Origin of the sequence: Streptomyces sp. NPDC059850 (assembly GCF_042731515.1) — a bacterium.
Taxonomy (GTDB): domain Bacteria; phylum Actinomycetota; class Actinomycetes; order Streptomycetales; family Streptomycetaceae; genus Streptomyces.
In genome coordinates, this window is the sequence record NZ_JBHWJI010000006.1 from 196,618 (window position 1) to 244,168 (window position 47,551).

Sequence of the window (47,551 nt, forward strand, 5' to 3'; positions counted from 1 at the left end):
TCGGGAGGAACTTCCGATGGCCGACTCCCCGGCGTCCCCGTCCCCTGCCCACCCCGACGCGGTCGTGGTGGGCGCCGGCTTCGCCGGGCTGTACGCGCTGCACCGGCTGCGCGGTCTCGGCCTGTCGGTCCGCTGCCTCGACGCGGCGAGCGGCGTGGGCGGTACGTGGTTCTGGAACCGCTACCCGGGCGCGCGGTGCGACGTGGAGAGCATGGACTACTCCTACTCGTTCTCCCCCGAGCTGGAACAGGAGTGGGTCTGGACCGAGCGCTACCCCGCCCAGCCCGAGATCCTCCGCTATCTGGAGCATGTCGCCGACCGCTTCGACCTGCGGCGCGACATCCGGCTGGAGACCCGGCTGACCCGCGCCGTCTTCGACGAGCGGGGCCCCGGGTGGGACCTCACCACCGACCGTGGCGAGTCGCTCCGTACCCGGTTCCTCATCATGGCCACCGGCTGTCTCTCCACGGCCCGTGTCCCCGGCCTCCCCGGCCTCGACTCCTTCCAGGGCGCGACGTACCACACCGGGAACTGGCCGCACGAGGGCGTGGACTTCGGCGGCAGGCGGGTCGGCGTCATCGGTACGGGCTCCTCCGGCACCCAGGCCATCCCGCTGATCGCCGCGCAGGCCGCCCACACCACGGTCTTCCAGCGCACCGCCAATTTCAGTCTCCCGGCGCGCAACAGGCCGCTCGACCCCGCCGAGGAGCGGGCGATGAAGGCCCGCTACCGCGAGCACCGCGTCATGGTCCGCTACTCGCCCAACGGCACGGGCCGCCGCAACAACGACCAGTCGGCGCTGGAGGTCTCACCGGAGGCGCGCCGGGCCGAGTACGAGGCGCGGTGGCGGGAGGGCGGGGGCGGCTTCATCGGCGCCTTCAACGACCTCCTCGCCGACGAGCGGGCCAACGACACCGCCGCCGACTTCATCCGGTCGAAGATCCGGGAGATCGTCCACGACCCGGCGGTGGCCGAACGGCTGATCCCGCGCGGCTTTCCGGTCGGTTCGAAGCGGGTCACCGTCGACACCGGCTACTACGCCACCTACAACCGCGACAACGTCACCCTGGTCGATGTCGGTTCGTCCCCCATTGAGAAGATTGTCCCCACGGGTATACGGACCGCCGACGCCACCTATGAGCTGGACAGCATCGTCTTCGCGACCGGGTTCGACGCCATCACCGGAGCCGTCCTCGCGGTCGACATCCGGGGCCGGGGCGGGCGGAGTCTGCGCGAGAAGTGGGCGGCGGGCCCCCGCACCTACCTGGGGCTCGCCACGGCGGGCTTTCCCAACCTCTTCCTGATCACCGGCCCCGGAAGCCCCTCGGTGATCAGCAACATGGTGGTGTCCATCGAGCAGCACGTGGACTGGATCGCGGACCTCCTCCACCACGCGGAGCGCGGCGGCGTGGTGTGCGCCGAGGCGGACGAGGACGCCGAGGACACCTGGGTCGCGCACGTCAACGAGGTCGCCGACCGCACGCTCTTCCCGCGTGGCGCGTCCTGGTACACGGGCGCGAACATCCCGGGCAAGCCGCGGATCTTCATGCCGTACGTCGGCGGTGTCGGCACCTACCGCCGCCACTGCGAGTCCATCGCCGAACGCGGCTACCCCGGCTTCCGCTTCGCTTGATCCGCTGTCACGCCCGGAACCGTGGCAGCACCTCGTCCCGGAACAGCCGCATCGTGGCCAGCACCTGTTCCTGCGCCAGGTCGTACCACTGCATCCGGAGGATCACGTAGTCCACCCCGAGCGCCGCCAGCTCGCCGAGCTTGGCGGCCGCCACATCCGGGGTGCAGAAGAGATACGACTCGTCCGCCACCTGCGCGGCCGCCGCGTCGCTCGTCAAGTGCCGGTACGAGGCCGTGGTGTCCGGCGCGTCGAAGGCCCCGTACGCACGGGTCAGCGCACCCCGCGCCCGCAGCCCGGTCTCCCGCGCCCGGTCGCCGTCGTGGTCGAGGACCAACTCCCTGCGCACGACGTGCGAGAACGGCCGCTCCGCGCGGCCGAGCCGCGCCGCCTCCTCGCGCCGCCACTCGATCACGGTCTTCAGCCGGTCCGGCGAGACGTGCGGCGGGATGATCCACCCGTCGCCGAGCCGCGCCGCCCGCCGCGCCCCCGCCCGGTGTGCCCCGGCGCCGATCCACACCTCCGGCCCGCCCGGCCGCACCGGAGGCAGGCTGATCCGCTCGCCGTGCACGGTGAAGTGGGTGCCCGTGTGCCGGACCGTCTCGCCGGACCACAGGGCGCGGATGACCTCGATGGCCTCCTCGTAGCGGGACGTGCGTTCGTCCATCGGTATCCCGAACGACCGGAACTCGTTCTCCCGGTACCCCATGCCGAAGCCCGCGATGACATGGCCGCCGGACAGATGGTCGAGGGTGGCGTACAGCTCGGCCACCTCCACCGGGTGGTGCAGCGGCAGGATCAGCATGTTCGTGCCGATGTCCATGCCACCCGCCTCGGCCGTCAGCGCCGCCAGTGTCGGGACCGGCTGGAGGGTGGGCATGTTGCCGAGGTAGTGCTGAAGCATCCACACCGAGGAGAACCCGGCCTCCCGGGCCGCCGCGACCTGCTCGCGCAGCGCGTCGATCCGCTGGGCGGGGACCACGCCCGGCGGGAAGTCGTTCATGATCGCGAGACCGAACCTCATCTGGGACTCCGCTCACCGGCCGCGAGGGTGCTGGGCACACGGGACACAGAAACTATGCTCACGTTTTTCCGGCGGCGCAATACGCGGGCCCCGCACCGACGCGGTACGGGGCCCCGCTCACAGCTCGGTCAGCTGTCCGCGCATCCGTACCGTCTCCGCCGGGTCCCAGCCCTCGCGCGGCACCGAGGACAGCAGCAGCCGGGTGTACGGATCCGTGGGGGCGTCCAGCACCCGGGCCGTCGGGCCCGTCTCGACGGCCCGGCCGCGCCGCATCACCAGGGTGTCGTCGGTGACGTGCCCGACGACGGCCAGGTCATGGCTGACGAAGACCAGGGCCACCCCCGTCTCCCGGCGGATCTCGGCGAGGAGCAGCAGGATCTGCGCCTGGATGGACACGTCCAGCGCCGCCACCGCCTCGTCCAGCACCAGCACCTCGGGTTCCAGGGCGAGCGCCCGGGCGATGGCGAGGCGCTGGCACTGCCCGCCGGACAGCGCTCGCGGCCGGGCGTCGGCCTCCCGCTCGCCCAGGCCCACCTGGTCGAGCAGTTCGCCGACCCGCGACTCGGCGGCCTGCCCCTGGTGGCGGCCGTGCAGCCGCAGCGCGGCGTGCAGACACTGACGTGCCGTCAGGCGCCGGTCGAGGGAGACGTACGGGTCCTGGAAGACGATCTGGATCTCGCGGGCCCGCCGCAGCCGTTCCGCCTTGCGCGCGCCCGGCCCACGGAGCATTCCGCCGCCGCGTCCGCCGGGGGTGCGCTCACGCCCGTTCACGGTGATCGTGCCCGCGTCGGGGCGTACGAGGTCCACCAGCATGCGGGCGACCGTGGTCTTGCCGGAGCCGGACTCCCCGACGATGCCCAGCGAGCCGCCCGCCGGGACGGTGAACGAGACCGTGTCCACGGCCGTGGTCCGGCCGCCGTCGGGGAGCGTGTACGTCTTGCACAGGCCCTGGACGACGAGTGCGGGGTCGGTCATGTGCTGCTCCTCGATACGAGTTCCAGTCGGCGGCAGGCCGCGAACTCCTGCTCGGCCGAGTCACCGCCGCCGAACGGGATCGCCACCGGGGCCCAGGTGTCGCACTCCGGCTCGGCCTTCGGGCAGCGCGCGGAGAAGGGACAGCCGGTGAGGGCGTCGGACAGGGACGACGGGCGGCCGGGGATGGGGCGCGGCGCGTGGTCCCTGCCGAGGGTCGGCGAGCATTCCAGCAGGCCACGGGTGTAGGGGTGGCGCGGTTCCGCGAACAGCCCCCGGGCGGGCTGGTGTTCCACCACATGGCCCGCGTACATCACGTACACCCGGTCGCAGTAGGCGGCCGCGAGCGGCAGGTCGTGGGTGATGAACAGCGTCCCGAGGCCGCTGCCGGACTCCCGCCGCTCGGCCTGGATGCCGCGCAGCAGGGCCAGCACCTCCGCCTGGGTGGTGGCGTCCAGCGCGCTCGTCGCCTCGTCGGCGAGGAGCAGGTCGGGTTCGGTGCACAGCGCGGCCGCGATCACGACCCGCTGCAGCATGCCGCCGGACAGCTCGTGCGGGCGCTGCCGCAACCGGCGCTCGGGGTCGGGCAGGCCCACGGCGGCCAGCAGCTCCGTCGCCTTCGCCACGGCCGCGCGCTTCGGCAGGCCCAGGACCCGGGTCAGCGGCTCGGTGAGGAAGTCGCCGATCCGGCGCACCGGGTTCATCGCGGAACGCGGGTCCTGGAAGATCATGGACACGGTGCGGGAGCGGTGGTCGCGCAGCCGGGCCGGGTCCATGGTGAGGACGTCCTCTCCGTCCACCCGCACGGATCCTGAGGTGTGCGCGTGCTCGGGCAGCATGCGCAGCACGGCCCGCGCGGTGGTGGACTTCCCGGAGCCCGACTCGCCGACCAGGCCGACCACTTCACCCCGGTCGATCCTCAGCGACACACCGGTGAGCAGCGGCCGGGCGGCGGCACCTTCAGGCAGCCCGAGGGTGAGATCTTCGATGTCCAGCAGCATGGCCGGTTACCTCCCGTTGCCGAGGCGGTCCGAGACCCAGACCCCGACGATGTTGAAGGCCACCACGACGGCGGCGATGGCCGTGCCCGGTACGAGCGCGGGCAGCAGCGCTCCCTGCACCACGGCGTCCTGCCCTTCCTGCACCATGAGCCCCCAGTCGATGGAGGGCGATCCGGCGCCGAAGCCCAGATAGCTGAGCGTGGCCAGGCTCATCAGCCCCTCGCCGAACAGCACGACGAGATAACCGATGAGCGCCCCGGACAGGTTGGGGACGAGATGCCGCACACAGATCCGCAGCCCGCTCATGCCCTGGACCCGGTAGGCGTCGATATACGGCTGGGAGCGTTCGGCGAGGGCGATGCTGCGGGTGTAGCGGGCGATGGTGGGCGCGTACGCGAGCCCCAGGGCGAGGATCGACGTGGTGAGCCCGTCGCCGAACACCGCGATCACCAGGACGACGAACAGCAGGCCCGGGAAGGCGTACATCACGTCGGTCACCCGCGAGAGCAGGGTGTCCACCCAGCCGCCGCGCCAGGCCGCCACCGTGCCCATGGTGATGCCGAGCAGCGCGGCCAGCGCGAGCAGCGCCAGCGGCGCCAGCAGGCTCGACCGGGCGCCGTACAGGACCCGGGAGAGCAGGTCCTGTCCGGAGGCGTCGGTGCCCAGCGGGTGCGCGGAGTTCGTGCCCGCGAGCGAGGCGGACAGGTCGACCGCGTCGGGCGCGTGCGGTGCGAGCAGGGGCGCGCACACCGCCGCCACCACGACCAGGGCGAGGAAGCCGCCCGCGATGACCACCTGGACCGGGCGGCGGGCCCGTATCTTCACCGGGACCAGCGCCCCGGCCGTCAACGTCGTCATGCGGTCTTCACCTGCTTCGCCGTCTTTGTCGTGCTTCGCTTGCCGCGTCGCTTGGTGTCCCGTGAGACCCGGGGGTCGATCAGCGGATGGATCAGGTCGACCAGCGTCGTCACCACGACATAGCCGATGACCATCAGCAGCAGCACCGCCTGGGTGACCGGGAAGTCATGCGTACTGATCGCGCTCACCAGCAGCGACCCGATCCCGCTGAGGCCGAAGGCGGTCTCGACCACGACCGTTCCGGCGAGCATGCCCGCCATGACGAGCCCGCACATGGTGACGATCGGGCCGAGCGCGTTGCGCAGCACATGCCGGATGACGATCTGCCGCTCCGGCATCCCGGAGGCGCGGGCGGCTTCGACGTGGTCGGAGGCGTACGCCTCGGCCATCGCCTGCCGGGTGACCCGGCTGATCACCGCCAGCGCCCCGAGGGCGAGGGCGAACGCGGGGAGCGTGAGGTGGTGCAGCCGTCCGGTGAATCCCTCGCCCTGGCCGGTCACCGGGAACCAGCCCAGCCGCACCCCGAACAGCGACACCAGCGCGATGGCCGCGACGAAGGAGGGGACGGACGCGGCGAGCGTGGTGCCCCCGACGACCGCCGAGTCCACCCAGCCGCGCCGCAGCGCCGCCAGGACGCCGGAGCCGACGCCGAGGATCACGAAGAACACGGTGGCGTAGGCGACGAGTTCCAGGGTGGTGGGCAGCCGGGCGCCGATCAGGTCCGCGACATGGTCGCGGTACTGGAACGAGCGGCCCAGGTCACCCTGGGCGCTGTCCCACAGCCACCTGCCGTACTGGACGACGAGCGGCTCGTCGAGGTGGTACTGCGCGCGGACCGCCGCGAGCTTCTCCGGGGTGAGTTCCTGCCTGCTGCCGGACAGGAGGACGGCGGGGTCCCCGGGTGCGGCGTAGGCGGCGGCGAAGATGACGAACGACGCGGCGAGCAGCGTGGCGAACAGGCCGGCGAGCCGGCGCGGCAGTCCGCGGAGCATGGATCAGCCCTTCTTCTTGCCGAGGTCGGCGGCCCACGGGTAGTACAGCGACACCATGGACGCGGGGGGACCGGTGTACGTGTCGCCGAGCACCATCACCGACGGCACCTGCACCAGCGGAATCCACACCGCGCTGTCCGCGAACTTCTTCTGCGCGTCGATGACGAGCTTCGCCCGCTTGCCGTCGTCGATGGTCTGCTGGGCCTTGGCCACGAGCGCGTCGTAGCCTCGGTCCGAGTAGCCGAGCCAGTTGTTGGCGTTGCCGGTCATGCCGTTGTCGTAGAAGCCCGCCGGGTCGGCCTTGGAGATGTACCAGTCGACCGGGATCAGGTCGAAGCCCTTACGCGCCTTCGGGTCGGAGAAGAACTCCCCGTACTGGCTCGGCGGAATGGTCTTGACGGTCACCTTCAGCCCGATCTTCTGGGCCGCGCCGCGCACCGCGTTGGTGATGACCGTCTGGATGTCGGTGCCGTCGTTGGACACCACGACCGGCTTCCCGGGCGCCCCGGCCTGCTCGACCAGCTTCTTCGCCCGCGCGAGGTCGTCCGAGGACGGCGACGCGGCGTACGCGGTGGACTTCTCCAGCTCCTTCTGCGCCTTCTCGAACGCGGCCTTCTGGTAGCCCCACGCCCCCGGGCCCACCGGGGTCGCCCAGGGCTCGGCGAGACCGCTGAAGCCGGACTTCGCGATGCCCTCGCGGTCCATGGCCAGCGACAGCGCCTCGCGCAGCTTGGCGTCCTTGAGCGCGCCGCTGTCGGTGGGGACCAGCGACCAGGCGGTGGTGGACTGCCCGTAGTAGGCGCGGACGCCCTTCTTCTTGGCCAGGACAGCGGCCGGGCCGGTGGCCGTCAGATAGGCGCCGTCCGCGGCTCCGGTCGACAGGGCGTTGACCAGCGCGCTGCCGGAGGCCCAGCGGAAGACGACCTGCTGGGTCAGCGGACGGACCGTCTTGTTCCAGTAGTTCGCGGAGCGCTCGATGGCCAGCGAGGAACCGGAGTCCCACTTCTTCACCTTGTACGGCCCGGTACACGCGTCCGGGTGGCCGGGGGTGCCGAAGTCGTCGCCCTGCTGCTCCACGACCTTGCGTTCCATGATGATCCCGGCGTCACCGGCCAGGGCCTTCATGAACAGCGCGCTGGGCTTCTTGAACGTGATGGTGACCTGGGACGGACCGGTCTTGCTGATCTTGTCGACGTCCTCGTACTCGTCCGACTCGGACATCTCCGGCCGAGCGTGCCGCTTGAGGCTCCACACCACGTCGTTGGCGGTCATCTTGGCGCCGTCGTGGAAGGTGACATCGTCGCGGAGGGTGAGGACGAGCTTCTTGTCGCCCGCGTACGCGACGTCCTTCGCGAGGTGCGGCTCCACGGTGAGGTTCGGCTGCAGCTGGAGCAGCCGCTCGCAGACGTTGGCCAGTACGGTGCGGGTGCTGCTGCCGCCCTGGCTGTCCATGTCCAGGGTGCCGGGCTCGTTCTCCACGAGCCAGTTCACCGTGCCGGCCGCGCCGGACGCCTTGGCGGTGGTGTCGGTGAGCTTGATCTTGGCGACGTCGGCGGTCGCCCCGCCGCCCCCGGAGGGCGCCCCGGAGCACCCGGCGGTGAACAGCAGCGCCCCCGCGACGCCGACTGCGATGGTGTAGTGCGTGGTTCTCATGGCAGGCCCTCCGGTGGTTCGGAAGATGAGGGGAGTCAGCGCGGCGCGAGCGGGCCGTCGTAGAGGTTCCAGGGCAGGTGCTGGTACTCGCGGTCGCAGGGCGTGCCGGGAGTCACGTAGTAGTCACCGGTGGTCAGGTCCACGCAGGAGGACAGCAGCGTCGTCCACTGTTTGACCTCGGGCTGCCGGGGGTCGGGGTGGGTGCACAGCCCCTCGGGGTGGCCGAGATGGTCGGACATGGCCTGGCGGATGAGCTTACGGGACTCGTTCGCCTCGGTGGCCCCGCGCAGCTGGCGCAGTCCGGCCTCGGCCCGGGGCACCCGGATCAGCGAGTCGGACGACCCGGGACGGTAGCCCGCGGCGAGCTGGACGGGCACGGTGGCCTGGTAGTGGTTGCCGTGGACGAGCAGCCCGTCGTCCGGATACAGCCAGCCGTGTGCGCCCGGTGTGGTCTCCAGGTCGACGGCGAAGCCTTCGCGGCAGGTCAGCAGGGCGTTGCTGGCGATGTGGCCACGGGTGCGGCACAGCACGTCGACCGCCGCGCTGATCGACTCGCTGTCCAGGACGCGGCGGCGGATCACGGTCTGGGGGAGGCCGATGGCGTCGTCGAAGCGGCCGCCGAGGCCGTTGGCGTTGAGGGCGACACCCGCGGAGTTGGCGCCCTGGCGGCCGATCTGACCGGCCTCGACCTGCATGATCACGGTCGGCAGCGGGTCCTGGACGATCCGCAGCATCAGGAGGGTGTCCGCGGTGCCCGCGCGCCAGTCCCAGTTCTGGCCGCAGTACACATGGCCGTCGCCGCTCGCCTCGCCCATGATGGCGAAGGAGGTGCAGCCGTCGGCCGCCGCTTCCTTCGCCTCCGCCACGTCGCCCGGGGTGCCCTCGTGGCCGCGCATCCGGGAGAAGGTCTGGTCGTAGATGATCTCGCCACGGGCGTTCAGCGCCAGGATGTCCAGGAGTCCGACCCCCGCGCCCTCGGCGATCCCGCCCATCTCCTCGACCAGGTCCGGCGCGTAGGTGCGCACCGGCTCCAGCCAGCGTTCGGCGCGGGCGGTGACCTGGTCCCAGGTGAGCCCCGACGATTCGCCGAAGGCCTCCTCGTAGTAGGTGAGCGCCGCGCCGAGCCGTGTCCGCGCCGCCTCACCGTACTGGCGGCCGCGCTCGGCGGGCGGGCCTGAGATCTCGATGATCGGGATGGTGCCGGCTGTCATGGCGCTCCTGTTGTGCTGAGACGGGAACCGGGCGGGAGGCCGCAAGGGCTGTAATGTTCGTTTCAGGATCCAGGAATTTCTGGAATGATGAGACCAGATGGTAATGACCACTACAGGGAAGTCAATAGCTGTAATGAGCGAATCGGCAGACGTTACGGGAGTGACACGCCTGCACACCGCGGTGCGTGACATGTGGGGGGAACTGTCCGCCTCCGAGCGCGAGGTGGCCCAGTACCTGGTGAGCACCCCGCCGGAGAACCTTCTCTTCGCGAGCGCGCAGGAGCTGGGCGCGGCGAGCGGCACCAGCAACGCCACCGTCGTCCGCGCGCTCCAGCGCCTCGGCTACGCGGGCCTGCCCGCCCTCAAGCGGGAGCTGGCCTCCGGCTTCACCTCCGCCACCGCCCCCGAGGAGCGGCTCAAACAGCGCATCGCCCATGTCGGCCACGACCTGGAGCAGATCAAGGACCGGGTCTTCGACGAGGCCGTGGAACGGCTCGACCAGTGCCGCCGCCTGCTGGAGACGGAGGTCTTCGAGCAGGCCGTCCGGATGCTGGCCGACGCCCGCGAAGTGGTCGCGTACGGGGTCGGGGCCTCCGAACTCGCCGCCCGGCACGTGGTGCTGAAGTTGCGCCGGGCCGGGCGCCGGGCGCGTTTCATCGGCTCCACCGGCTTCACCATGGCCGACGAACTGCTCGACCTCGGCCGTGGGGACGCGGTGGTGATCCTCCATCCCGGCCGCCGGCTGCGGGAGTTCACCGTGCTCATCGAGCGGGCGCGGGCGGTCGGCGCGAGTGTCCTGCTGGTGACCGACGTCCCCAAGGGGCCCCTGGCCCGCCACGCCGATGTGGTGATCAACGCCCCGCACACCCCCACCGGCATCACCGCCGAGTCCCTGCCGGGCATCGTCGTGATGGACACCCTCCTGCTGGCCCTCGCCTCCCTGGACGAGCCCCGGGCCGTCGAGGCCTCCCACCAGCTCACCGTCCTGCGCGGCCAGCTGCTCGACCGTCCGGAGCCCCGGCAGCGCAAGAGCTGACCTCGCCGTCTCACGGGAAGGACCCGCGCATGCTCGATGAACCGCCGCCGCTTCCTGAGCCGCCGCCCGTCTGGCCGGGCGGGGCGCGCTGCGCCGTCATGCTCAGCTTCGATGTGGACGGCCCCACCCTGTGGCTGGACGACCGCGCCACCGGGCGGTGCGATGACACGCGGGGCTTCTCCATCGGCGCATACGGGCCCTGGCGGGCCACGCCCCGCCTTCTGGACCTGCTGGAAGACCGCTCCCTGCCCGCCACCTTCTTCATCCCGGGCAAGATCGTCGAACAGTGGCCCGCGGTGGCGAAGGACATCGCCGCGTCCGGCCATGAGATCGGCCACCACGGCTGGATGCACGAGACGTTCTACGACCATTCGCGACCGGCCCAGCGCGACATCATCGCGCGCAGCCAGGACCTGCTGGAACGCACCACCGGCGGGCGCGCCGTGGGGTTCCGCAGCCCGAGCGGCGACATCGCCGCCGACACCCCGTCGCTCCTGGCCGAGCTGGGGTTCTCGTACTCCAGCTCCATGCGCGGCGACGACCGCCCCTACCGCTGGGAGATCGACGGCCACCTCACCGACCTGATCGAGATACCCGCGCACTGGGAGCTGGACGACTACCAGCAGTTCGTCTACCACGACTCCCCGCCCGAGCCGCAGAGCCTGGACCGCGTCGCGAGCACCCGCGCCACCTTCGACAACTGGCGCCGTGAGTTCGACGGCTACCACCGATGGGGCCTGTGCTACGTGCTGATGCTGCACCCCCAGGTCATCGGCAAACCCCAGCGGGTGCGCGCCCTGGAACGCCTGCTGGACCACATCGGACAACACGACGACGTCTGGTTCGCCACCGGTGCCCAGATCGCCGACTGGTGGCGCTCGCGGGATGTGATCTGACATGACGACGGACAAGCCCGCACCCGGCGCCGGGCGTCCCCGGTGGCGGCAACCGCGCCCCTCGTGGCCTAAGGGCGCACGCTGCGCGGTGGTGCTGACCTTCACCCTCGACGCCGAGCTGTTCTGGCTCCGGCTCCACCCGTCCGCCCGGCAGCGGCCCAAGACGCTGTCGCTCGGGACGTACGGCATACGCCGTGGCGTGCCACGGCTGCTGGATCTGCTGGACACCCACGCCCTGCCTGCCACCTGGTTCGTCCCCGAACACACCGCCACCCACCACCCCCAGGCGGTGCGGCGGATCGCCGCCGCCGGGCATGAGATCGCGGCCGCCGCGCCCCCGGTTCCCGGCCGGACACCGGACGGGGACGTACGGGACACCTGGGCGCGCACGGCCGCCGCGCTGGAGGCGGTGACCGGCGTCCGGCCGACCGGGCTGCGCGCCGCGCCCGGGGTCCTGGGCGACGGGCATGGCGCGCTCCTCGACGAGCTGGGCTTCCGCTGGTCCTCGTCCACCCACGGCGACGACCGCCCCCACCTCCTGTGGTCCGGCGGGCGGCCCACGGCGGTGATGGAGGTGCCGTGGCAGTGGGAGTACGCCGACGCCCCCTACTTCCTCTACAACGGCGCGCCCGTGGCGTTCCCGCCCGGCGAATCCCGCATCGCGGCCTACCGGGATGTCCTGGCGGACTGGAAGGACTCCTTCGACGCCTACCGGGACCACGGCCTGTGCTGGGTCCTGACGCTGGACCCGCAGTCCATCGGCAAGCCGGGGCGGGCGCTGATGCTCGCGGAGCTGCTGGACCACATACGCGGACACGAGGACGTCTGGTTCGCCACGGTGGGGCAGGTGGCCGAGCACTGGCGGCGGACGGTGGGTCCGGAGCCGGAACCGGAGGGCCATCCGGAGCGGGTGCGGGCGGGCTGGCCGTCGCCGCCGAGGGATGACACCTTGACACTCTGAATGGTCTAGGCCAACATCCTGGTGATCTGTATCGCGCCGTCGAACTTGTCGAGCTGTCGAGTTCGCAGCGGCGTGCGTCATCACGCCTCGGAGGCCCTGCCATGCGAGCGAGCAGCAATCCGGAAGTGACGCGGCTGGCCCATGCCGTACTGCAACCGGGCTTCGTGGGGACCACCGCTCCGGACTGGGTGCGCCGCGGGATCGGCGAGGGCCTTGAGTCGGTCGTGCTGTTCGGGCGGAACATCGTGGACGGCGAGCAGGTCGCCGCGCTCACCGCGCGACTCCGCGCGGAGAACTCGGACCTGGTCATCGCCATCGATGAGGAGGCGGGAGACGTCACCCGCATCGAGGCGCTGTCCGGTGCCACCCGCCCGGGAAACCTGGCGCTCGGCACGGTCGACGACGTCGCCCTGACCGAACGCGTGGCCCACGACGTCGGCCGTGAACTGCACGCGGCCGGGGTCTCGTTGAACTACGCGCCGAGCGCCGACGTCAACTCCAACGCCCTCAACCCGGTCATCGGCGTGCGCTCCTTCGGCGCCCGCACCGATGTCGTCTCCCGGCACACTGCCGCCTGGATCCGCGGTCTGCAGTCCGCGGGGGTCGCCGCCTGCGCGAAGCACTTCCCCGGCCACGGCGACACGGCCGTCGACTCCCACCACGGACTGCCCAAGGTGGCCGCCGGTGCGGAGGAGATCGCCCGGGCCGCGCTGCCCCCGTTCATCGCCGCGATGGAGGCCGGTGTCCGCGCCGTGATGACGGCGCATCTGCTGGTACCGGCGTACGACCCCGTGCTCCCCGCCACGCTCAGCCGCCGGATCCTGGTGGACCTGCTGCGCGAGGAACTCGGCTTCACCGGCCTGGTGGTCACGGACGCCATCGAGATGGGCGCGGTCGCCGACCGCTACGGCATCGGCGGAGCCACCGTCAAGGCGCTGTCCGCCGGGGCCGACGCGGTGTGCGTGGGCGGCGAGAACGCCGGTCAGGACGTCACCGAAGGCCTGGTCGACGCCGTCGTGCGTGCCGTGGACCAGGGAGAGCTGACGGAGGAGCGGCTGACCGAAGCGGCCGCGCGGGTACGGCGGTTCGCCGCCTGGTCCGGCGAGCGGGCGCGAGCCGTGCGGCCCGATGACACCCGCTCCGACATCGGCCTGGCCGCCGCGCGCCGGGCCATCCGGGTGCGCCGCCGCCCGGGCGCCCCCGATGTGCTCCCGGTCTCCCGCGATGTCCATGTGGCGGAGTTCTCCCCGGCGATGAGCCTCGCCGTGGACGGCCACACACCCTGGGGGCTCGCCGCGCCACTGCGCGGGCTCCGGCCCACGACCACATCGGTCCGCCTGACCGAGGTCGACGTCGACCACGCGGGCCTGGCCCTGGAGCACCAGGTACTGGCCCCGGCCACCGGCCGGGTCCTCATCGTCGTGGTCCGCGACGCGGCCCGCCACCGCTGGGTGTCCGACGCCGTGGCGAGCCTGCTGCGCCGCCGCCCGGACGCCGTCGTCGTGGAGATGGGCTTCCCGCCGGGCGGTGGCAACGACCCCGCCGACCTGGTCACCTTCGGCGCCACCCGGGTCTCCGGGATCGCCGCCGCCGAGGTGGTGACCGGCTCGCTCGCCACCTCGCCCATGGTCGGCTCCGTCTGAACCTGATTCAGCGCGCGGCCTCCGCCGAGGAGGACCGGCGCGGCACCGGCAACTTCAGGCCGGGGGAGGCCTGTCGGACGGGGCCGGGGAACTCGTTCGCGGCGGTCTTGGTGAGGTGGGCGAGCCACTCCGGCTCGTTCGAGGCGAAGTGGGTGAGTACCAGTTCGCCGACGCCCGCCGCGTGCGCCGTACGGCCCGCGTCCGTACCCGAGAGGGGGGGACGGTGCAGTCGCCGACCTGGAAGGCCTCGCCGGGGGTGTACTCGCGCACGTCGAACGCCATCTCGAAGGCCCGGTCCAGCAGCGGGAGCGTGGTCACCGGAAACAGCGATCCCCAGGTGGCGAACAATTCCCGTGCGACCACCACTACGAGTCCTACCCGGGCGTCGTGCACGGCGGGATCCTCGGCCTCATCTGCGACGAGACGATGGGCAACCTCGTCGTTCTGCGGCTCGGGGGCCCGGCGCTGACCACCTCGATGCGGATGCGCTACCTCGGCGTCGTCGCCGTCGGACGCCGCTACCGGTGCACGGCCGAGGCCACCGATGCCACCAACGGACTGATCACCGCCCGCGCCGACGTGCTCGACGAGCACGGCGCCCCGGTGGCCACCGCCACCGCGCACTACCAACCGCACCAGCACGCCGTGGAGGCATGACATGACCAGCAGCACCGCCGTTCCGTCCGCCGACATCACCCGCACGGTGACCGAGGTCGTCGCCGAGATCCTCGGCCGCCCCGTGGACGGGCTGAGCCCCGACGCCGATCTGCGGGGCGTCGAGGGCGCCGACTCCATCAAGGTCGTGCGCATCATCGCCAAGATCGAGCAGACCTTCGACATCGAGCTGGAGGACGACGAGATCTTCGGCGTCAACACCATCGGCGAGGTCGTGGCGCTGGTCGAGAAGGCGACCGCGCGGGAGCGGGCATGACCGTCGCCGCCACCGAGCAGCGCGCCGCCACTCAGCAGCGCGCCGCCACCAACCAGCACTACGACCTCGACCCCGAGATCTTCGCGCGGTTCCTCGACCCGCTGCGCAAGTACTCCTCCGCGCTGTTCGCCTCCGACGACGACACCCTGGAGCGGGCCCAGCGGCGCAAGCTGGGATGGGTCGCCGAACAGCTCGGGCTGACAGGTGGCGAACGCATCCTGGACGCGGGCTGCGGCTGGGGCGCCCTGCCGCTGTTCATGGCGGAGGAGTACGGCTGCCGGACGGTGGGCCTCAGCCCGGCGCCCCGCCAGCACGCCTACATCCGCGAGCGGGTCGCGGCACGCGGCCTCGGCGACCTGGTGCACACCGAGACCACGTCCTTCGAGCGGTACGAGCCCGAGCCCGGCGGGTTCGACGCCGTCACCCTGCTCGGTTCCGTCGTGCACATGGACGGCTTGGACGAGGTGTTCGCCACCATCCGCCGCGCACTGCGGCGCGGCGGAACGCTCTACCTGTCCGAGAGCTGCTTCCGCAGCGAGGCCATCCGCCGTGCGTTCGACGAACGCCCCGGCACCGACTTCATCCGCCACGGCATCTTCGGCTCCGGCGATCTGCGCCCGCTGTCCGAACTCGTCGCCGCCGCCGAGGGAGCGGGCCTGTCCATCCGCGCGGTGCACGACCTCACCGCCGACTACCACCGCACCATCGAGTGCTGGATGGCGAACGTACGCGCCGCCTCCCCGGCCCTGGAGGAGCACGGCGAGGGCCTGACCGAACAGCTGCTGCGGTACCTGGAGACCGCCAACGCAGGCTGGGGATACACCACCAAGCACTACGCCCTGGTATGCCGCAAGTCGCGCTGACGGCACCTTGCGCGAGGAAGGACACCATGCCCGCCACCAGCACCGCCTGCGCCGACGCGCGCGTACTGCCCGCCGAGGACATCGCGCGCGCCGTCGGCCAGTACTTCACCGGCGCCGCCCAGGCCCGCCCGTGGAGTGTCGAATCCGGCCTGGACTGGGACCTCGCCGACGCGAACCGGCTCTCCGAAGGGCAGCGCTCCGCAGTCGAGTTCATCACCCTCATCGAGGACCACCTGCCGGGCTACTTCTCGCTCTACACCGAGCACTTCCCCGTCGACGGCTCGGTGCCGCCCGAGGTCTACGCGCACAATCGCGAGCTGTACCACTTCACCATCCGCTGGGCCTCCGAGGAGGACACCCACGCCCGCGCCCTCACCCGCTACCAGGAGGCCTCCGGCATGGGCGACGCGGCCTCGGTGCGCGCACAGCTCATCCTCCCCGGCCAGGCCCGCTTCGAGCTGCCGTACGAGCACCCCGTGCAGTTCTTCGCGTACGCCCTGATCCAGGAGAAGGCCACCCAGATCTACTACCAGCAGTTGCGCGCGGTGGTGGACGACCCGGTGCTCGCCCATGTCCTGACCCGGCTGAGCCGCGACGAGGCACGCCACTTCACCTTCATGGCCGACGTGGTCACGTCCTACCTGCGCGCCTACGGCGACGCCGTGGTCGAGCCGGTCCGCGAGGTCGTCGCGGGCTTCCGGATGCCCCTCTCCGACACCATCCGCGGCTACTGGCGCTGGGCCCTGAAAATCGCGGATACCGCCTCCTACGACCACACCGACGCCTACGACCACCTGATCAAGGTCATCAACCGCGCCGTCGACACCCCGCGCGGCGAACGCGTCGACACCCTCCTCGACTTCATCGGCTCCTGCCGCACCACCTAGCGGCCGCGTGGCGGGCCTGTGGGGGGCCGCCTAGCATGGAAGTACTAGGTCCCCAGCCCTCAGCCGAGGTGGACCCAAGATCATCCGTGCGCCCGATGCCACCTTTCCCAGGCAGGAGCCACCATTCGGTGGAGACCAGCCGAGAGGAGCGCATCATGTCGTACCCGGAAGACTTCCCGTACCCGGAGCCCCGCTACCACGGCACCAGGGGCGAAGTGAACGCGGTGTTCCGTCCGGCCGACACACCGCCGGACCTCTCCTCGCCCGGAGGGGCTACGCACTACCTCGCCACCGGCGCGTCGACCGGTGGTGAATTCGGCCTGTACAAGGTGGAGATGGGGCCACGGGCCGGTGGGCCCGCGACCCACTTCCACAAGGCGATGTCGGAGTCGTTCTACGTCCTCTCCGGAGAACTGGAGCTGTTCAACGGCGAGAAGTGGGTCACGGGCCGCGAGGGCGACTTCCTGTACGTACCGGTCGGCGGCCTGCACGCCTTCAAGAACGCGTCCGACGAGCCCACGTCCATGCTCCTGCTCTTCTCCCCGGGCGCGCCACGAGAGGAGTACTTCGAGCGCCTGGCGGAGATGTCACAGCGCGGTGCCGAGGAACTCAAGCAGTTCCGCGTCCGGCACGACAGCTACTTCGTGGAGGACTTCGAGCCCGGGGCGGAGTAGCCCGGCGCGGTGGCGTGCCGCATGACGAGTTCGTACGAGCGCAGGCGGGCCGCCAGGGCGTAGACGGGGGTGACCAGCATCAGTTCGTCCGCGCCGGTCACCTCTGCCACCTCGGTCAGGCGGCGTATCACGGTCTCGGGGGAGCCGTGTGCCTGATGGGCGAGGAAGGCCGCCAGCGCCTGGCGTTCGTCCGCCGTGAAGGGGTGCGCGGCCGCCTCCGTGGGGGAGGGGAACGGGACCTCGCTGTGGCCCTTGAGGAGTCCGGCCTTGACGACGTTCATCGGGCCGCCGAGCCGTTCCGCCTCCTCCTGCGTCTCGGCGCAGACCGTCTCCACGCACACCAGCACACGGGGCCGCGCACACCACGCGGAGGGGGCGAAGTGGGCACGGTAATGGCCCAGCGCGGCAAGGGTGTTGTCGGGGCGGATGTGGTGGGCGAAGGCGAGCGGCAGACCGAGTTCCGCGGCGAGCGCGGCACCGGCGGTGCTGGAGGCCAGCAGCCACGGTTCGGGGAGCGGGCCGAGCGCCACCTCGTCCACCAGGAACCGCAGCGTCGCCGCCACGTCGTCCCGGTACGCGGCGTCCGTCGTCGGTCCGGCGCCGTGCCGCAGCGCTTGGGCGGTGGCTTCGTCGAACGTGCCGGGACCTCGGCCGATGCCCAGATCGATCCGGTCGGGGTGCAGCGCGGCGAGGGTGCCGAACTGTTCGGCCAGCATGAGGGGCGAGTGGTTGGGGGCGAGCACACCCCCGGAGCCCAGCCGGATGGCCGACGTCGACGCGGCGGCGTGCGCGGTCAGGACGACCGGCGGGAACGCGCCGATGGCGGGGGAGTGGTGGTGTTCGGCGTACCAGAGCCGCCGGTAGCCGAGGGCGTCGAGACGCTGGGCGAAGGCGGTGGTGTCACGTAACGTGTCCACGGCCCGCGTACCAGTCTGGACCATGGCGACTTCCAGCGCGGAGAGCGGTAGGTTGATCATGCGGCCAGCATAAGGAGTTCCGGCGGCCCGCGCGGGGGCTTATTTGGCGACGCCCAGCGAGGCGTAGTCGTAGCGGCCTTCCCAGGGCTCCCTGGTGTAGACGTTGGTCAGCCGGGGGTCGCGCCAGATCGCGCTCCGCTGGAACAGGATGGGCAGATACGCGGCGGCGTCGGAGATCTTCTCGTTGATCCGCGCGTAGTCCCTCCCGGCTTTCTCCGGGTCCTGTTCCGCGATCGCCGAGTCGAAGAGGTCGTCGACCGTGGGATCGTCCAGCTCCGCGACATTGACATTTTGGGAAGGCTGAATGAGACGGCTGTCGGCGAGCGGCTGCAGAGCGCTCTGACCGGTCGGGAAGTCGGCGGACCATCTCCGGATGACGATGCCGTAGCCCTTCTTCTTCACGGTCGCGGGCGATCCTGTCGCCTCGTAAAATTCCTCGATGGGCATCCGCTCGATCTGGGTACGGATACCGACCGTCTTCAGCGATTCCGAGAGCGCCGTGGCGACATCCACATCGACGGGTTGGTCACGCACCGCGATCGTGGTGGTGAACCCCTTCCACAGTCCGCACGCAGCCAACTCCTGGTTCGCCGCAGTGGAATTCGGCTTGCCCTTGTCCTCCAGGGTCTCGTACGGGTCGTAGGAGGGGGAAGAGCCCGCGATGGTCGGCGGAAGCATATGGGGCGCGATATCGCCGCTCTGCGGGCCGCCCGCCGCGGTGCGCATGTTCGCCCTGTCCGCCGCGTAGAGGACGGCCCTACGGCAGTGGACGTTGTTCAGGGGCTTGACGGAGCGCGGAAGGGCCGCGAACAGGACCACTCCGGTGGACGGGTTGTCCAGCTGCTCGGATCTGCTCCGGGCTTTGGAGAGGGCAGCGTCGGTGAGTCCGTGGGATTCCAGGTCGAGATGGTATGTGCCCGAGAGCAGGGCCTGCGCGTTCGCCTGCTCATTTTTATTGATCTGCACCGTGATCCGGTCGGGGAGGGCGGTACGGATCGGGTCGGACGACTGCTTCCACCGCGTATTGCGTTCCAGTTCCAGCGACTTGTTCGGCGTGTAGGACTTGAACTTGTAGGGCCCGGAAGAGAACGGACGGTTCCGATACTTGTCTCTGGTGTCCTTCTCCCTCTTGACGGGCGACGCGGTCGGCGTCGCGAGCATCCGCTCGAAGTCGCCATTGGGCTTGGGCAGTTTGAAGACGATGGTCTTTCTGTCCGGGGTCTCAATGGCCTTCAGGCCCACCTTGTCCTTGTACGGTCCCTTGTAGGTGTGCTCGGGATCCAGCACCTGCTGTAGATAGATCGGGCCGCCGTCAATCACGTCCGGGGCCCAGACCCGCTCGATGCCGTATTTGACGTCCTCGGAGGTGATCGGCGTGCCGTCCTCCCAGGTAATGCCGTCGCGCAGGGTGTAGGTGTACGTCTTGCCGTCATCCGTCACCTCGGCCCGCTTCTCGGCGAGGTCTCCGACCAGTTCGGTTCCCTTCTTTCCGGGTTCGGGTGCGTAGGTGACCAGTTGGCGGGCGTAGTAGCGGGAGAAGTTCCAGACGGGGCCGTAATAGCTGCTCTGCGGGTCCCAGGAGTCCGCGTCGTTGCCGCTGATGAATTTCAGCGTGCCGCCACGCTTCTTCGACGCGTTGACCGTGTGCTTCAGTGCGGCGTTGTAGCCGGACGTGGGCTGGCCGGACTTGTCCGTTGAGGCGTCGGAGTCCTTCATCCAGGACATCACCAGCGGGATGCCCGCGGCCATCAGGACAACGGCGAGCGCCCCCGCCAGTCCGAATCGGACGGTCCGGCGGAGGCCTGGGCGGGAGACACCGCCGGGTGACGGCAGGGGCGTCGGCGACCAGGCGGGTTGCGGCTGGGGCGCGGGCTCCGGCTTGTGGTCGTACGGGGGCGGTGGCGGGCCGTAACCGGGCGGTGTCCAGGCCACGTTGCGGGCCAGGGCCAGCCCGCCCGCCGTATTGCGGTCGCGCTTCTGCGGCAGGGGCCGCCCCTTCGCCCGCAGCGCCGTGTACACCTGTGCGTAGACCGTGTCCAGGTCCAGCAGCTCCGGCCCGCCCGGCGCCCCGTCGCGCAGCAGCCGCAGCAGCTCACCGGTGAAGGCCGTATGCGGCTCACCCGGCGGGGCGAGGGCGAAGCTGGTGTCGGGGACGGAGGCCAGGACATACGTGCCCTCGACTTCCACCTGGTCGATCACCGCGTCGGCGCCCGGCGCGCTCATGAAGCCGAGCACGCGCCCGCTGAAGCAGCAGTCGAGCAGCATCACTTGGCGGCCGGACCGCCCGTCGAGCACGACGTCGCGCAGCGTGCCGTAGGGGAGTCCGGTGTAGGAGCGGTGCGGCACCGACCCGGTCAGCCCGAGGAACAGCTCGCCTCGGCGCGGCTCCACGAGGCCGTGTCCGGCGAAGTACACCAGCAGGGTGTCCGTGGCTTCCTCGGCCGCCGTCCGCACGGCGTCCAGGACTTCCACCGCCGTGGCGGGGTCGGCGACCACCGTGCAGTGCTCGGGCGCCAGCCCCCATGAATGCGGGGCGCATAAGGCCGTGGCCAGCGCGCTCAGGTTGTCGGCCACCGCCGGGATCTGTTCCAGCTGGGCATACCGGCTGGTGCCGATGAGCACCGCGCGGGTGGTGGCCGGGTCGGGCAGGACGGCCACGGCTATCGCCCGTCCCCCGCGTCCGTATCCCGGTCCCGTTCCCCGTCCCCGTCCTCCCCGTCCCCCTCCGGTCCGGGCTCGGCGGGGCGCTGCAGTACGTCCATCAGCCGCCGCAGCTCCTCCCCGTCGCCACCGTCGAGGGAAACCGTGAGGTCACCGCGGCGCACGGTGATCCGATGGGCCTGCGGCCGTGTCTGCCGCCAGGTGGACAGCGCCAGCACGAAGGACGCCGCGCTCCAGGCGTTGTCGGTGACCAGCTGCAGCACATCGGTGAGCACGCCCATCTGGCCCGGCGACGGCGGGGATTGCACCAGCTCCACCTGGGCGGTGCGGCGTATCCCGGGGTCCCGGCCCAGCCAGTCGTGGAGCGATCGCAGCTCCTCCTCGCCGCCACTCACCGCTACGTCGATCCGCACCAAGCCCCCCTTGTGACGACACTCGGCTCAATTCTGTCGTACTCGGGGGTGTCCGCGCAGGACCAATGCGAGGAAGGATCAGCGATCGGGTGGCATGGGGGCTGCGGGACCGTCTGATCAACCGCACACACTCCCCGCCACTCTTAAGGGCGTGGCCGCTGATCGAAGCGGCCGACCTCGTCGGGGACCTGTGGTCGGTCCCCGCCTATCTGCGGATGTGCGCTCCCCGGCTCGGCCCCGAGGACGTGCGGAAGCTGCGGCGCAAGGAGGATCCCCAGGCCTGGACGGTGTCCGACCTGCCGCTGCTGGACGCGGCGCGGCAGCGGCTCGGCGACCCGGAGGCGGCCCGGCGGCAGCGTCGGCACAAGGCCGCCGTCGCCGCCGAACGCCAGCGCATGGCCGACGTCATCGACAACGTGCTCGCGGCCGACGACGACGGCGAAGGCGCGGTGACGATGCTGCGCGAGCAGGACCTGCGGGAGCGCCTGATCGACGAGAGCGCGCTGCCCACCGCCGACCCGGACGTGCTCGCCGGTCCGTTCGCGCACATCGTCGTGGACGAGGCGCAGGAGCTGACCGACGCGGAGTGGCAGATGCTGCTGCTGCGCTGCCCGTCGCGGAGCTTCACCATCGTCGGCGACCGGGCCCAGGCCCGGCACGGGTTCACGGAGTCGTGGCGGGAACGGCTGGAGCGGGCCGGGCTCGACCGGATCACCCTGGCCTCCCTGAGCGTCAACTACCGCACGCCGGAGGAAATCATGGCGGAGGCCGAGCCGGTCATCCGGGCCGCGCTCCCGGACGCCAACGTGCCGACCTCCATCCGTGGCAGCGGCGTCCCCGTCGTCCACGGTTCAGTGGCCGATCTGGGCGCGATCCTCGACACCTGGCTCGCCGCGCACGCCGACGGAACCGCCTGCGTCATCGGCGATCCCACCTTCCGCGCCACGTCCCGGGTCCGGTCGCTGGCCCCGGAGCTGTCGAAGGGGCTCGAATTCGACCTGGTCGTGCTCGTCGACCCGGAGCGGTTCGGCGAGGGCATCGAGGGAGCGGTCGACCGCTACGTGGCGATGACCCGGGCGACGCGCCAACTGGCCATCCTCACCAGCTAGCCGGACATCGGTGGATGGGTGCCCGGAGTGTGTCCGAACGTACGGCGGAACACATCGATGAACGCGCTGGCGGACGACCAGCCGCAGCGGTGGGCCACGGTGGTCACCGGGATGTGCTCGGCGAGCAGCACCAACGCGTGGTACAGGCGCAGTTGGGTGCGCCACTGCGGGAAGGTCATGCCGAGGTCGGCCTTGAAGTGGCGGGAGAGGGTGCGGTCGCTGGCACCGACCTCCCTGCCCAGCGCGGCCAGGGTGCGGTGGTCGGCCGGATCGGCGCGCAGGATCTCGCACACCGCCCTCAGCTGCGGGGCGGTGGGGGTCGGCAGGTGCAGCGGCTGCTGGGGTGAGGCCCGCAGCTGGTCGAGCAATACGGCCCGCAGCCGCCCCCGTTCGGGGCTGTCGTCGTGCGGGGTGCGGGTGTAGGCGAGGATCAGCTCACGGAGGAGGGGGCCGACCGCGAGGACGGTCGGCTCGTCCAGGCCGAGCGGATTGTCGCTCGCGTCCAGCCCGACCAGGTGCAGTGCGAGGTCGCCGTGGGCCTGGTGGGCGTGCACGGTACCGGCCGGTACCCAGATGGCGCGGGTGGCCGGTGCGATCCAGGTGCCGGTGCCGGTCGTCACGGCCAGCACTCCCCGGCCCGCGTAGACGATCTGGTGGTCGTCGTGGCGGTGGGCGTCGATGGCGCCGCCGGGCGGCAGCCACTGGGTGCGGGTCGGCGCCACCGGCTCATGGCGGATTTCCGGCATCACCTGGCAGTTTATCGGAAGTGCGACAGGGCGTCCGGTGAAGACCATGGCGATGTGCCCAGGAACAGAGCAATCATCCTGCTGTCGATCGGCCATGGCTGCGTGGACATCTACCAAGGAGCCGTGGCGTCGCTCGTCCCGTTCTTCGTCGCCGAGCGCGCGTACGGCTACGCCGCGGTCTCGGGCATCGTGCTCGCCGCGTCGCTGCTGTCCTCGGTGGCGCAGCCGGTGTTCGGCGCGCTCACCGACCGCTGGGCGATGCCCTGGCTGCTGCCGGTGAGTACGGTCCTCGGCGGGCTCGGCATCGCCCTGAGCGGGGTGAGTGGTTCGTACGCCTGGACACTGGCGTTCGTGGCGGTGTCCGGTGTCGGCGTCGCCGCGTACCACCCCGAGTCCGCCCGCGTCGCGCGGCGCGTCAGCGCGGGCAGCCACAGCGCGATGGCCTGGTTCTCCCTCGGCGGCAACCTCGGCTTCGCCGCCGCGCCGCTCATGGTCGCCGCCGTCGTCGCCACGGGCGGTCTGCGGCTGTCGCCACTGCTCGTCGTACCGGCGCTGGTCGGCAGTGTGCTGTGCCTGCCGGTCCTGCGCGCCCTGAACACCCCGGTGCGCGGCGGCGCGGGCAGCGCGGTGGCGGCGGGCGCCGATGACATCGCCTCGTTCGTGAAGCTGTCGCTGGCCGTGGTCTGCCGGTCCATCGTCTTCATCGGCCTGAGCACCTTCATCTCGCTGTACGCGCAAGCGCGCCCGGGCGGCAGCACGGCGGCGGGCACCGTGGCGCTGTTCGTCCTCTACCTCGGCGGCGCGGTGGGCTCCGTGCTGGGCGGCCGTCTGGCCGACCGCTGGGACCGGGTCACCGTCGCCCGCTGGTCGTACCTGGTCGCGGTCGCGGCCGTCGCGGGGATCGTGTGGGTACCCGGCCCGGCGCTCTACGCGTTCGTGGCGCTGACCTCCGTCAGCCTGTACGTCCCCTTCTCCCTGCAGGTCACCCTCGGCCAGGACTACCTGCCCACCCGCACCGGAACCGCCAGCGGAATCACCCTCGGACTGACCGTCAGCATCGGCGGCCTGATCACCCCGCTCCTCGGCAGCCTCGCCCACGCGACCTCCCTGCGGACGGCCCTGACCCCACTGATCCTGATGCCCGCCCTCAGCTGGCTGCTGTTCCGCACCCTGCCCGAACCCACCACGCCGAGTGCGCCGTGATTGACGATGATCGTCAGTCTTTCGGACGGAGTCCTCTGGTTGCAGTACGACGGGGCATCATCTACCGGCGCGCCGGGAAGGAATCGCCTTATTCAGTGCAGAACGCCCCAGGGGAGTCGTCGTGCCCGCAGCCGCAAGCGATGCCACCGATGTGCCGGACGGCGGGGATGGCACTCCGCTGCGGCGGGCCATTGGGCCCAAGCTGCTGATTCTCTTCGTCATCGGCGACATCCTCGGGACCGGGATCTACGCCACCACCGGGCAGGTCGCGGGGAAGGTCGGCGGGGCGCTGTGGTTGCCGTTCGTCATCGGGTTCGTGGTGGCCATCCTGACGGCGGCCTCGTATGTCGAGCTGGTGGGGAAGTATCCGCAGGCGGCGGGGGCGGCGCTGTATACGCAGAAGGCGTTCGGGGTGCCGTTCGTGACGTTCATCGTCGCCTTCATGGTCATGTGCTCGGGACTGTCGTCGGCGAGTGCGGCGGCGCGGGCGTTCAGTGGGGACTATCTGGCCGAGTTCACGGACGCGCTCCCGCCCACGCTCGTGGCGATCCTGTTCATCCTGGCACTGGCCGCCCTCAATCTGCGGGGTGTGTCGGAGTCCGTGAAGACCAATGTGGTGCTCACGCTCGTCGAGCTGACCGGACTGCTCGTCATCCTCGTGACGGGGGCCTGGGCGGTGCTGGGCGGGGAGGGGGATCCGTCCCGGCTGGGCGAGTTCCGGGCGGAGGGCACGGGTTACGCGCTGCTCACCAGCGTGCTGGGCGCGACGGCCCTCGGGTTCTTCGCCTTCGTCGGCTTCGAGGACTCCGTCAACATGGCCGAGGAGACCAAGGACCCCCGGCGCACCTTCCCGCGCGCCATCTTCATCGGCGTCGCCGTCACCGGCACCCTCTACGTCCTCGTCGCCCTGGTGTCGTCCCTGCTGGTGGACTACCGGGTGCTGGAAGGGTCGAGCGGGCCCCTGCTGGAGGTGGTGGAGGTCGGCGGGCTGGACTTTCCGCCCAAGCTGTTCGCGCTGATCGCCTTGTTCGCGGTCACCAACTCGGCCCTGATCAACATCATGATGGCGTCCCGCCTCTGCTACGGCATGGCGAACGAACGCATCCTGCCGCGCGCCATGGGCCGCGTGCTCGCCGGGCGCCGCACCCCGGTCATCGGGATCGTGTTCGTCTCCCTCCTCGCCATCGGTCTGGTGTCCACCGGGGAGATCGCCGGGCTCGGCGACACCACGGCATTCCTGCTCCTGTGCGTGTTCGTCATCGTCAACGTCGCCGTGCTCGTACTGCGCCGCGACCACGTCGAGCACCGCCACTTCCGCACCCCCACCCCGCTGCCCGTGCTGGGCGCGATCACGGCCCTGGTGCTGGCCAGCCCGCTGGCCGACCGGCCCGCACACGTGTACATCAGGGCGGGCGTGCTGCTGGCCGTCGGGATCGGGCTGTGGGTGCTCAACAAGCTGGTGATGAAGGCACACGGCGAGGCCTCGGCCCGGGGTCCAGTACGGTCTGGCGAGTGACGAACCAGCGAAAGCCGCGGGGCCCGTACCGCAAGAGCGCGGAGCGACGGGAACAGATCCTCCAGGCCGCCTACGAGGCCATCGACGAGCACGGCGAGCGGGCCTCCCTGCAGGACATCGCCGCCCGGGTCGGGGTGACGCAGCCCGCGCTGACGTACTACTTCCCCACCCGCGACGACCTGCTCCTCGCCGTCCTGGAGCGGCGCGATGTGCTGGGCAAGGCGTTCGCCCGGGACGCCGGAGACGGCGAGACCGTGGCCGAGGGCATGGTGGCGGGCGCCCGCCTCATCACCGACCACCCCGGGCTGGCCAAGCTCTACGTCACGCTGTCGGCGGCGGCCACCGACCCGGAGAGCCCCGTACGCGGCCACTTCGCCGAGCGCTACCGGGGCCTGGTGGACGAGGTCACGCGGGATTTCGAGGAGGGGCAGCGGACCGGTGAGATCCGCGCCGACGAACCGGCCGAACACCTGGCCAGGGCGGTGCTGGCGGTGATGGACGGCCTGCAGACCCAGTGGATGCACGACCCCACGGTGGACATCGCCGCGGTCGCCCAGACGTTCGCCCGGATGCTGGCGCCGCCGCCCGCCGACCACTAAATTTTTGAGTGATAGATTTTTGGCGTCCGACTCCCGGAAAGGGGACGCCGATGTCCGCCCCGCACACCCCCGCCACCCCGCCCGGTCCGCCGCAGGACCTCGGGTTCGACCCCGAGGCCTTACGGGCCCGCTACCGCGCCGAGCGCGAGCGCCGCATCCGCCCCGACGGCAGCGCCCAATACCGTGCCACCGGAGGCGAGTTCGGCTACTACGCCGACGACCCCTACGCCGACCCCGAGTTCACGCGAGAGCCGTTGCACGACCGGGTGGACGCGGTGATCGTCGGTGGCGGATTCGGCGGCCTGCTCGCCGCCGCCCGGCTCCGGCAGGCGGGCGTGGAGTCGATCCGGGTGATCGACAAGGGCGGGGACTTCGGCGGCACCTGGTACTGGAACCGCTACCCGGGCATCCACTGCGACATCGAGTCGTACATCTACATGCCGCTGCTGGAGGAGGTCGGCTACGTCCCGAAGTGGCGCTACGCGCCCGGGGAGGAGATCCGGCAGCACGCGCGGGCCATCGCCCGCCACTTCGGCCTCTACGCCGACGCCTGCTTCCAGACCCAGGTGAGCGAACTGCGCTGGGACGACGCGGAGTCCGAATGGGTGGTCGGCACCGACCGCGGCGACCGCATACGGGCCCGCTATGTGATCACCTCCACCGGGACCCTGAGCCAGGCCAAACTGCCCGGCATCCCCGGCATCGAGAGCTACCGGGGCCACACCTTCCACACCAGCCGCTGGGACTACGACTACACCGGCGGCGACGCGGACGGCGCACTCCACAAGCTCGCGGGCAAGCGCGTCGCGCTCATCGGCACCGGCGCCACCGCCATCCAGGTCGTGCCCCACCTCGCCGCCGACGCCGGACACCTGTACGTCTTCCAGCGCACCCCCTCCTCCGTCGACCTGCGCGACAACCGCCCCACCGACCCCGCGTGGGCCGCATCGCTCCGGCCGGGCTGGCAGCGGCGCCGCATGGAGAACTTCCTGAGGGTCGTCACCGGTGTGCGCACGGATCAGGACCTGGTGGGCGACTCCTGGACCAGCAGCGCCCGGCTCCAGGAGAAGCTGATCCCGACCAACGCGTACGGGGACGTCCCGCCGGAGGACCGGGAGCGGCTGTACGAGATCGCCGACTTCCAGAAGATGAACGAGATCCGCGCCCGCGTGGAGAACGTCATCGAGGACCCGGTCACGGCCGAGAAGCTCAAGCCCTGGTACCGCTACATGTGCAAGCGGCCCACCTTCAGCGACAGCTACCTCCAGGCCTTCAACCGGCCGGACGTCACCCTCGTCGACACGGCGGACACCCACGGCGTGCAGCGGATGACGGAAACCTCCGTCGTGGTCGGCGACACCGCGTACGAGGTGGACTGCGTCATCTTCGCGACCGGCTTCGAGGTAGGGGTGTCCGGGATCCTCTCCGGCCAGCTCCCGGTCTACGGCAGAGGCGGCGTCCCGCTCTTCGAGGCCTGGGCGAACGGCCCCAGGACGCTCCACGGCTTCTCCACCCACGGATTCCCCAACCTCTTCCAGCTGGGCCCGCTGCAGAACGCGTCGTCCGTGAACTTCGTCCACGTCCTCGACGAACAGGCCCAGCACGTGGCCGAGATGGTCGCCGAGGCCCGCAAGCGCGGCGCCCGGTACGTCGAACCGACCGCCGAGGCGCAGGACGCGTGGCTGGACGCCCTCGCGGAGAACGCACCCGACCTGCTCGCGTTCCAGGCGGAGTGCACCCCGGGCTACTACAACAACGAGGGCAGGCCGCAGAAGCGCAACGCGTACGCCGACGGGCCGGTCGCCTTCCACGACCTGCTCCGGCACTGGCGTGCGAACGGCGGCATGGACGACGTACTGGTGGAGGCGGAGGACGCGTGACCACACCACGCCACAACCGGTACGGCGACCGCGTGCGGGTGTCCGCCACCGGCTCGCGCCCGCACGCGCGGCGTCTCAATCCCCCGAGCCCGCTGTGGGGTTCGAACGGCGTCGCCTTCGGCCCGGACGGGCGGCTGTACGTCGCCCAGTACCTCGCCGGGCAGATCAGCGCCGTCGACCCGGCCACCGGGGACGTCGAGGTGATCGTGCCGATGGACGGTCCGGTGCAGTCGCCGGACGACCTCGCCTTCGGCGCGGACGGATCGATGTACATCGCCGACCTCATCCCGGGCCGCGTATGGCGGCGCACCCCGGAGGGCACGTACACCGTGGTCTCGGACGAGGTGAAGGTGGTCAACGGCATCACCTGCGTCGGCGACCGGCTCTTCGTCAACGAGATGCGGACGGACGGACGGCTGCTGGAGCTGTTCCCGGACGGTGGCGAGCCCGTGGTGCTCACCGAAGGGCTCGCCCTCGGCAACGCCATGCAGCTCGGCCCGGACGGCCACCTGTACTACCCGCACATGATGACGGACCAGGTCTGGCGGATCCCGCCGGACGGCGGTGTGCCCGAGGTGGTCGCCGAGAACGTGCACCAGCCGGTCGCGGTCCGCTTCGACCAGGGCGGGGTGCTGCATGTCCTCTCGCGCGGAGTGGAAGGCATCGTCACCCGGATCGACCTGGAAGGATCCGGCTCCCGCACGCTGGTCACCAGCGGCCTGGTGGGGCTGGACAACGCGGCGTTCGACGCGGAGAACCGCATGTTCGTCTCCAGCTACGCCAGCGGCGGCATCACCGAACTGCACCCCGACGGCCGCACCCGCGAGATCGTCCCCCGTGGCCTCGACGGCCCCTACGGTGTGACGGTCGACCTCGGCGGCACGGTGTACGTGGCCGACCACTACCGGCTGGCGAGCCCGGCGCTCACCGACGAGGGCGACCCGGTCGCCGTAGACGTGTCAGGCGTGGCGGGCGGGACGAACGGGGCGGATGGCGAGGGCGGTGTCACCTCGCTCACCCTGATGCCCTTCGTCCACGGTGTGACCACCGCTGGCGGGCTCGTGCACTTCACCTCCCAGTACGGCGACGTCCACACCCACGACCCCGGCCAGCGGACCACCCGGCAGCGGGCGACGGGGCTGAACGAACCGGTCGGCATCGCCGTGGGCCCGGACGGCTCGCTCGTCGTCGCGGAGGCGGGCGCGGGCCGGGTCGTGTGCATCGATGACAGTGGCGAGGACGGCGACACCCTCACCGTCCTCGCCGAAGGGCTCGGCCACCCGGTGGACGTGGCCTTCGACGCCCAGGGGCGGTGCCATGTGAGCGACGACGGCCTCGGTGCCGTCCTCCGGATCGGCGAGGACGGGACGACGGCAGTGGTCGCGGACGGGCTCGGCGCGCCCCAGGGGCTGGCCATCCTCGGCGACACGCTGTTCACGGTCGAGACCGGGCCGCGCAGGCTCACCGCGATCTCGCTGAGCACGGGGGAGCGCCGCACCGAGGCCGAGGACCTGCCGGTCGGACAGCCCCCGGGCACCGCTCCCCGCACCGCGCCCGCGCTCTTCGCCCACGGCATGGTCGGCGCTCCGCGCCCGTTCGCCGGGCTCGCCGCCGCCCCGGACGGCTCCCTGCTCCTCGCGGCCAATGGCGAGGGCACCGTATGGCAGCTGAAAACATGACACAGAGGGAAGGGGCCGTCACATGAGCGGTACGGGTCTTGAGGGGCGCGGTGTCATCGTCACCGGCGCCGCGTCCGGAATCGGCCGGGCCACGGCCCTGAGGTTCGTGCGGGAAGGCGCGAAGGTGCTGGTCGCGGACGTCGACCAGGCGGGCACCGAGGAGACCGTGGCGGAGATCGAGGCCACCGGGGGAGCCGCCGTGGCGGTCGTCGGCGACCTGAGCGACCAGCGGGTGGTGGACGAGGTGGCTGAGCGGGCCGTCGACGCGTTCGGTGGCGTGGACGTCCTGGTGAACAACGCCGGGATCATGGACCGGATGTCCGCGCTCGGCGAGACCGAGGACGCCGAGTGGGAGCGGGTCATCCGGATCAACCTGACGGCGCCGTTCCTGCTGACCCGGGCGGTGCTGCCGCACATGCGGGCCGCCGGGCGCGGGTCGATCGTCTTCACGGCGTCCGAGGCGAGCTTGCGCGGCAGCACGGCGGGCGCCGCCTACACCGCCTCCAAGCACGGCATCGTCGGCCTGGTGAAGAACCTGGCCGTCATGTACCGGGGACAGGGCATCCGCGCCAACGCCATCGCCCCCGGCCCCACCCTGACCGGCATGCGGGTGGACGCCGCCCAGGAGGCCCACGGGCCCGCCCTCGTCAGCCAGCTGAGCGCCGCCATCATGGGCCGGTACGGGTCGTCGGAGGAGCAGGCCGCCGCCATCGTCTTCCTGGCCTCCGACGCCGCGTCCTTCGTCAACGGCGCCGTCCTCCCGGTGGACGACGGCTGGGCCGCCGTGTGACGGAAGGGCGTATGGGGTGAGATTGTCCGGGTCGGGCGGGTGATTGCGTACGCTTTCCCCGTCCGACCTCGCCGACCCGGCCGAGGAGCCGCGGTGGCCTGGGGGACGGGTCCCCGCGGACCAGCGTGATGTCCCGAAGTGGTGGTGGCGATGCCCGGCAGGGTGCGGCGGGACGAGCAGGTCAGCGCGACACGTGAAGCGCTCCTGGACGCGGCGGAGCGGCTGTTCGCCGAACACGGTGTGCACGCGGTCGCCAACCGCCAGATCAGCCTGGCCGCCGGGCAGGGCAACAATGCCGCGGTCAGCTACCACTTCGGCGCCAAGACCGACCTGGTGCGCGCCATCGCCCGCAGGCATGCCGAGAAGATGGATGCCGAGCGGCTGCGCATGATGGCCGACATCGGCGACTCCACCGATCTGCGGGACTGGGTGGCCTGCGCGGTCCGCCCGGTCACCGGACATCTGGAGGCCCTGGGCGCCCCCAGCTGGTACGCCCGGTTCATCGCCCAGGTCACGGCCGACCCGGCACTGCGGGCGATCACGGTCGAGGCGTTCGCGGCCGGGTCGCCGTCGATGCTGAAGCTACGGGAGGGCACGGCGCGCTGTCTGCCCGACCTCCCGGCCGAGGTGCACGCCGAGCGCTCCACCATGACACTTCACCTGATCACGCAGATGTCCGCCGAGCGGGAGCGTGCGCTTGCCGACAACGCGCCGACGTCCAGGGCCAGTTGGCGGGAGACGGCGAACGGTCTGATCGATGTCGTCGTCGCCCTGTGGCAGGCGCCGGTCACGGCGGACACGTAGGCGGTGGCTTGATCGAGGGGGTCTTTCAAGATCGTTTAAGTCGTTCGCTTGACTTGATTAAATCATCGGGTTTACTTATTCGGGTCGACGGATCAACGAAGGAGCATCGGCGATGAAGGTCACGGTGGACGACGAGAAGTGCTGTGCCGCGGGCACCTGCGTCATGATCGCGCCGGAGGTGTTCGACCAGCGAGAGGAGGACGGCATCGTCGTCCTCCTCGACGCGACCCCCTCCGCGGAGCAGCACGAGGCGGTGCGGGAATGCGTGCAGGTGTGCCCGGCGGGCGCGATTCACGTGAGCGAGGACGCGTGAGCGACCCCGCAGATGTCCTGGTCGTCGGAGCCTCGGCGGCCGGGCTCGCCACCGCCGAAGCCCTGCGGCGCAAGGGATTCGAGGGTGCCCTGACCGTGCTGGGCGCCGAGTCGCACCAGCCCTATGACCGGCCGCCGCTGTCCAAGCAGGTCCTTTCCGGCGTCTGGGAGCCGGACCGGGCCACGTTGCGCGGGCCCGAGCAACTGGCCTCGCTGGCCGCCGAGTTCGTCCTCGGTGACCCGGCGGTCAGCCTTGACGCGGAGGCGCGTACCGTCCACACCGCGTCGGGCCGGGTGCTGCGGGCCGACGCGATCGTCGTGGCGACCGGTCTGCGGCCCCGCACGTTCGCCGGGCAGGACGGCGTGGCCGGGGTTCATGTGCTGCGTACGCTCGACGACGCGCTGGCGCTGCGCGCCGGACTGCTGACCGCCACGCGCGTCGTGGTGGTGGGGGACGGGGTGCTCGGCACGGAAATCGCCGCCACCGCACGGACCATGGGCCTGCCGGTCACCCTGACCGGTCCCCAAGCGGCTCCGCTGGAGAGCCAGTTCGGGCCGCTCATCGCGCGGCGGCTCGCCGAACTGCACACCGAGCGCGGCGTCGAACCGCGCCTCGGCGCCGCCGTGACGAGCCTCGCCGAACAGAACGGACACGTCACCGGAGTGCACCTGGCCACCGGCGAGGTGCTGCCCGCCGACCTGGTCGTGGTGGCGTTCGGCTCGACCCCGGCGACGGACTGGCTCGCGGGCAGCGGCCTCAAGGCCGACAACGGAGTGGTGTGCGACTCCTCGTGCCGTGCCGCCGACGGCGTCTACGCGGTCGGGGACGTGGCGCGCTGGCACCACGACGGCCTGGGCACCCTGCTGCGCCTGGAAAACCGCACCAACGCCACCGAGCAGGCGGCCCACGTGGCCGACGCCATCCTCGGCGAGCGGCGGCCCTACACCCCCGTTCCGTACTTCTGGACCGACCAGTTCGACGTCAAGCTCCAGGTGTACGGCGTGCCGTCGGCCGATGCCGAGGTGACCGTCGTGGAGGGGGACATGGCGCAGGGCCGGTTCGTCGCGCGATACCGCCGTAACGGCATCACCACCGGCGTGCTCGGCTGGCGCATGCCCAAGCAGACCCGGCTGCGTCGGCAGGAAGTCGTCGACGCGTTTCAGGCATCCCCCAGCGGAGGCACGTCATGACGAACATCGTGAACGCCGCGAACGCCGAGGCGTCGGAGTTCCCGGAATTCCCCATGCCCAGGGCGCACGGATGCCCCTTCGACCCGCCCCCGGCGTTCCACGCGCTGCGGGAGGAGGGGCCGCTCACCCGGGTCCGGCTGCGGGACGGCAGCACCCCGTGGGTGGTGACCCGGTACGCCGAGCAGCGGACCCTGCTGGCGGACCCGAGGCTCAGCGTCCTCCCCGCCCACCCCGGCTTTCCGCGCCCGGAGCGGGAGTACGCCGACACCGCCACTGCCGCCGACACCGGTGACGGGGACGCCGAAGCGCACGGCCTCAGCTTCATCAACATGGACGACCCCGAGCACGCGCGGCTGCGCCGGATGGTCACCGGGCCGTTCACCATCAAGCGCATGGAGGCCATGCGCCCGGCGGTGCAGAAGATCGTCGACGATCGGATCGACGACCTGCTGGCCGGGCCGAACCCAACCGACCTGGTCGAGGCCTTCACCCTGCCGGTGCCCTCGCTGGTGATCTGCGAACTGCTCGGCGTGCCCTACCAGGACCACGCGTTCTTCCAGGCCAACAGCAAGGCCATCATCACCCGCTCCTCGACGCCCGAGCAGCGCTCCGAAGCACACCGCCGACTGGGCGGCTACCTCGGCGAGCTACTGGACGCCAAGCACGACCAGCCCGGCGAGGACGTGCTGTCCGACCTGGCCGCGAAGGTGAGGGACGGCGCGCTGACCCGCCAGGAAGCGACCTCGATGGCGGTCCTCCTGCTCTTCGCCGGACACGAGACCACCGCCAACATGATCGCCCTGGGCACCCTGGCCCTGCTGGAACACCCGGATCAGCTGGCCCGCCTCCGGGAGAGCGACGACCCGGCGTTCGTCGCGGGCGCGGTCGAGGAACTGCTGCGCTATCTGCACATCCCGCACCTCGGGATGCGCCGGGTCGCCCTGGAGGACATCGAGGTCGCGGGCCGGACCATCCGCGCCGGAGAAGGACTGCTGCTGCTCAACGAGATGGGCAACCGCGACCCCGACGTCTTCCCCGGCGCCGACCGGCTGGACCTCCACCGCGACGCCCGCCGCCACGTCACGTTCAGCTTCGGCGTGCACCAGTGCCTGGGCCAGCCGCTGGCCCGCATGGAACTCCAGGTCGTCTACAGCACCCTCTACAAGCGCATCCCCACCCTCCGGCTGGCCACCGGCCTGGAGCAGATCCCCTTCAAGCACGACTCGTTCGTCTACGGGGTCCACGAACTGCCCGTGGCCTGGTAAGGGATAGCTACGGCAGGGCGTAGACCCGGGCCCAGTCCACTTCGTAGACGGCGCTCTGCAGGTCGTCCCCGTGGAAGTTGTCGAGCTGGATGGTCTGGTGCATGGACGGCGCGCACTGGAGGCAGTCGCGGTCCTCGTTCGCGCCACCGGAGAGGCGGAACCACTCCTCGCCGTCGATGAATCCGCGCAGCTGGTCCGGGGTCCACTCGACGGCGACGTTGTGCCACTGCGACAGGTCCACCCCGCACTTCTGTGCGAACTCCTGCTGCACGGGCACGCCCTCCGGGTGCGGGTAGTGCAGGAACGCCTCGGCGCACTGCTCGCCCGGGGCGCCGTTCTCCAGGTAGTCGTACTCGCCGTCCTCGGGATGCTCGTCCGAGTCCGGCCACAGGATCAGCAGCGGGTGGTACGTACGCCCGTTGTCGGGGGCGGTGGCGCGGGAGCGTACGCGGGCCTCCCAGCGGCCGTACTGGCTGCCGTACGGCGAGGCGAGCCAGCCGGTGTCCCCGTTGGCCTCGCCCGTCATGCGCAGTACGCCGCCGACGGCCCGGGTGTTGGCGTCGCAGCGGCGGCCGTTGCCGCCGTGGCCGGGCCAGCACGCGCCGGGGCCACCGCCCGCCAGCCGCCACTTGTCGCGGTCCGGTACGGCGGGGGCGGCCTCGGAGCCGTAGTCGAACTCGTCCGACCACTCGGGCAGCGGGTCGCCCCAGCCGTACCGCTCGGCGGCGGTCGCGGGTGGGGCGGGGGTGGTGTTCACCGTGGCCGCCATGAGCGTCACCGTGAGTGCCGCCGCGCCCCACCCCACGGCGAGGTGGCGGGCGCGATGTCGTCCGTACATGGGTCTCCTTCGGCCTGGCGCACGGGTGCGGGGACCGGGGCGGCCCGAACCCCTCCCTCGTGGGGTTCGGACCGCGCCGTGGCCCGTCCAAGCCACGTCCCTCGGGTATTCGACCGCCGTACGGGGTTGTTCGGCAGGGCCCCGCCCCGCACCGAACAACCCGGGCGCGCGGACCGGGCGAACGGGTCGGGAAGAGCGTGAAGATGAGGTGAACGTCCCTTGCACCGTCCTCGGGAACACCGGTAGTTCGATTGCGGCCACCCCGGCGACTGCCTACCGTGGGCGCCCGAGTGGCCGCGTTGGGTGATGGCCCGGCGGTGACACGGCGAGCGAGGGGCGGGCGGGCACGTGGCGGGACGACCAGGGCCGGGACGAGCGGAGCCGGGACGGGCGGGGCCGGGCCGGACCGAGGGCGAGCTGGATCCGGAGGCCGGGACGGTGCCGCGGTTCGCCGCCGGGCTGCGCGCGCTGCGCGAGTCCGCGGGGAGGCCCACGTACCGGGCGATGGCGCAGCGGACCCGGTACGGGGTGACCACGCTGTCGCAGGCGGCGGCCGGGAAGCAGCTGCCCACCCGCGCGGTGGCGCTCGCCTATGTGAAGGCGTGCGGCGGCGACCTCATCGAGTGGGAGCGGCGCTGGAGCGAGGCGTCGGCCGAGCTGGCCGCCGAGGCCGCCGCCGACGAGACGGCCCGGCCGCCGTACCGTGGCCTGACCCGGTTCGAACCGGGCGACGCCGAACTCTTCTTCGGCCGCGACCGGCTCGTGGAACGACTGGTCGAGCTGAACCGCAAGCACCGTTTCACCGCCGTTTTCGGCCCCTCCGGCAGCGGCAAGTCCTCGCTGCTCCGCGCGGGCCTGATCCCCCGGTTGCGGACGGCCTCCGACGACGAGGTGCCGCCCGCCGCCGTACGGATCCTCACACCCGGCGCGGACCCGCTGCGCACCCACGCCGACCGGCTGCTGCCCGTACCCGGCACCGACGCCGACACCTGGCTGATCGTGGACCAGTTCGAGGAGCTGTACACCCTCGGCGCCGATCCGGCCGACCGGAACACGTTCATCAACCGCCTCATCGCCGCCACCGCCCCCGACAGCCGGTTGCGTGTCGTCATCGCCGTGCGGGCCGACTTCCTCGGCCGCTGCGCCGAACACCCCGGCCTCACCGCCGCGTTGCAGGACGCCACGCTGCTCGCCGGGCCGATGAGCCGCGCCGAGCTGCGCGAGGCCATCGTCCGCCCGGCCGCCGCCGACGGCCTGATCGTGGAACGCTCCCTGACCGAACGCCTCCTGGACGAGGTCGAGGGCGCCCCGGGCGGACTGCCGATGATGTCGCACGCCCTGCTGGAGACCTGGCGCCACCGCAGCGGCCGCTCCCTGACCGAGACCGCGTACGAGGCGGCGGGCGGGCTGCGCGGCGCCGTCGTCCGCACGGCCGAGCAGGTGTACGGCGAACTCACCGCGCCGCAGGCCGAGGTGGCCCGCCGGATCCTGCTCAGACTCGTCGCACCTGGCGACGGGACTCCGGACACGCGTCGTCCCACCGACCGCTCGGAACTCGACTTCGGCGGCGTGGCGGACACCCGGGTGGTCCTGGAGCGCCTGGTCCGGGCGCGTCTCATCACCTTCGACGACGGCACGGTGGACCTCGCCCACGAAGCCCTCATCACGGCATGGCCCCGGCTGCGTGCGTGGATCGACGCCGAACGCGACCGGCTGCGGGTGCACCGCTCGCTCTCCGAGGCGGCCCGCACCTGGCAGACGCTCGGGCAGGAGAACGCCGCGCTCTACGCCGGTTCCCGGCTGTCCGCCGCCCGCGACGCCTTCAGCCCGGCGGGGGAGAGTGGCGAGGCGCGCCGGGGGGATGAACTCACCCCGCTGGAACGGCAGTTCCTCACCTTCTCGCTCCGGCGCCGCCACCGCGCCGTGCGACTGCGCCGTACGGTGGTGGCCGTACTCGCCGCGCTGGTGCTGCTCGCCACCGGTACCGCCGTCGTCGCCCTCCAGGCGCGCGCCACCGCGCAGGCCGAACGGGACGACGCCGTGTTCGGCCGTCTCACCGCCGAGGCCGACAGCGTCCGCGAGACCGACGCGGGCTTGGCGGCCCGGCTCGATGTCGCCGCGTACCGCATGCGCACCACCCCGGACCTGCGGACCCGGCTGGCCTCGGACGCGGGCCGGGCGCTGGCCACCCGGCTGCCCGGCCACGCCGGTATCGGCAGTTCGGTGGCGTACGCGCCCGATGGCCGCACCCTCGCCAGCGGTGGCCACGACGGCACGGTCCGGCTGTGGGACACGGACCGGGGCAGGCGGCTCGGCGCACCGCTGCGGCTGCGGACGGGCGGGGTCGGCGCGGTGGCCTTCTCTCCTCGGGGCGGCGATCTGCTGGTGGCCACCGGGAAGGACGGTGGCATCCGGCTGTGGGACGTGAGCGACCGCTCGCGGCCCCGCGCCCTCGGACGGCCGCTGGTGAGCCACGACGAGCAGAACGTGGTGTCCGCCGCGTTCGCCCCCGATGGCCGGAAGCTCGCCACCTCGGGCGACGACGGGACCGTACGGCTGTGGGACCTGAGCGACCCGGCCCGCCCCGCGCCACTCGGCGAGCCCGCCGAGGCGGACGGGTCCGAGCAGGGCAGTGTCCGCGCCGTCGCGTTCGCCCCGGACGGGGACACCCTGGCCACCGGCGGCTACGACGGGACCGTACGGATGTGGCGGACCGGCGGGGACGACGGGCTCGCCCCGCTCGGCAAGCCGCTGCGCGAACACACCTCGTCCGTCTGGACGGTGGCCTTCTCCCCGGACGGCCGGACGCTGGCCACCGGCGGTTTCGACGAGACCGTACGGCTGTGGGACGCGTCCGACCCGGGCCGTGTCGAGCCACTGGGCGAACCGCTCACCGCGCACACCGCGCCCGTCATGTCGGTGGCCTTCAGCCCCGATGGCGAGACCCTGGCGACGGCGGGCGAGGACGATGCGCCCCTGCTGTGGAACGTGGCCAACCCCGGCTGGCCGGAGCAGCTCGGGGAGCCGCTGACCGGCCACACCGAGGCCGTGTGGGAGGTGGCCTTCAGCCGCGACGGCCGCACCCTGGCCAGCACCGGAGCCGATGGCAGTGTCCGCCTCTGGCACCGGCCACCGACCGTCCTCACCGACTTCACCAACCCGCTGACCGCCGCCGCCTACAGCCCCGATGGCCGCCTGCTCGCCGTCGCCAGCACCGATGACGGGCTGATCCGCCTGTGGGACGTACGACGACCGGACCGCCCGCGCCGGATCGCCCGGACGCTCGGCCACGAGGGCGCGGTCGCGGCGGTGGCGTTCTCGCCGGACGGCCGTACGGTGGCCAGTGGCTCCGAGGACGGCACCGTACGGCTGTGGGACGTGTCCGCGCCCGAACGTCCCGTCCCGCTCGGCGAGCCGCTGGACGCGCACGACGGCGGTGTCCCCGCTGTCGTGTTCGCCCCGGATGGCCGCAGGCTGGCCACCGGCGGAGGCGACGGCACGGTGCGGCTGTGGGACGTACGGCGGCCGGGCCGCGTACGGCCGCTCGGCGCACCGCCGGGCGGCCACACGGACGCCGTCACCTCCGTGGCCTTCGCGCGGGGCGGCCGCACCCTGGCCACCGCCAGCGAGGACGGCACGGCGCGGCTGTGGCACGTGGGCGCCGGGGAGCGGCCACGGCCCGCTGGTGCCGCGCTCACCGGGCACGACCAGCAGGTCAACGCGGTGGCGTTCGCCCCGGACGGGAAGACCCTGGCGACGGGCGGCGACGATCGCACGGTGCGGTTGTGGGACGTGGCACGGCCGGACCACGTACCTCAGCTGGGGAGGGAGCTGGCCGGACACCGGGGGCCGGTCAGGTCCGTGGCGTTCGCCCCGGACGGGAAGACCCTGGCGACCGGCGGCGGCGACCACATGGTGCGGCTGTGGAACGTGGCCAACCCGGCCCATGCCGAGATGGCCGGGCGGGAACTCACCGGCCATCTCGACACCGTCACCTCCGTGGCGTTCAGCCCGAAGGGCGACGCCCTCACCTCCGTCGGCTACGACCTGACGGCCCGGGTGTGGCCCCTGGACGCGGACCGCGCGGCGGGCTCCGTCTGCGACCGCACCGGCGGTGTCCTCACCCGCGCCACCTGGGAGGAGCACCTGCCGCGACTCGGCTACCGGAAGGTGTGCGAGGGGCGCTGAAAGGGCGCCCGCTAGGGGATGGTGAACTTCAGCACGGCGCCGTCCTTGTTCTGCGCGACGACCGTCGCCTTCAGCGTGTCGCCGAACTTGGCGACGCCGCCCTGGCCGCCGAGGTTCATGATGGTGCTCGCCGTCTGGAAGGTGACGGAGTTGTCCCCGGCGGTGACATGCACGCTCATCCCGTTCGCCGTGATGTCCGCCGAGGAGGTGACCAGAACCTCGCACCTGCCGTCGGAACAGGCGGCGGTGTTCGTGCCGTCCGCCGCCTTGGGCAGCGGGCCGGTGGGCGTGGGGTCCGGGGAGGGCGAGGCCGACTTCTCGGCGGGCTTCCAGCCGGGGGCGCACTGCTCGGCGCGCCCGTGCGCGGCCGCGAGCCGCGCGTCCTTCTTCGCCAGCGCGGCCAGGTCCGGCTGGGGCGAGGTGAGGGACTGGACGAGCTTGTCGATGTCCGTCGCATCGCCCGCGGCGACGTCGAGGTCCGCCGGGGACATCTCGTCGAGTCGCGGCACGACGCGCTTCAGCTTCGTCTGCCAGGCGTCGAGCAGCCGGTCGGCCAGGGGGACACCGGAGGGGCCGAGGCCCTTCAGGCTCTGGTCCACGTCGTCCACCGTCATCTGGGTGTCGATGAGGTACCCGGTGGCGCGGGCGTCGGCGAACAGCTCCTCGTCCGGATTCCGGATCTCCTTGAGATCCGTCGTGCTGTCCGTCCGCAGTTCCTTGATCGCACGCGTCGACTCACACAGGCCGCCGACCCACTTCACCAGTTCCCTGGACGGCGGACGGGGCGGCGTCGGCTTGGCCGACCTCTTGTCCGCCGCCGCCTTCTCCGGCGCGTCGGCCTTCCCGTCCGTCCCGCCGCCGCAGCCGCCGAGGGCCAGTACCAGTCCTGCCGCCACGACGGCGGCGCTCCCCCTCGTGAACATCCAACGACCTCTCTCCGTGCCAGTGATCACGTTGCTGTGATGCGGTTGTCGCGGGCCGGATTGGGGCGCCGCAGGCCCAGTTCAACGCGGTCCGCGATTGTTCGGTCACCCTCTTCCGGCCGTGAACAACTCCGGCTTTCCCGGTAGGCGGTACGCGGCCGTCGATCGCCGTGGCCGAGGCGTCTAACCTCGGCGCCAGGCGGCCGAACGGGCGGCCGGAACACCGAGAGAACACTGAGGGAAAGGGGACCACTGGTGGACTTCGCACAGCTCGTCGCGCTGCGCAGGGAACTGCACCGGAACGCGGAGCCCGCGTTCGTGGAGATCGGCACGGCGGCCCGAATCGAACAAGCCATCGAGGGGCTGCCGATACGTGTCCTCACGGGGAAGGCCGCCCAGGATCTCTCCCGCGTCGTCAACTTCCCGTCCCCGGAGACCCTGGACGAATGGGCCGCCCGCGCGGTCGATTCGGGTGCACCGGAGGAGCGGGTCCGGTACTTCCGGGAGAACGGCACCGCGCTGGTCGCCGACATCGAGGGCACCCGCCCCGGGCCGCGCTGGGGGCTGCGCGTGGACATCGACGCACTGCCGATGCGCGAATCGGCCGATGCCGCCCACTTCCCGGTGGCGAACGGGTTCGCCGCGACCAACGGCGCCATGCACGCGTGCGGCCACGACGCCCACGCCACCATCGGTGTCGGCCTGCTGCACCGGCTGGCGGACCGCGACTTCGCGGGCTCCCTGCGGATCCTGTTCCAGCCCGCCGAGGAGGGCGTCCGGGGCGCGCAGACGATGATCGACGCCGGGGTGGCCGACGAGATCGACCACATGCTCGCCCTGCACATGGCCGGGGACATGGCCGTGGGCGGAGTCGTCGGGAGCTTCACCGGCGGCCTGGCGACCCGCAAGCTGAAGGTCGACTTCGAGGGCAAGGCCTCGCACGCGGCCGGTGCGCCGGAACAGGGCCGCAACGCGCTGCTCGCGGCCGCCACGGCCGCGCTGGGCATCATGGGCGTCCCGCGCTTCAACTCCGTGGACACCCGGCTCAACGTCGGCACGCTCGTCGCCGGGGACGGGGTGAACATCGTGCCCTCCTCCGCCGCCATGACCTGCGAGGTCCGGGCGACCGACGACGAGGTGGTCGATGAGCTGGTCGAGCGCGTCCGCTCGATCGTGGAGGGGGCGGGCCTGGCGCAGGGGGTCCGGACGAGCGTCGCGGTGATGGGCCAGTCCGCCACCGTCACACCGGACGACGAGATGATCGACCGCATCGTGGCGGTGGCCACCGCCCATGACGAGTCCACCGAGGTCATCCGGACCCGGGCGTTCGCGGGCAGCGACGACGCCAACCTGCTCATCCGGCATGTCCAGCGGCGCGGGGGCAAGGGCGCCTATCTGATGGTCGGCGCGGGCAGTCCGGGGCCGCACCACAGCGAGACGTTCGACATCGCGGAGGAAGCGATCCCGACCGCGATCGACATCCTCGCCTCGCTGATCCGGGGGTAGCCGACAGCCGGAGGCGGGGCTGTGGGAGCGCTTCCATGGCGGTCGTGTTCATGCCACGATGCTGCCGCGCCCGCGGCGGTCCTGCGCGGGAACGATCCGTAACCGCGATCAGGAAGGGATGAGGACGTGTCCCCATCGACCCGCACCACCCCGCGAAGCCCACGGCGTTCGGTGCTCGTCACCCTCGCCGGAGCGCTGGCCTCGTTACTCGCGGTCATGCTGCTGGGCGCGCCCACGGCCTCGGCCCGTACGGCCGCCACCGAGGCCCCCGGCGCGGCCAAGGCCCCCACCGCGGCACTGACCGAGATCAAGAACTTCGGCACCAACCCCAGCAATCTCCAGATGTACCTGTACGTCCCGGACAACGTCGCCCCCAACCCGGCCGTGGTGGTGGTCGTGCACTACTGCACGGGATCCGGGCCCGCGATGTACTCCGGCACCGAGTTCGCCTCGCTGGCCGACCGGTACGGCTTCATCGCCGTGTACCCGTCCGTCACCCGCAGCAGCAAATGCTTCGACGTGTCCTCACCGCAGGCGCTGCGCCGTGGCGGGGGAAGCGACCCGGTGGGCATCAAGTCCATGGTCGACTGGGTGACCCGTACCTACTCGGCCGACACCAGCAGGGTCTTCGCCACCGGCACCTCCTCCGGCGCGATGATGACCAATGTGCTGCTGGGGGACTACCCCGATGTGTTCGCGGCGGGCTCCGCGTTCGCCGGTGTGCCGTTCGCCTGCTTCGCCACCACCAACGGGTCGGAGTGGAACAGCGAGTGCGCCAACGGCACCATCACCCGCACCCCGCAGCAGTGGGGCGATCTGGTCCGGGGCGCCTACCCGGGGTACAGCGGGCCCCGGCCGCGTATGCAGCTCTGGCACGGCACGCAGGACGACATCCTGCGCTACCCCAACTTCGGGGAGGAGATCAAACAGTGGACGAACGTCCACGGCGTGAGCCAGACCCCGGCCCGCACCGACTCGCCCCAGTCCGGCTGGACCCGCACCCGCTACGGTTCCACCGGTGACCGGGCCGCCGTCGAGGCCATCAGCCTGCAGGGCGTCGGCCACAACCTGGTCACCAGCGGAATGGCCGCCCGTGTGATCACGTTCTTCGGCCTGGACGGCAACGGCCCCGCGCCCCAGCCCCAGCCGGGCGCCTGCCGGGTGTCGGCCACCACCAGCGCCTGGAGCACCGGCCTGACCGCGTCCCTGACCGTCACCAACTCGGGCACGACCACGCTGAGCGGCTGGCAGCTGGGCTTCACCCTGCCCTCCGGCCAGACCATCACGGGCGGCTGGGGCGCCACGTACAGCCCGTCGAGCGGAGCCGTGACCGCCACCAACGCCGCCTACAACGGCACACTCGCCCCGGGCGCGAACGTCACCATCGGCTATCAGGCCAACCACACGGGTACGACCAGCGCTCCGGGTGCCTTCACGCTCAACGGAAAGACCTGTACCTGACGTCCTCGGGGCGGACGAGTACGCCGTGGCGCACCCTCACCACCTACGCTGTCGCAGCGAACTGCACGCGCGGCTCGTCCACGATGCGGCGAGCCGCATGGCGACGAGGAGCGCGGGATGACCCTGACCGACGTACAGCGCGAGGACGCCGGACGGCTGCTGCGGGACGCCGAGCGGCACGTGGCGCCGATCGACCCGCTGGCGGAACTGATGCCCGGACTGGACGTGGCCGACGCGTACGCCGTCCAGCGGGACAACATCGCGCGGCGGCTGGCCGCCGGTGCCACGGTCGTCGGCCACAAGGTCGGTCTTACCGCGGTGGCGATGCAGCAGCTCCTCGGCGTGGACGAGCCGGACTTCGGCCATCTGCTGGACGATATGGTTCACCCCGATGGCGGTGCCGTGCGCGCGGCGCGCTACTGCGCCCCGCGCATCGAACCGGAGATCTGCTTCCGCCTCGCCGAGCCGCTGAGTGGACCGGGTGTCACCGTCGAGGACGTCCTGGACGCCACCGAGGCGGTCGCTCCGGCCCTGGAGATCGTCGACAGCCGGATCCGCGACTGGAAGATCACCCTGGCCGATACGGTGGCCGACAACGCGAGCGCCGCCGGGCTGGTGTGCGGCGCCTGGACGCCGTTGGCCGAGGCGCCCGACCTGGCCGCCGTCTCGGTCGACCTGGTGGTCGACGGCGAGCGGGTCGCCTCGGGCAGTGGCCGCGAGGTGCTGGGCCATCCCGCCGCCGCGGTCGCCTGGCTGGCCAACACTCTCGCCGGTTTCGACACCGCGCTGGAGCCGGGGCACGTGGTGCTGCCCGGCACCATGACCACCGCCCCGTTCGTCAGCCCCGGCCAGCGGATCGAGGCACGCTTCAGCGGCCTGGGGCCGGTGTCGGTGACGTTTACCTGAGGCCACCAGGGCCCTCCCCGGCCTCCCCGCCCAGGGGTGCGGTGGGTGCGGGCCGCAGGCCCCGGGCTGACCGGGGCCTGCGTGCGGCTCAGATTCCGAACTCCGTGGGCGAGATCCCGAGGGTGGCGCAGGCCTCGCGGATGGCCTGCTGCTCGGACGGCTCGATGTAACCGTCGGCCCCGGCGATGACGATGCCGGTCTGGATGACCGCGCGGGCCTCCGTCGGCTTCTTGGCCGCCTTGGCGATCTCCTGCATCACCTGGGTCTTGCCCAGCTGGAAGTTGGCCATGAGCTGGTCCAGGTTCTTGTTGAACCGCTGGCGGAGCTGGTCCGCCGGGAAGTTCTGCAGGACGTCGTTGGTGGTGATCAGCTCCTCGACGCGCTGCCGCTCCGCGGGCTCGACATGCCCGTCCGCCGCGGCCACCAGCGCGCACATCGCCATCGTGGCATCGCGGTAGGCGCCGCTCTTCAGCTCGGTCTTGACCGACGCGAGCTGGGACTTGAGGAGCCCGACCAACTGGGCCTTGGAGCCGCCGGACGACGAGCCGGAGGACGAGCCGGACCCGTGGCCGCCGTGCTGCCCCTGCCCGAAGGAGCCGTGCCCCTGCCCGTGCCCGGCCCCTCCCCGGGAGCCCTGGGACTGCTGGAGGTTCTTGGCCTGGTCCTTGAGCCGGTCCCACATTGCCATCGGTGCCACCTCGGCTTCTGTTGCTGCTTGTCCGGTTCTGCTCGTTTGTCGCGCTGCTTCGCGGTCTGCCTCAGGTGAACGCTCCTGACGGCGACCGGGTTCCCGAACAGCAAAGCAGACGTAAAGCCCGCGCGTCAGCCCCGGGTGATCCGCGCCGTGACCGGGAGGTGGTCGCTGCCGGTGGCGGGCAGGGTGCGGATGTGGCCCACGGTCGCCGAGCGGGCCATGACCTGATCGATCCGGGCCAGCGGGAAGGCGGCCGGAAAGCTGAACGCGAAGCCCCGCTCCGCCACGTTCAGCCGTGAGGTCAGAGGGGACAGCCCGCGGTCGTCGACCGTACTGTTCAGATCACCCAGAAGAAGCACGCTCTTCACCCGCTCGGCGGCGACCGCCCTGCCCAGCAGACCGGCGCTCTCATCACGCCACGCGGACCCGAGCCCGCCCGCCCCGACCCGTACCGAGGGCAGATGCGCGACGTACGCCGCCATCCGGCCGCGCGGCGTGTGGACCACGGCCCGCAGCCCGCGACTCCAGTCCTCGGTGATGGCCCGGGGCTTGATGTCCAGCTGACGGGCGCCGCTCAGCCGATGCTTGGACCAGAGCCCGACCGTGCCGTGGACCGTGTGATAGGGGTACTCCCGGGCGAGGGTCTTCTCGTAGACCGGCAGCGCCCGCGGAACCAGTTCCTCCAGCGCGATGAGATCGGGCCCGGCGTCGGCCAGGGCACGGGCCGTGCCCTCGGGATCGGTGTTCTCGTCGCTCACGTTGTGCTGCACCACGACCAGATCACGCACCGCGGGCTCCGCACCGGGCAGGAACAGCGGACCGAAGACGTACGCCCAGACCGCCGCCGGAAGCAGCAGCGCCACCAGCGCCGTGGCCGAGCGGCGCAGCAGCGCCAGGCCGAGCAGCACCACGACCGCCAGCCCGAGCCAGGGCAGGAACGACTCCAGCAGACTGCCCAGCCGCAGCCCGGCGTTGGGCACGATCCCCGGAAACGCCAGCAGCGCGGCCGTCAGCACCGCGAGCGCGGCGAGCACCCGCCCCCGCCGCCAGCCCCACCGGCGCCTCGCGCCGTCGCCGCTCTCCGCCCGCTCCACCATGTCTTTCCTCTCTCCTCGGTCAGCGTGACGCCTCGTCTCCTTGGCCTCACCCGCCTAGACGAGCGGGCAGGTGGATCAGGTTCTGTCGCTGCGGAGCCGCTTTGGCGGCGGTCACGTTAGGGGCGATCAGGGGTTGGGACCCCTTATCACCCTGCGTAGCGTTCCCGGCAAGCGCGCGTCGCAGTGTCGGGCGCCTTTTCGACCCGGGGTGGCTGTGGTGGGCAACCAGGAGAAGCTTCTCGACTACCTCAAGCGCGCGACCACGGACCTGCGCGCTGCCCGCAAACGCATCGCGGAGATGGAACACCGCGACCGGGAGCCGATCGCCATCGTCGCGATGGCGTGCCGCTATCCGGGCGGGGTGGATTCGCCCGAGGGGCTGTGGCGGCTGGTCGACGGTGGTGTGGACGCGATCTCGGAGTTTCCGGCCGACCGTGGCTGGGGTGTCGAGGACATCTACGACCCCGAGCCCGGCAAACCCGGCAAGACTGCCGCACGCGAGGGCGGATTCCTCCATGACGCGGGCGAGTTCGACGCCCAGCTCTTCGGGATCAGCCCGCGCGAGGCCACCGAAACCGACCCCCAGCAGCGATTACTGCTGGAAGTGTCATGGGAGGTGCTGGAGCGGGCCGGGATCGACCCGCTGTCGCTGAAGGGCACTCCCACGGGCGTGTTCGCCGGGGTCATGTACCACGACTACGCGCGCGGCAGTAACGGCGGCAGCATCGTCTCGGGCCGGGTCGCCTACACCCTGGGCCTCGAAGGCCCCGCGGTGACCGTGGACACGGCGTGCTCATCGTCGCTGGTCGCGCTGCACATGGCGATGCGGTCGCTGCGGTCCGGGGAGTGCGGGCTCGCGCTCGCGGGCGGGGTGACGGTGATGTCCACGCCCGAGATGTTCATCTACTTCAGCGAACAGCGTGGCCTGGCGATCGACGGCCGTTGCAAGTCGTTCGGCGCGGGCGCCCATGGCGTCGGCTGCTCCGAGGGCGCCGGAGTCCTCCTGCTGGAACGTCTGTCGGACGCGCGGCGCCATGGCCACCCGGTGCTCGCGGTGATCCGGGGCAGCGCCCTGAACCAGGACGGCGCCAGCAACGGCATGTCGGCCCCGAACGGGCCCTCTCAGCGGCGCGTCATCCGGCAGGCGTTGGCGAACGCGGGCCTGTCGGCCGCCGATGTGGACGCGGTGGAGGCGCATGGCACGGGTACGACGCTGGGCGATCCGATCGAGGCGCAGGCGCTGCTGGCGACGTACGGCCAGGACCGCGCTGAGCCGTTGTGGCTGGGGTCGATCAAGTCCAACATGGGCCACACCCAGGCCGCTTCGGGCGTGGCCGGGATCATCAAAGTGGTGCAGTCGCTGCGGCACGGTGTGTTGCCGAAGACGCTGCATGTGGACGTGCCGACGCCGCAGGTGGACTGGGCGGCGGGCAACGTCCGGCTGCTGACCGAGGCGCGGGCGTGGCCGCGCGGCGAGCGCCCGCGCCGCGCGGGTGTCTCCTCGTTCGGCATGAGCGGGACGAACGCCCATGTGATCGTCGAAGAGGCGCCACCGGCCGAC

Annotated in this window: 39 protein-coding genes and 2 pseudogenes; 26 read left to right on the forward strand and 15 right to left on the reverse strand. The window is 71.6% G+C overall.

Going from position 1 to position 47,551, the window contains the following annotated elements; all coding sequences use genetic code 11:
- Positions 1-16 precede the first annotated feature (16 nt).
- Positions 17-1,633, forward strand: coding sequence for a flavin-containing monooxygenase (locus ACFV9T_RS07495; RefSeq protein WP_385437366.1), 1,617 nt, complete (start codon positions 17-19; stop codon positions 1,631-1,633).
- Positions 1,634-1,640: 7 nt separating this feature from the next.
- On the opposite strand, the gene ACFV9T_RS07500 is transcribed toward ACFV9T_RS07495, so the two are convergent.
- The 7 genes and pseudogenes from ACFV9T_RS07500 to ACFV9T_RS07530 all read right to left on the reverse strand — a co-directional run bounded on the left by ACFV9T_RS07500 (position 1,641) and on the right by ACFV9T_RS07530 (position 9,341).
- On the reverse strand, positions 1,641-2,654 hold the full coding sequence (locus ACFV9T_RS07500; protein WP_385437367.1) for an LLM class flavin-dependent oxidoreductase: 1,014 nt from the start codon (positions 2,652-2,654) through the stop codon (positions 1,641-1,643).
- A gap of 117 nt (positions 2,655-2,771) precedes the next feature.
- Positions 2,772-3,629 carry an ABC transporter ATP-binding protein gene (locus ACFV9T_RS07505; RefSeq protein ID WP_385437368.1) on the reverse strand — a complete coding sequence of 286 codons (858 nt, stop codon included), beginning with the start codon at positions 3,627-3,629 and terminating at the stop codon, positions 2,772-2,774.
- Positions 3,626-4,627, reverse strand: coding sequence for an ABC transporter ATP-binding protein (locus tag ACFV9T_RS07510; protein WP_385437369.1), 1,002 nt, complete (start codon positions 4,625-4,627; stop codon positions 3,626-3,628). Before ACFV9T_RS07510 ends, ACFV9T_RS07505 begins: the two co-directional genes overlap by 4 nt.
- Positions 4,628-4,633: 6 nt before the next feature.
- Positions 4,634-5,485, reverse strand: coding sequence for an ABC transporter permease (locus ACFV9T_RS07515; RefSeq protein WP_385437370.1), 852 nt, complete (start codon positions 5,483-5,485; stop codon positions 4,634-4,636).
- Complete coding sequence (locus ACFV9T_RS07520) at positions 5,482-6,477, reverse strand: ABC transporter permease (protein ID WP_385437371.1); 996 nt, start codon at positions 6,475-6,477, stop codon at positions 5,482-5,484. The genes ACFV9T_RS07515 and ACFV9T_RS07520 overlap by 4 nt, the downstream gene beginning before the upstream one ends.
- 252 nt (positions 6,478-6,729) lie before the next feature.
- A pseudogene (locus ACFV9T_RS07525) lies at positions 6,730-8,130 on the reverse strand (ABC transporter substrate-binding protein); the annotation flags it as partial.
- Positions 8,131-8,165: 35 nt separating this feature from the next.
- The gene (locus ACFV9T_RS07530) at positions 8,166-9,341 is read right to left on the reverse strand and encodes a C45 family autoproteolytic acyltransferase/hydolase (RefSeq protein WP_385437373.1); all 1,176 of its coding nucleotides are present in this window, start codon (positions 9,339-9,341) and stop codon (positions 8,166-8,168) included.
- 133 nt (positions 9,342-9,474) lie between these two features.
- On the opposite strand from ACFV9T_RS07530, the gene ACFV9T_RS07535 reads away from it, so the two are divergent.
- The 9 genes from ACFV9T_RS07535 (at position 9,475) to ACFV9T_RS07575 (ending at position 17,232) form a co-directional block, all read left to right on the forward strand.
- Positions 9,475-10,377, forward strand: a complete 903-nt coding sequence (locus tag ACFV9T_RS07535) for a MurR/RpiR family transcriptional regulator (RefSeq protein WP_385437375.1) — start codon at positions 9,475-9,477, stop codon at positions 10,375-10,377.
- A gap of 29 nt (positions 10,378-10,406) precedes the next feature.
- On the forward strand, positions 10,407-11,273 hold the full coding sequence (locus ACFV9T_RS07540; RefSeq protein ID WP_385437377.1) for a polysaccharide deacetylase: 867 nt from the start codon (positions 10,407-10,409) through the stop codon (positions 11,271-11,273).
- A 1-nt stretch (position 11,274) separates the two neighbouring features.
- Entirely contained in the window at positions 11,275-12,234 is a 960-nt protein-coding gene (locus ACFV9T_RS07545; protein WP_385437379.1) for a polysaccharide deacetylase, read from the forward strand.
- Between the two features lie 101 nt (positions 12,235-12,335).
- Positions 12,336-13,877 (forward strand): glycoside hydrolase family 3 protein, encoded by a 1,542-nt coding sequence (locus ACFV9T_RS07550; RefSeq protein ID WP_385437380.1) that lies wholly within the window; start codon positions 12,336-12,338, stop codon positions 13,875-13,877.
- A 387-nt stretch (positions 13,878-14,264) separates the two neighbouring features.
- Entirely contained in the window at positions 14,265-14,534 is a 270-nt protein-coding gene (locus tag ACFV9T_RS07555; protein ID WP_385437382.1) for a PaaI family thioesterase, read from the forward strand.
- Between the two features lies 1 nt (position 14,535).
- On the forward strand, positions 14,536-14,808 hold the full coding sequence (locus tag ACFV9T_RS07560) for an acyl carrier protein (protein ID WP_385437383.1): 273 nt from the start codon (positions 14,536-14,538) through the stop codon (positions 14,806-14,808).
- Entirely contained in the window at positions 14,805-15,671 is an 867-nt protein-coding gene (locus ACFV9T_RS07565) for an SAM-dependent methyltransferase (protein WP_385437384.1), read from the forward strand. Before ACFV9T_RS07560 ends, ACFV9T_RS07565 begins: the two co-directional genes overlap by 4 nt.
- Positions 15,672-15,697: 26 nt before the next feature.
- On the forward strand, positions 15,698-16,558 hold the full coding sequence (locus ACFV9T_RS07570) for an acyl-ACP desaturase (RefSeq protein WP_385437385.1): 861 nt from the start codon (positions 15,698-15,700) through the stop codon (positions 16,556-16,558).
- 155 nt (positions 16,559-16,713) lie between these two features.
- Positions 16,714-17,232: a cupin domain-containing protein gene (locus ACFV9T_RS07575; RefSeq protein WP_385437387.1), complete on the forward strand. Its 519-nt coding sequence runs from the start codon at positions 16,714-16,716 to the stop codon at positions 17,230-17,232.
- On the opposite strand, the gene ACFV9T_RS07580 is transcribed toward ACFV9T_RS07575, so the two are convergent.
- The 3 genes from ACFV9T_RS07580 to ACFV9T_RS07590 are packed head-to-tail and all read right to left on the reverse strand — an operon-like array spanning position 17,196 to position 21,283.
- Positions 17,196-18,209, reverse strand: coding sequence for an MsnO8 family LLM class oxidoreductase (locus tag ACFV9T_RS07580; protein WP_385437388.1), 1,014 nt, complete (start codon positions 18,207-18,209; stop codon positions 17,196-17,198). The genes ACFV9T_RS07575 and ACFV9T_RS07580 overlap by 37 nt on opposite strands.
- Positions 18,210-18,248: 39 nt before the next feature.
- Complete coding sequence (locus ACFV9T_RS07585) at positions 18,249-20,867, reverse strand: ABC transporter substrate-binding protein (protein WP_385437389.1); 2,619 nt, start codon at positions 20,865-20,867, stop codon at positions 18,249-18,251.
- 2 nt (positions 20,868-20,869) lie between these two features.
- On the reverse strand, positions 20,870-21,283 hold the full coding sequence (locus tag ACFV9T_RS07590) for a hypothetical protein (RefSeq protein WP_385437390.1): 414 nt from the start codon (positions 21,281-21,283) through the stop codon (positions 20,870-20,872).
- Between the two features lie 146 nt (positions 21,284-21,429).
- Here ACFV9T_RS07590 and ACFV9T_RS07595 point away from each other — a divergent pair.
- Positions 21,430-22,392 (forward strand): annotated as a pseudogene (locus tag ACFV9T_RS07595) (AAA family ATPase); the annotation flags it as partial.
- Here the strand turns inward: ACFV9T_RS07595 and ACFV9T_RS07600 are convergent.
- Entirely contained in the window at positions 22,389-23,138 is a 750-nt protein-coding gene (locus tag ACFV9T_RS07600; RefSeq protein ID WP_385437392.1) for an AraC family transcriptional regulator, read from the reverse strand. The pseudogene ACFV9T_RS07595 and the gene ACFV9T_RS07600 sit on opposite strands and share 4 nt — an antisense overlap.
- A 54-nt stretch (positions 23,139-23,192) precedes the next feature.
- Here ACFV9T_RS07600 and ACFV9T_RS07605 point away from each other — a divergent pair, with 54 nt between their 5' ends.
- The 10 genes from ACFV9T_RS07605 (at position 23,193) to ACFV9T_RS07650 (ending at position 34,377) form a co-directional block, all read left to right on the forward strand.
- Entirely contained in the window at positions 23,193-24,341 is a 1,149-nt protein-coding gene (locus ACFV9T_RS07605; protein WP_385437393.1) for an MFS transporter, read from the forward strand.
- Positions 24,342-24,462: 121 nt separating this feature from the next.
- Positions 24,463-25,857 (forward strand): APC family permease, encoded by a 1,395-nt coding sequence (locus ACFV9T_RS07610; RefSeq protein WP_385437394.1) that lies wholly within the window; start codon positions 24,463-24,465, stop codon positions 25,855-25,857.
- The gene (locus tag ACFV9T_RS07615; RefSeq protein ID WP_385437396.1) at positions 25,854-26,456 is read left to right on the forward strand and encodes a TetR/AcrR family transcriptional regulator; all 603 of its coding nucleotides are present in this window, start codon (positions 25,854-25,856) and stop codon (positions 26,454-26,456) included. The genes ACFV9T_RS07610 and ACFV9T_RS07615 overlap by 4 nt, the downstream gene beginning before the upstream one ends.
- Before the next feature lie 50 nt (positions 26,457-26,506).
- On the forward strand, positions 26,507-28,336 hold the full coding sequence (locus ACFV9T_RS07620; protein ID WP_385437397.1) for a flavin-containing monooxygenase: 1,830 nt from the start codon (positions 26,507-26,509) through the stop codon (positions 28,334-28,336).
- Positions 28,333-30,015, forward strand: coding sequence for a hypothetical protein (locus tag ACFV9T_RS07625; protein ID WP_385437398.1), 1,683 nt, complete (start codon positions 28,333-28,335; stop codon positions 30,013-30,015). Before ACFV9T_RS07620 ends, ACFV9T_RS07625 begins: the two co-directional genes overlap by 4 nt.
- 22 nt (positions 30,016-30,037) lie before the next feature.
- Positions 30,038-30,805 (forward strand): SDR family NAD(P)-dependent oxidoreductase, encoded by a 768-nt coding sequence (locus tag ACFV9T_RS07630; RefSeq protein WP_385437399.1) that lies wholly within the window; start codon positions 30,038-30,040, stop codon positions 30,803-30,805.
- A gap of 150 nt (positions 30,806-30,955) precedes the next feature.
- Positions 30,956-31,609: a TetR family transcriptional regulator gene (locus ACFV9T_RS07635; RefSeq protein ID WP_385437400.1), complete on the forward strand. Its 654-nt coding sequence runs from the start codon at positions 30,956-30,958 to the stop codon at positions 31,607-31,609.
- Positions 31,610-31,721: 112 nt separating this feature from the next.
- Entirely contained in the window at positions 31,722-31,922 is a 201-nt protein-coding gene (locus tag ACFV9T_RS07640) for a ferredoxin (RefSeq protein WP_385437402.1), read from the forward strand.
- On the forward strand, positions 31,919-33,112 hold the full coding sequence (locus ACFV9T_RS07645) for an NAD(P)/FAD-dependent oxidoreductase (protein ID WP_385437403.1): 1,194 nt from the start codon (positions 31,919-31,921) through the stop codon (positions 33,110-33,112). The genes ACFV9T_RS07640 and ACFV9T_RS07645 overlap by 4 nt, the downstream gene beginning before the upstream one ends.
- Positions 33,109-34,377 carry a cytochrome P450 gene (locus ACFV9T_RS07650; protein ID WP_385437404.1) on the forward strand — a complete coding sequence of 423 codons (1,269 nt, stop codon included), beginning with the start codon at positions 33,109-33,111 and terminating at the stop codon, positions 34,375-34,377. The genes ACFV9T_RS07645 and ACFV9T_RS07650 overlap by 4 nt, the downstream gene beginning before the upstream one ends.
- Positions 34,378-34,384: 7 nt before the next feature.
- Here ACFV9T_RS07650 and ACFV9T_RS07655 read toward each other — a convergent pair whose 3' ends face one another.
- On the reverse strand, positions 34,385-35,215 hold the full coding sequence (locus ACFV9T_RS07655; RefSeq protein ID WP_385437405.1) for a glycoside hydrolase family 16 protein: 831 nt from the start codon (positions 35,213-35,215) through the stop codon (positions 34,385-34,387).
- Between the two features lie 348 nt (positions 35,216-35,563).
- On the opposite strand from ACFV9T_RS07655, the gene ACFV9T_RS07660 reads away from it, so the two are divergent.
- Positions 35,564-39,403 (forward strand): WD40 repeat domain-containing protein, encoded by a 3,840-nt coding sequence (locus ACFV9T_RS07660; protein WP_385437406.1) that lies wholly within the window; start codon positions 35,564-35,566, stop codon positions 39,401-39,403.
- A gap of 11 nt (positions 39,404-39,414) precedes the next feature.
- On the opposite strand, the gene ACFV9T_RS07665 is transcribed toward ACFV9T_RS07660, so the two are convergent.
- Positions 39,415-40,299, reverse strand: coding sequence for a hypothetical protein (locus ACFV9T_RS07665; protein ID WP_385437408.1), 885 nt, complete (start codon positions 40,297-40,299; stop codon positions 39,415-39,417).
- Between the two features lie 282 nt (positions 40,300-40,581).
- On the opposite strand from ACFV9T_RS07665, the gene ACFV9T_RS07670 reads away from it, so the two are divergent.
- From ACFV9T_RS07670 to ACFV9T_RS07680, 3 genes are all read left to right on the forward strand, one after another.
- A complete protein-coding gene (locus tag ACFV9T_RS07670; protein WP_385437409.1) occupies positions 40,582-41,832 on the forward strand; it encodes an amidohydrolase in 1,251 nt (416 codons plus the stop codon).
- 216 nt (positions 41,833-42,048) lie between these two features.
- Positions 42,049-43,293, forward strand: coding sequence for a PHB depolymerase family esterase (locus ACFV9T_RS07675; protein ID WP_385437424.1), 1,245 nt, complete (start codon positions 42,049-42,051; stop codon positions 43,291-43,293).
- Between the two features lie 117 nt (positions 43,294-43,410).
- Entirely contained in the window at positions 43,411-44,199 is a 789-nt protein-coding gene (locus tag ACFV9T_RS07680; RefSeq protein WP_385437411.1) for a 2-keto-4-pentenoate hydratase, read from the forward strand.
- 88 nt (positions 44,200-44,287) lie between these two features.
- Here the strand turns inward: ACFV9T_RS07680 and ACFV9T_RS07685 are convergent, their stop codons facing one another.
- Together ACFV9T_RS07685 and ACFV9T_RS07690 are read right to left on the reverse strand one after the other, a co-directional pair.
- Complete coding sequence (locus ACFV9T_RS07685; protein WP_385437412.1) at positions 44,288-44,887, reverse strand: tellurite resistance TerB family protein; 600 nt, start codon at positions 44,885-44,887, stop codon at positions 44,288-44,290.
- A 134-nt stretch (positions 44,888-45,021) separates the two neighbouring features.
- Entirely contained in the window at positions 45,022-45,990 is a 969-nt protein-coding gene (locus ACFV9T_RS07690) for an endonuclease/exonuclease/phosphatase family protein (RefSeq protein ID WP_385437414.1), read from the reverse strand.
- A gap of 217 nt (positions 45,991-46,207) precedes the next feature.
- Between ACFV9T_RS07690 and ACFV9T_RS07695 the strand changes: the two genes are divergently transcribed.
- Positions 46,208-47,551, forward strand: a 1,344-nt coding sequence (locus tag ACFV9T_RS07695) for a type I polyketide synthase (protein ID WP_385437416.1), incomplete at its 3' end; no start/stop codon positions are given.

Bases quoted from the DNA above. Each gene is read 5' to 3' on its own strand.
- ACFV9T_RS07495 (WP_385437366.1), top strand. From the start codon at position 17: ATGGCCGACTCCCCGGCGTCCCCGTCCCCTGCCCACCCCGACGCGGTC.
- ACFV9T_RS07500 (WP_385437367.1), bottom strand. From the start codon at position 2,654: ATGAGGTTCGGTCTCGCGATCATGAACGACTTCCCGCCGGGCGTGGTC.
- ACFV9T_RS07505 (WP_385437368.1), bottom strand. From the start codon at position 3,629: ATGACCGACCCCGCACTCGTCGTCCAGGGCCTGTGCAAGACGTACACG.
- ACFV9T_RS07510 (WP_385437369.1), bottom strand. From the start codon at position 4,627: ATGCTGCTGGACATCGAAGATCTCACCCTCGGGCTGCCTGAAGGTGCC.
- ACFV9T_RS07515 (WP_385437370.1), bottom strand. From the start codon at position 5,485: ATGACGACGTTGACGGCCGGGGCGCTGGTCCCGGTGAAGATACGGGCC.
- ACFV9T_RS07520 (WP_385437371.1), bottom strand. From the start codon at position 6,477: ATGCTCCGCGGACTGCCGCGCCGGCTCGCCGGCCTGTTCGCCACGCTG.
- ACFV9T_RS07530 (WP_385437373.1), bottom strand. From the start codon at position 9,341: ATGACAGCCGGCACCATCCCGATCATCGAGATCTCAGGCCCGCCCGCC.
- ACFV9T_RS07535 (WP_385437375.1), top strand. From the start codon at position 9,475: ATGAGCGAATCGGCAGACGTTACGGGAGTGACACGCCTGCACACCGCG.
- ACFV9T_RS07540 (WP_385437377.1), top strand. From the start codon at position 10,407: ATGCTCGATGAACCGCCGCCGCTTCCTGAGCCGCCGCCCGTCTGGCCG.
- ACFV9T_RS07545 (WP_385437379.1), top strand. From the start codon at position 11,275: ATGACGACGGACAAGCCCGCACCCGGCGCCGGGCGTCCCCGGTGGCGG.
- ACFV9T_RS07550 (WP_385437380.1), top strand. From the start codon at position 12,336: ATGCGAGCGAGCAGCAATCCGGAAGTGACGCGGCTGGCCCATGCCGTA.
- ACFV9T_RS07560 (WP_385437383.1), top strand. From the start codon at position 14,536: ATGACCAGCAGCACCGCCGTTCCGTCCGCCGACATCACCCGCACGGTG.
- ACFV9T_RS07565 (WP_385437384.1), top strand. From the start codon at position 14,805: ATGACCGTCGCCGCCACCGAGCAGCGCGCCGCCACTCAGCAGCGCGCC.
- ACFV9T_RS07570 (WP_385437385.1), top strand. From the start codon at position 15,698: ATGCCCGCCACCAGCACCGCCTGCGCCGACGCGCGCGTACTGCCCGCC.
- ACFV9T_RS07575 (WP_385437387.1), top strand. From the start codon at position 16,714: ATGTCGTACCCGGAAGACTTCCCGTACCCGGAGCCCCGCTACCACGGC.
- ACFV9T_RS07580 (WP_385437388.1), bottom strand. From the start codon at position 18,209: ATGATCAACCTACCGCTCTCCGCGCTGGAAGTCGCCATGGTCCAGACT.
- ACFV9T_RS07600 (WP_385437392.1), bottom strand. From the start codon at position 23,138: ATGCCGGAAATCCGCCATGAGCCGGTGGCGCCGACCCGCACCCAGTGG.
- ACFV9T_RS07620 (WP_385437397.1), top strand. From the start codon at position 26,507: ATGTCCGCCCCGCACACCCCCGCCACCCCGCCCGGTCCGCCGCAGGAC.
- ACFV9T_RS07630 (WP_385437399.1), top strand. From the start codon at position 30,038: ATGAGCGGTACGGGTCTTGAGGGGCGCGGTGTCATCGTCACCGGCGCC.
- ACFV9T_RS07635 (WP_385437400.1), top strand. From the start codon at position 30,956: ATGCCCGGCAGGGTGCGGCGGGACGAGCAGGTCAGCGCGACACGTGAA.
- ACFV9T_RS07640 (WP_385437402.1), top strand. From the start codon at position 31,722: ATGAAGGTCACGGTGGACGACGAGAAGTGCTGTGCCGCGGGCACCTGC.
- ACFV9T_RS07650 (WP_385437404.1), top strand. From the start codon at position 33,109: ATGACGAACATCGTGAACGCCGCGAACGCCGAGGCGTCGGAGTTCCCG.
- ACFV9T_RS07655 (WP_385437405.1), bottom strand. From the start codon at position 35,215: ATGTACGGACGACATCGCGCCCGCCACCTCGCCGTGGGGTGGGGCGCG.
- ACFV9T_RS07675 (WP_385437424.1), top strand. From the start codon at position 42,049: ATGCTGCTGGGCGCGCCCACGGCCTCGGCCCGTACGGCCGCCACCGAG.
- ACFV9T_RS07680 (WP_385437411.1), top strand. From the start codon at position 43,411: ATGACCCTGACCGACGTACAGCGCGAGGACGCCGGACGGCTGCTGCGG.
- ACFV9T_RS07685 (WP_385437412.1), bottom strand. From the start codon at position 44,887: ATGGCAATGTGGGACCGGCTCAAGGACCAGGCCAAGAACCTCCAGCAG.
- ACFV9T_RS07690 (WP_385437414.1), bottom strand. From the start codon at position 45,990: ATGGTGGAGCGGGCGGAGAGCGGCGACGGCGCGAGGCGCCGGTGGGGC.